Origin of the sequence: Streptomyces sp. 8N114 (assembly GCF_052245835.1) — a bacterium.
Lineage (GTDB): Bacteria > Actinomycetota > Actinomycetes > Streptomycetales > Streptomycetaceae > Streptomyces.
Window position 1 is genome coordinate 109,733 of the sequence record NZ_JBQQBT010000008.1, and the last position, 54,118, is coordinate 163,850.

Here is a 54,118-nt window from a genome sequence, read left to right on the forward strand (position 1 = left end):
GCCAGCTGTCGGCCAGCGCGGCAGCAACGACGCCGACCAGCACGGCAGTTCCCATCAGCGCTCCCACGCCCCGCGTGCCGCGCAGCCGCAGCAGGACGGTCAGCGCCCCGGCGGCCACCCCCGCGAGGGCGAGAGGCAGCACGCTCGAACTCAGCGCCGAGCCCCGCGGGTCGTTCGCGGGTGCCGGCACCACATCCTCGGTGCGTACGGTCGTGCCCTCGGGTGCGGTCCGGCTCGCGGCCTGTGTCAACAGCTGTGCGACCACGGGGCCGGCGGCGCTCGCCGTCAGCATCCTGGGCCCCGAAGGGCCGGCGACGAGGGCGCCGTAGACCTCGCGGTCCTGTACTGCTTTCCGGGCCGCGGCCTCGTCGGGGTAGCGGTGCACTTCGAAGGCGCCCTCGTGCTGCTGCAGTTGGCCCGTCAGCTGCTCGACGGCGGAGGGCGGCCCCGCGACGCCGAGCGGCAGATCGCGGGGTGCGGTACGGGCAGCGGGCCAGGCGAAGGCCCACAGCGCGAACGCGACGATCAGCGGTACCGCCACCAGCACTGCGAGCGGCCCCCGGGTGCGGCCGGGGGAGGGGGCGGGCGTTGTGGTCATGAGGCGATCCTCCGGAGGGAGAAGAGGTGTAACGACGTGGGTGAGAGCGGAAACTCAAAGAGAATGAGCGTTCGTTCTCGCGGACTTACGGTCTCGCCGAGGGCATGGATTGTCAAGAAGGAACGTTCGTTTTAGGCTGGCGGTATGGCCCGCGTCTCCGCAGAGCACCTCGAAGCCCGCCGCCGCCAGATCCTGGACGGCGCCCGCCGCTGCTTCCTCCGCAGCGGCTTCCATGCCGCCTCCATGCAGGACGTGCTCAAGGAGAGCGGGCTGTCCGCGGGCGCCGTCTACCGGTACTTCCGCAGCAAGGAGGAGATCATCGCGGCCGTGGCGGAGGAAGCACTGGAGACCATCAGGAGCTCCTTCGACCGGGTGGCCGCGGCCGAAGTGCCGCCGACGCCGGACGAGTTGTTCACCGAGGTCTTCGGCCGGCTCCAGAAATCCGTCGGGGCTGGGGAGGATTCCAGGGAACTGCCCCGGCTGCTCGTGCAGGTGTGGGGCGAGGGGCTGCGCAACCCCGAGCTGGCCGAGACGCTGGGCGACGCGTACGGGCAGCTTTCCGGGCAGTGGGCCCGGCTCGTCGAGGAGTACCAGGCGCGCGGGTGGGTGGACCCGCAGGCCGACGCCCTGAACGTCGCCCGTACGCTCATCGGCGCCGTGCAGGGGTACCTCGTCCAGCAGGCGCTGTGGGGCGGGATCGCGCCCGAGGAGTTCGCGAAGGGGTTGCGCGCGCTGGTGTCCATGTCGGTGCCGAGCGGCCGCGAGGACCGCTGACCGGGTAGTAAGCCGTCACCACCTTGAACGGTGACGCGGCGCTGGGACGTGGAGAGTCGCCGTCGTGATCGTCCCCTCGGTGCATGCGGAGCGTGTTAACGCCGGTGAAACGGCGCTGCCGTAATCTCCGGGGCAATGGGCGGCCGAAAGTCACGTGTGTGATACATCTACCGGCGTGTGTCGTCGCCGCGAGTGACCAAGGGCATTCCCGGGCCCGGCGACGACGGTGAGGTGGAGACTATGCAATTGACCCCGCACGAGCAGGAGCGGCTGCTCATTCACGTCGCGGCCGATGTGGCTCAGCGGCGCAAGGACCGCGGAGTGCGCCTCAACCACCCGGAGGCCGTCGCCCTCATCACGGCACACGTGCTCGAAGGGGCCCGCGACGGGCGGAGCGTCGCCCAGCTGATGGAGTCCGGGCGTACGGTCCTGACCCGCGACGACGTCATGGAGGGCATCCCCGAGATGCTCCACGACGTCCAGGTCGAGGCGACGTTCCCGGACGGCACCAAGCTCGTCACCGTGCACGAGCCCATCTCCTGACCGCGCCGACGAGGAGCCCCCACGCCATGATCCCCGGAGAGATCCAGTACGCCGAGGAACCGGTGCCGCTCAATGTGGGCGCCGAGGTCACCCGGCTGACCGTGCTCAACGCAGCCGACCGGCCCGTCCAGGTCGGCTCCCACTACCACTTCGCCGAGGCCAACCCCGGGCTGGACTTCGACCGCGAGGCCGCCTGGGGCAAGCGCCTCGGTATCGCCGCGGGCACCGCCGTCCGCTTCGAGCCCGGCATCCCCGTCGAGGTCACTCTCGTCCCGATAGGCGGCAGACGGATCGTCGCGGGGCTGCGTTCCGCCGCGGGAGGTTCCCTCGATGCGTGAGCTGTCCCGCCCCGCCTACGCCGATCTGTTCGGCCCCACCACAGGCGACCGGGTACGCCTCGCCGACACCGCACTCTTCGTCGAGATCGAGGACGATCTCTCCGGCGGGCCCGGACGCTCCGGCGACGAGGCGGTCTTCGGCGGCGGCAAGGTCATCCGGGAGTCCATGGGCCAGGCACTCGCCACCCGCGCCGAAGGCGCCCCCGACACGGTGATCACCGGCGTGCTCGTCCTCGACCACTGGGGTGTCGTCAAGGCAGATGTGGGCATCCGCGACGGCCGCATCGCGGCTCTGGGCAAGGCGGGCAACCCCGACACCATGGACGGCGTCCACTCCGACCTGGTCATCGGCCCCGAGACGGAGATCATCGCGGGCAACGGCAAGATCCTCACCGCCGGTGCCATCGACGCGCACGTCCACTTCATCTGTCCGCAGCTCGCCGACGAGGCGCTGGCCGCGGGCATCACCACGCTCGTCGGCGGCGGTACCGGCCCCGCCGAGGGCTCCAAAGCCACCACCGTCACCCCCGGCGCCTGGCACACCGCACGCACCCTGGAAGGCATGGACGGGCTGCCGCTCAACGTGGGGCTGCTCGGCAAGGGCAACACCGTCTCGCGCGGCGCGATGCTCGCCCAACTGCGGGGCGGCGCCGTCGGATTCAAGATCCACGAGGACTGGGGTGCAACCCCGGCCGCCATCGACGCCTGTCTGTCCGTCTGCGACGAGACCGGCGCCCAGGTCGCCATCCACACCGACACCCTCAACGAGGCCGGTTTCGTCGGCGACACCCTCGCCGCGATCGCCGGACGCGGCATCCACGCCTACCACACCGAGGGCGCCGGCGGCGGGCACGCGCCCGACATCATCACCGTCGTCGCCGAGCCCAACGTGCTGCCCTCCTCCACCAACCCGACCCGGCCGCACACCGTCAACACCATCGAGGAACACCTCGACATGCTGATGGTCTGCCACCACCTCAACCCGGCCGTGCCCGAGGACCTCGCCTTCGCCGAGTCCCGGATCCGGCCCAGCACCATAGCGGCCGAGGACACCCTGCACGACCTCGGCGCCATCTCGATCATCTCCTCCGACTCGCAGGCCATGGGCCGCATCGGCGAAGTGGTGCTGCGCACCTGGCAGACGGCGCATGTGATGAAGGAGCGGTACGGCGCCCTCGCGGGCGACGGGCGCGCCGACAATCTGCGGGCACGTCGCTATGTCGCCAAATACACGATCAACCCCGCCGTTGCGCAGGGCATGGACGGCGAGATCGGCTCCGTGGAGGCGGGCAAGCTCGCCGACCTGGTGCTGTGGGACCCCGCGTTCTTCGGCGTCAAACCGCAGCTCGTCATCAAGGGCGGACAGATCGCCTACGCACAGATGGGGGACGCCAACGCGTCCATCCCCACCCCGCAGCCGGTGCTGCCCCGACCCATGTTCGGGGCAACAGGGCGTGCCCCCGGCGCGAACTCCATCAACTTCGTGACGCAGACCGCGCTCGACGACGGCCTGCCCGAACGGCTCCCGCTCGCCAAGAAGTTCGTCGCCGTCCGCAACACCCGCTCCGTCACCAAGGCCGACATGCGGCAGAACGACGCGCGGCCCGACGTGCGGGTCGACCCCGACACGTTCACCGTCACCATCGACGGGACGCCGGTCGACCCGTCGCCGGCTGAAACGTTGCCCATGGCCCAGCGGTACTTCTTGTTCTGAGCCGCCCAGTTGTTCGCTGGGCGGCGCGCCGGGACGATCGTGGAGGTCGGCAACATGGTTGGTGGTGGCACCGCACTGCTGGTGCTTGCCGACGGCAGGTTCCCCGCAGGTGGGCACGCCCACTCCGGTGGGGTGGAGGCAGCCGTCAAAGCAGGCCGCGTCAAGGACGCGGTCTCCCTCGAGGAGTTCTGCCGGGGCCGACTGCATACAGCCGGCCTGACCTCGGCCGCCCTCTCATCCGCAGCCGCAGCAGGGCACGACCCTCTCGCGCTGGACGAGGCGGCCGACGCCCGTACTCCCTCGCCGGCGCTGCGCCGTACGGCCCGCAGGCTGGGCCGGCAGCTGATGCGGGCGGCCCGGGCCACCTGGCCGGGCCCCGAGCTGGACGCGCTGGCCGCTGCCCGCCCCAAGGGTGCGCACCAGCCCGTCGTGCTGGGGCTCGCGGCCCGTTCGGCGGGGCTCGGCCCGCTGGACGTGGCGCATGCCGCCGCGTACGAGAGCGTCAGCGCACCGGCGACGGCGGCCGTCCGCCTCCTCAGCCTCGATCCGTTCGACGCGACCGCCGTACTGGCCCGGCTCGCCACCGAGACGGACGAGGTGGCGCGGCAGGCCGAGGCCGCGAGCAGGGGAGCGGTCGAGGACCTTCCCGCTGCTTCGGCCCCGCTTCTGGACATCACCGCCGAGCAGCACGCGACCTGGCCCGTACGCCTCTTCGCCTCCTGACTCCGAACGCCCCCGACCCCACCACCGGAGGAGCCCGTGCACCTCGATCACGCCAGCACCACCTATCCCGAGCGGCACACTGTCTCGGCGACCCGGCCCGACGGCAGCCGCCGGGCGCTCCGCGTCGGTCTGGGCGGACCCGTCGGCTCGGGCAAGACCGCCACCGTCGCGGCGCTGTGCCGCGCGCTGCGCGACCGGCTGTCGCTGGCCGTCGTCACCAACGACATCTACACCCAAGAGGACGCCGCCTTTCTGCTGCGCGAGGCCGTGCTGCCGCCGGAGCGGATCGCCGCGGTGGAGACCGGCGCCTGCCCGCACACCGCGATCCGGGACGACATCTCCGCGAACCTGGAGGCGGTCGAGGACCTCGAGGACGCGTTTTCCTCCGCGGGGGCCGGCCCGCTCGATGTGGTGCTGGTCGAGTCCGGCGGCGACAACCTCACCGCGACGTTCTCCAAGGGACTGGTCGACGTGCAGATCTTCGTCATCGACGTGGCGGGTGGCGACGACATCCCCCGCAAGGGCGGCCCGGGCGTCACCACCGCGGACCTGCTGGTCGTCAACAAGACGGACCTCGCCCCCTACGTCGGCTCGGATCTGGAGGGAATGGCGCGGGACGCCAAGGAACAGCGCGGCGAACTGCCGGTGCTCTTCCAGTCGCTGCGCGGTGAGCCCGGCGTGGGCCCGGTCGCGGACTGGGTGCGTGAGCAATACGTCGCCTGGACGGCGACGGCGGCCCTCCCAGCATGACGGTCACGGCAGCGGCAACGACAAAGGCGGCGGCAACCGCGCCGCCGGCCACCGCGGGCGTCCGCGCTCGCGCCCGGATCACCGCCGTGCCCGACGGGCGCGGCGGCACCGCGCTGCCGCTGCTCAGCGGCGGAGGGCCGGTGGCGCTGCGCCGTACCCGCTCGGCCGACCCGACAGTCGCCCGGGTCACGCTCGTCGGGGCGATGAGTGCCCCGCTGGGCGGGGACCGGCTCGCCGTCGAGGCCCGTGCCGAACCGGGCGCCGCGCTGCGGGTGGACGGCAGCGCGGCCACCCTCGCGCTGCCGGGACGTACGGCGGAGCCCGCCTGCTACGACGTACGGCTGGAGGTCGGTGAGGGTGGTCAACTGCACTGGCTGCCAGAGCCGTTGATCTCCGTACGCGGCAGTGACCTGCGGCAGCGCCTTTGTGCCGAACTGGCGCCCGGGGCACGCCTCGTGCTGCGGGACGAGCAGGTGCTGGGTCGTACCGGGGAGGGGCCCGGCAGGCTCAGCAGCCGACTCACCGTGCGCAGGGACGGGCGCCCGCTGCTCGACCAGCAGCTCGACTTCGGGCCGGGCGCCCCGGGGTGGGACGGCGGCGCTGCCCTGGGTGGATACCGGGCGGTGGGCCAACTGCTCGTGGTGGGCCCGGAGTTGACGGAGATGAAGCCGGTGGCGACGCGGGTGCTGGGGGAGACGGCTGTCGTCACGCCGCTGGAGGGGCCGGCGTTGCTGGTCACCGCCGTCGCGCCGGATGGGCTGCAGCTGCGGCGGATGCTCGATTCCGCAATGACGTTCACGTCTTGGTAAAGAACGATCCGCTGCACTGTCACTTACCGTCGGCGACCATGAAGGATCCCCTCTGAAGACCACCACCGTGGTCGACAACCACCACCGTGGTCACCGACCACCGCCACCACACGCGGCAGTACCCGGAGGGGGAAATACGTGAACAGACGGAAGGCGGCCATAGCCGTCGCCGGCACCATCGCCGCCGGAGCCCTCACGGCGGGGCTCATATCCGTTCCGTCGGCCCTGGCGGAAGGCAGCAGCACCCACACGCAGTCGGCCGAGCGCTCCGGTGCCGCCGAGGCGCGCGGCGTCCAGCAGGCCGCAGCCCGTGCGGCCCGTGCCGGTATCGACTGGAAGGACTGCCCCGCCGACTGGGGTACCAAGGACGGCGTCGAGTGCGGCTGGGTGACCGTGCCGCTCGACTACGCCAAGCCGGACGGCAAGAAGATCCGGATCGCCGTCGACCGGGCGCGCAGCACCGGCGGCAAGGAGAAGCGGCAGGGCTCCCTCGTCTACAACCCGGGCGGCCCGGGCGCCTCCGGCCTGCGCTTCCCCAACCGCATCCCGGACAAGAACCCGCTGTGGGCGAAGGCCGCCACCGCCTACGACTTCGTCGGCTTCGACCCGCGCGGTGTCGGCCACTCGGCGCCCATATCCTGTGCCGACCCCCAGGAGTGGGTCAAGGCTCCCAAGGCGGACCCGGTTCCCGACAGCGAGGCCGACAAGCTCGCCCAGCGCAAGCTCGCCAAGGAGTACGCGGACGGCTGCAAGGAGCGCAGCGGCGCTCTGCTCGCGCAGATGACCACGCCCAACGCCGCGCGTGACCTCGACGTCATCCGCGCCGCGCTCGGCGACAAGAAGCTCAACTTCCTCGGCGTCTCCTACGGCACCTACATGGGCGCCGTCTACGCCGAGCTCTTCCCCGGCCACATCCGGCGGATGATCACCGACAGCGTGGTCAACCCCTCCACGAAGAAGATCTGGTACGACGTCAACCTCGACCAGGACGTGGCCTTCCAGACCCGCTGGGACGACTGGAAGAAGTGGGTCGCAAAGCACGACGACGTCTACGGCATCGGCTCGACGCCCGAGAAGGTGGAGGCCAAGTGGCGCGAGCTGCGCGCCACCGCGAAGAAGGACCCCATCGGCGGCGTCGTCGGCCCCGCCGAACTGCTGGGCTTCTTCCAGAGCGCGCCGTACTACGACTCCTCGTGGGCCGAGGTCGCCTCGGTGTGGTCCGCCTACCTCAAGGGTGACGAGAAGCCGCTCGTCGAGTCCGCGGGCCCGGACATGTCGGATGTAGCGGGCAACAAGGCGAGCGAGAACAGCAACGCCGTCTACACCGCCGTCGAGTGCAACGACGCCAAGTGGCCGCGCGACTGGAAGACCTGGGACCGGGACAACACCCGGCTGCACGAGAAGTACCCGTTCCTCACCTGGTCCAACGCGTGGATGAACTACCCGTGCGGCGTCTGGCCGCTCAAGCAGCACGACGCGCTGGAGATCCGTGCCAAGACCTCGCACCCGGTGCTGCTGATCCAGGCCACCCGGGACGCCGCCACCCCCTACCCGGGCGGTGTCGAGCTGCACAAGCGTCTCAAGGGCTCCCGTCTGATCACCGAGAAGGACGCCGGCTCGCACGGCATCACCAACCTGGAGAACCGCTGCATCAACGAGCGGGTCGACGCCTATCTCCTCAAGGGCACCGTCGACTCCAAGGACGTGACCTGCGCTCCGCACGCCACCCCCGAGCCGGTCAAGTCCCCGGCCAAGGCAACGGCGAAGGCCAAGGCCGCGGCGGTGCCTCAACTCACCCCGTGAGCTGAGGCCGCAGACCCACACCCCCGAGGGGCGGCCCGGACAATCGGGACCGCCCCTCGGTCGTTCACCTGGGCCGCGTCCGGCGGATCTTGCCGCCCCCTCCGTGGTTCCGGTGAAGGGGTGCTCCTGCCCGTCGCTTGCGGGCTGCGGCCTGGTTGTGGCCGGTCGCGCAGTTCCCCACGCCCCTTCGGGACGCAGGCCCTCAGCGCCGGTTCTCCGCCAGCCAGCGATCCTCGGCCGCGTAGTCGAACAGATCACCCGCAGGGTCGTACGCCTCCGCCATCTCCGGCAGCGCCTCCCGCCAGTCCCGGTCGCGGGTATGGCCGATCAGCCACTCCAGCGTGCTGGGCAGCGCCTGCTCGTACGTCGTCACCGGCCGGTAGCCCAGCTCGCGTTCGGCAGCGGCCATGTCCAGCACCAGCGGATACGGCAACGACCACGGTGTGCGGCCCACCGTCGGTGCGTCCTCGGGCGGCGCGCCGTCCAGCAGCACCGTCCGGCATTCCCAGCCGAGCACCTCGTCGTGCAGCTCCGCGATCCGGGCCACCGTGGGCGCCTCCGGGTCGGCGGCGTTCAGCACCCTCGCCCCGGGCAGCCGCGCGGCCAGCCGCACCAGTTCGGCGATGTTGTCGACGTGTACGGGGTGGAAGCGGCTCTCCCCGCGGTGAGCCAGCACCAGGACCCGGCGCCCGTCCTGCCACCGCTTGACGAAGTGCAACTCCCGCGGTGTGCGGCAGTGCCGGCCGTAGATCGCGCCCGCGCGCAGCAGTGTGACGGGCAGCCGGTCGCCCAGCGCCGTCAGCTCCTTCTCGATCAGGACCTTGCGGGAGCCGTACTCCTCACGGCCGGGCGGGACGGTGCGGTACGTCTCCGAGATCGGCACCGGGTAGCGCGGAAAACCGTCCGGCTCGCCCTTGGTGGCGAAGCTGCGGCCCCGCTCGTCCTCGTACACCGCACCGCTGGAGAGGACGACGGCGGAGCCGAGCCGGTCGGCCAGGCCCGCGATCTGGTGGGCGTGGCCGGACTGCATGGCCGTCACATCCAGCAGCAGGTCGCAGCCGTCGCCGACGGTCTCCTCGAGGGCGCCCGGCGCGTCGCGGTCCACCGCGGCGGCGGTGACCCCCTCGGGCCACGCGGCATCCGCGCCGCCGCTGCGGGAGGCCGCCGTCACCTCCCACCCGTCCCTGGCCAGTGCGCACACCGCGGCCCGCCCGATCTGTCCCGTCGCACCCAGCACAAGAGCCCGTGATCCAGTCATGACTGCACGCTAGGTCGGCTGCACCCACGGTGACCAGGGAGTCCCGCCCCGACGATTACGCCGACGCTGACCGTCAGCGCATCGAGCCGCTGCTCTTCCGCGGCTTCTCCTTCTGCTGTTTCTGCTGCTTCTCCTGCTTTTCGCGGGCCCGCTCCCGGGCCTGGGCGGCCTTCGCGTCGGGTGCGTACATGTCCACGTACTCCTGGCCCGACAGCCGCATGATCTCGTGGATGATCTCGTCGGTGACGGCCCGCAGCACTGTGCGCTCGTGCTCCATTCCCGCGAACCGCGAGAAGTCCAGCGGCTTGCCGAACCTGATCGTCACCCGGCCCATGCGGGGCACCTTCCGCCCCGGTGGCTGGAGCTCGAAGGTGCCGACCATCGCGCAGGGGATCACCTTCACCCCGGCGCCGAGCGCCATCGCGGCGACGCCGACCCGGCCCTTGTAGAGGCGGCCGTCGTGGGAGCGGGTCCCCTCGGGATAGATGCCGAGCAACTCGCCTTTGCCGAGCACGCCAAGCCCCTCGTCGATGGCCGCTTGGCCTGCGCCTTTTCCGGAGCGGTCGACGGGGATCTGGCCCACACTGTGGAAGAACGCCGCCGTCAGCCGCCCCTTGAGGCCCGGTCCGGTGAAGTACTCGGCCTTGGCGAGGAAGGTGATCCGGCGCTTGAGGATCGCGGGCATCACGAAGTGGTCCGAGAAGGACAGATGGTTTCCCGCGACGATCGCCGGCCCTTCGTCCGGCACGTTCTCCAGCCCCTCGATCCGGGGCCTGAACACGAGCCGCAGCAGCGGCCCCAGCAACACGTACTTCAGTACGTAATAGAACACGGGGTCACCTCTGGCTCTACCGTATCGACTCAGCAGTGGGCTTTTCGCAGGTCGGACTGCTCGTCGGGGGAGCCGCGGCGATGCGGTTCTCTGGCCACCTGAGACCAGGTCTGATCGGACTCATGCTGACTCCTTGCTGACTTCCTGACTGACCATCAGGTGGTGTGATCGAGGTAACGTATCGTAGCGCGCTGCGAAGCTGGGGCAGGGCTGGCAAGCGCAGCCCTTTTGCCGGGTGCGCAGGATTCGCCGCTTCGGCCCTCAGCTGTCAGCAGGCCCGCACAGGCGGGTCAGCTCGTGGGCGAGGGTGTCCGCGAACTCCTGCGGGCGGTCGCTGAGGTAGAAGTGGCCGCCGGAGAAGACATGGAAGGTGACGTCGCCGCTGGTGTGGTCGCGCCAGGCTTCCGCCTCCGCGGGGGAGGCGCGGGGGTCCTCGTCCCCGACGAAGACGCTGAGCGGACAGCCGAGCGGCGGGCCCGGCGACTTGCGGTACGTCTCGATTGCCCGGTAGTCGGCACGCAGGGCAGGGAGGATCATCTCGCGCATGTCGGGGTCGTCCAGCAACGCGTCGTCCGTGCCGCTCAGCCGACGGATCTCGTCGATGAGACCCGCGTCGTCGAGCTGGTGGACGGTCTCCGTGCGGGTCAGGGAGGGCGCCCGGCGGCCGGAGACGATCAGTCCGAGCGGGGACCCGGCGCCCGACCGCTCCCGGCGCCGGGCAACTTCGAAGGCGAGGATCGCGCCCATGCTGTGCCCGAACAGCACCAAGGGCGTCCCGGGCTCCTCCCGGAGCACCTCGCATACGGCGTCGGCCAGTTCGTCGATGGAGGACAGACATGGCTCGCCGAGCCTGTCCTGGCGCCCCGGGTACTGGACGGCGTAAGCCTCCACGGTGTCGGGCAGCGACCGCCGCAGGGGGAAGAAGAAGCTCGCCGAACCTCCCGCGTGCGGGAAGCAGATCAGCCGGGCGCGGGCGCCCGGTGCGGATGCCAGGCGGCGCAGCCAGCGGTCGGAGCGCGGAGCGGGCGCCGTGCTGCGGGACGTCTGGCCGGCCGCGTTGCCGGATGCTGCGGTCATTCGGACTCCGTCGGAATCGTCTGGACTGGGACTGGAATGTCGGGGACAGGCCGGGGCCGGTCGTCCGCACAGCGTAGAAGAGGTCAACCGGGGGCAATGACACGGGAGTTGTCTCCGATCGGCAGCCGGGTGGCAGCCGGTGTCCGCTCACGGCGGGCAGGGCCGTCGACGTACGGAAACGGGGGCCATGGCATAGCGCTGGCACTGCTTCGGTTCCGGCAGGTCGTTCACAGGCGCACCGCCTCCTAACCGGCCATCCCGTTCGGCGCCGGGGCCGCCTTCTCGGCGTCCGTCCCCTGGTGGCCGGGGCTGCCGCTGCCGTCGTCGAAGTTCTCCAGTGCCTGCTTGATCTCGCCGAGCACGTCCGCCGCCTCGGCCCCGTCGATCACCCGGTGGTCGAAGGTTAGGGACAGCGGCAGCACGGGGGCGATGGTGACCGCACCGTCGCGTACCACGGGACGGTCGGCGACGGCGCCCAGGCCGAGGGTGACCGTGGTGCCACCGACGGAGTGGAACGAGGTGACGGGCCGGTGCCCCAGCGAGGTGACGGAGAACGTGCCGTTGGTGGTGATCCGGCGGCGCAGCGGTCGCGTGCCCATCCGGTAGGCGAGGTGCCCGAGCGGCCCCGGCAGCCGCTGCAGGGCCCGTACCCCGGCGAACTCCGGCATCCGGTCGGGGTCGCCGTCGCGGAAGCGGGCCGTCTGTTCGGCGATGTCCCGAAGGCTCCTCAGGTGTACGTCCGGCAGCACCGCCGAGAGGACGACACGGCGCCCGCCCATCGTCTTGTCCAGCGCGAGCTTCGCCGCCACGGTTTCGTAGGGGGCGACCCGGGGCCGGAGCCCGCCGCGGAGCGCGGCGTTCGCCTCCGGATGCGCGGCCAGCACCCGCGCCGCGGCATACAGCACATAGGTGACGGCCGAGAACCTGTCGCCCCGCGCCCGCGCCTCCTGCTGATGGCGCCGCACCGCGGTCATATCGATCTCGGCTCCCAGAAACACCGGCGCGTAGCCGCGGAGCTCCCGGAGGAAGTACGCGGTGTGCCGGCGCTCGCGGGGAAAGGGGTCCGCTCTCATGTCCGTGCTCCCGTCATGCGTTCTCGACCAGCTTGTAGAGGGCGTGCGAGGTGAAGTCGATGAAGGCGTGGAACGATTCGAACGCGATCACAGGGGGCTCTCTCCGAAGCTCTCCGTCAGACGCACGTGCGGCGGCGGGGCCGGAACGTGGCTGAGATCGTGGCGGAAGGTGGTCGTGGTTCCGTCGTCGGCGACCTCGGTGAACCCGTGCGCTGTGTACAGGCCGGCGACCTTGCCGTTCTTCGCCGTCCTGCGGTAGGTGCCGGTCACCGACCCGGCCCCGCTGTCCTTCGCGTGCCGCAGGACGGACGACAGACAGGTCTGCTCGATACCGCGGGCGAAGACCCGGCAGCTGAGCACGAAGTTGTCGATGTGCAGCCGGTCCTGCTCGCGGCGCAGGAAGAGCGCGCCGACCAGCCCGTTGTCCCCGAACCTGTCGCCGCTGTGCACGGCGAGCACCCCGGTGTCCGGGGCGGCCAGCAGTTCCCCGACCTCGGCGGGCTGCATACGCACCGTGGTCAGGTTGAACTGGTTCGTGCGCAGGGTCAGCTGCGCTATCCGGGGTACCTCGGCAGCGGTGGGTGCTGCCAGCCGTACGCGGACCTCCAGCTGACTCAGGTACTCCTCGACCGAGGCGAAGCCCTCCAGGAAGTCCTTGCGCCGTGCCTCCTGCCGGTAGCGGCTGACGCGCCGGTGGTCCTCGCGCGTCAGCTGACGGCAGTCGAACCAGCCGTCGTGCAGCAGCGCTTCGATGTGGAGCGCCGGCTCGTCGCCCACGGCGACCACCGTGACGTCGGGCAGCGCGCGCCGGACCAGCTCCCGCTCGTAGGAGCTGTCGTCCACGAAGACGAAGGCGTCCGTACCGACGTTGAGCGCCTCCGCGACCTCCGCGATCGCCTCGTGCTTGGGCCCCCAGCCGGCGGCGATCCGCACGAAGTCCTCCTCCCGGAGGGTCATATTGGGGTGACCGCGCAGCACGCTGCGCACCGGGTCCACGTCGTTCTTGCTGGCCGCCGCCAACAGCACGCCCTGTGAGGCGAGCTGTTTGACGACGCGCTGGAACGCCGCGAACGCCTCCCCGCGGTAGCTGCCCGCCACCTCGATCCCGTCCGGCCCGTCGTCCCCCAGCACGCCGCCCCACACCGTGTTGTCCAGGTCGAGGACGAGCGCCTTCTTGGTCCCTCCCGCCACGTGCCGCGCCAGATGGCCGACCTCGCGCGCGTACTCGGCCAGCAGGGGCGAGGACAGATGGGCCTTGGTGTAGATGCTCAGCCGCACGTCCTCCACGGCCACCCCGCAGGCCGTCAACGGGTCCAGGTCCAGTACGACCAGCCAGGGGCGGTCCTCGGCCAGGGTGAGCAACCGCGCGTTGAACTCCCGCCACAGGGCGCCGAGCCGCGCCCGGGACCGGTGGTCGACGAGCTGCGCGGCGAACCGGCGGGGCAGCGGCAGGGTGTTGAACACCAGCGTGCCGTCACAGCTGTTTCCGAACCGGTCCGCCAGCCCCTCCAGCACGGCCAGCTTCCGCTTGGCCGCGTCCTCGACGTGCTCCGGCAGCCACGGCGTCGGCACCTCGTCGAAGACGACGGCGGGGTCCAGCACACACAGGGCCACGTCGGGCCGGGCCGCGTACAGCTCGCTGTCCACCTCGCCCAGGTCGAAGACGTAGCTGTCGAAATCGCCGAGGTGCCGCCGCATCAGCAGCCCGTGCCGGGCCAGTTCGGCGGTCAGCGCCGGAACCAGGGCCGCCAGTGTGCCGTGACCGGTCACGGCCACGGTGAGTGCGGGGACGCGGGGATGTACGGCGAGGACCTGCTCCGGGTCGACCCGGCTCAGCAGATGTCCCGCCCTTATCAGTTCGGAGCCTGTCAGCCGGCTCACCAGCTGCCTGACCTCCGGGTAGCGGGGGACCAGCTGCTCCTGCCGGTACATGTGCAGCAGGGTGTCCGCCGCGGAGTCGGCGTCGCCGTCGGCCGGCGGAGCGGAATCGGCGACGTCGGTCTCCTTCCAGTCCAGTCCGTCCAGAAGGTCGGCGAGGACCACCGGGGGACCCGGGAGCATGCCGGCGGTCGGCACGTGGATGTCGCGACGGTCCATTCTCTTCCTCCCGGCGTTTGGGGTTCCAGCGTCGTCGTCCGGGCTAAAGCCGCCCTAGTCACAGGCTCAGCAGGCGGTGCACGGCGCTCTTTCCTGCTTCGGGGGAGGGTGCGCGCCCTGCACGAGGCGCCCGGGCTGCGGGCATGTCGTGGTCGGGCGACTGCCACAGTCAGCACTGCCTCGCCCTCGCGGGCGGCGAAGCGCCATTCGGCCCTGGGGCTTTCATGCTTAGGGGGCGTGCCGCCCGCCTCCGGCGGCGGGTGCCGTGGTGTCCGTCCGTGCGGGCGCCTAATCTCGGCGGCGCTGTTCCCAGGCGGACGGGGCGGACGAGCGTGCGAACGCGGCCGGCAGGCACTCGCACCGTCCGGTCGGTGGAAAGGGGCATCCCGTGACTCTCTACGTCTACGGGCTGATCGCCGCCTGCTTCCTCGGTCTGGGCTTCGTGCTGCAACAGGATGCCGCGGCCCGGGCCCCGACCGCCGACGTACTGTCCTTCCGGCTGCTGCTCGACCTGGTGCGGGTGCCGCGCTGGCTGCTCGGTATCGGCAGTATGGTGGTCGGTCAGCTCACCAGCGCGTTCGCCCTGACGCAGGGGGACCTGTCCACGATCGAGCCGCTGCTGGCGACGAACCTGCTCTTCGCGATGCTGTTCGCGCGACGGCTGACCAGCCAACGCCTCGGCTGGTCGGGCTGGGCCGGTGTGGTGCTGCTCAGCGGGGGAGTGACCGCCTTCATCGCGGCGGGCCGGCCGGAGGGCACCGACCGTGAGGCCGGTGCCCTGCGCCACTGGCTGGTCTTCGGCATCCTCGCCGGGATCGCCCTGGTCCTGGTGCTCATCGCGCGGCATCTCGAACTCTTCAAAGAGCCGCCCCTGCTGGCGACCGCGGCCGGGGCGCTCTACGGTCTCCAGGACGCCCTGACCCGGGTCGTCGGCGGGATCTACAGCTCCTCCGGACTGGTGGGCGTGCTGCTGAGCTGGCAGGGCTACACCATCGTCGCGCTCGCCGTGGTCGGACTGGTGCTGGTGCAGAGCGCCTTCGAGGGCGGCCCGCTGCGGATGTCGCTGCCGTCACTGACGGCGTCCGAGCCGCTGGCCGGCATCGCCTGCGGCATCGGTTTTCTGGGCGACTCCATCCGGCTCACGCCGGGCGCCCTGGCGGGCGAGGTGATCGGGCTCCTGGCCGTGGTCGTCGGGGTATTCATCCTTGGCAGACACCCGGTGCTGCCGGAGGGGAAGCAGCCCGTAGCCAAGGAGCCGGAGGAGGCTTCCTGACGGTACGTCAGCGCTGCTGCCTCCCGCGGTCCTTACGGCGGATCTTGATGTCCCGCAGGTCCGTGACCGCCAGCCGCAGCACCCGGTGGGGGTGACCGTGGGCCTCCAGGGCATCGGTGGCCCGGAGGGCGGCCCATGCCTCCTCGTCGGATTCCTCGCCCTCGGGCGGCGGCGGGACCTGGCAGCGGAAGGTGAAGGCGGACAGACTGCTGTCGCAGGTGAAGGTGCCGGCCTCGGTGAAGGAAGCGCCGAAGCCGTCGGCCCTCTCACGGAGCTCGGCGCGGCTGGTCTCGTCCAGGTCGGTGAAGGTTCCCCGGATGGTCACTCGGAACACGGTCGGTCCTCTCGTACGGCGTAGCTGAAAGCGCGTTTGCCCAGCAGCTCCTCGACGGCGTCCAGGAGCGCGAGCACATCGTCGGCGATCTCGTCCGGGGTACGCCCGGCCACCAGGCGGCGGCCGATCTCGGCGAAGACCAGCGAGTGGAACCAGCCGATCTGGCTCGCGGCGGCGCACAATGCCGGGTCGTCCGGTGCGGCGCCGGTCTCCTCGGCGAGCTGCGCGGCGAGTGCGTCCGTCATCTCCTGGCCGAGGTCGCCCAGGCGGGCCGTGAGGGTGGGCGCGGCCCGCATCATCTCGAAGACCGCCCCGAACCCCTCGGCCAGTCCGAGTTGCCGCTCCCGACCGCGTACCTCCGCACGCAGCCGGGAGAGCACGGCCCGCGCGGGGGACTCGCCCGGTGCGCGCTGCCGGACGATCTCGGCGAGCCGCTGGGGCGACGCCTCGTCCGGCGGCAGGACGAGGTCCTCCTTGGCCTCGAAGTAGTTGTAGAGGGTGTTCACGGACACCTCTGCCGCCGCGGCGACCTCCGCGATGGTGACCTTGTCGAAGCCCCGCTCCACGAACAGCCGCATGGCCACCTCGTGGATGCGCTGCCGTGTCTGCCGCTTCTTGCGCTCCCGCAGCCCTTCGCTCATACGGAGAATCCTAACCCGACTGCAAAACTGAAATACATTGTGCTTTTGCAGTCCACTGTGTTTCCATCGGCGGCATGACACGGACACCCACGCCTGCCCCCACGCCCACGTCGTCTCCACCGGCCCGGCTCGCCCTCGACGTCCGCGGGCTCACCCTCACCTACGCCCTCAAGACCGGCCCCGTGCATGCCGTGCGCGGCATCGAACTGTCCGTCCCGTGCGGCGAGATCCTCGGCTTCCTCGGCCCGAACGGCGCCGGGAAGACCAGCACCCTCCGGATGCTCACGACGCTGCTGCGCCCCACCGGCGGCGAGGCCAGCGTCGCGGGACACGACCTGCTCGCCGAGCCGTCGGCCGTACGGTCGCGCATCGGCTATGTCGCACAGGCGGGCGGTCTCGACCCGGCCTGCGGGGTCCGCGAGGAGCTGGTCACCCAGGCCCGGCTGCACCGTATGCCCAAGCAGGAGGCCCGGCACCGCGCCGACGACCTGGCGGAGGAGCTCGGTCTGACCGCTCTGCTGGACCGGCCGACCGCAGCCCTCTCCGGCGGCCAGCGCCGCCGGCTGGAGATCGCCCTCGGACTCGTCAACCACCCCGAGGTCCTCTTCCTGGACGAGCCCACCACCGGCCTCGACCCGGGCAGCCGCGCCGAACTGTGGGAGCTGGTCCGCCGCATCCGCCGGGAGCGGGGGACCACCGTCTTCCTCACCACGCACTATCTGGACGAGGCCGACGCCCTCGCCGACCGCATCGTTGTCGTCGTCGACGGCGGCCGAACCGTCGCCGAGGGCACCCCGGAAGCGCTCAAGCGCGCATACGGGCCGGGCCCCGGCGCCTCCCTCCAGGACGCCTTCCTCGCCCTCACCGGACGCGGCCCCAGCCACCAGCCGGTGGCCGTCTGACACCCGCCGACGGCCGATGACCGGTATCCACAGCTGACCACCCCCACCCGACGCCGGCCCGTGCCAGGGCCGGCCGCCTCCCTACGGAACCGCCATGACCACCAGCACCGCCGTCGTTGCCACGACGCCCACCCCACCCCTCGACCGGCTCCGGCACCTCGCCGCCGACACCGGCCTCATCTTCGGCCGCTGTCTGCGCGCGACCCTGCGCTCGAAGACCAGCATGTTCTTCGGCATGCTCCAGCCGCTGCTGTTCCTCTCCCTCTTCGGCCCGCTCCTGACCGGTCTCGACCTGGGTGTCGACGGCTCCTCATGGCAGACCTTCGTGCCCGGGGTCCTCGTCCAACTCGCCCTGCTGGGCGGCTCGTACGTGGGGCTCGGGCTGCTGGTGGAGCGCAACACGGGTGTGGTCGATCGGATGCGTGTCACCCCCGTCAGCCCGACGGCGATGCTGCTCGGGCGGGCCCTGCGCGACGTGGTCCAACTCGTCGCACAGAGCGTGCTGCTCATCCTGCTCGGTCTCGCCTTCGGGCTGCGCGCCCCGCTGTGGGGAATCGTCGTCGGCCTGGCCTTCATCGCCGTACTGTCCGGAGCGCTCGCCGCCCTCTCGCACGGCCTGGCCATGCGGATCGCGACCCCGCCCGAATTCGCCGCCGTCGCCAACACCGCTGTGATGCCGCTGATGCTCCTCTCCGGTCTGCTGCTGCCCATGAGCCTCGCCCCCGACTGGCTGGAGGGTGTCTCCCGCGCCGTGCCGTTCCGCTACACCGTCGACGCCGTACGTGACGTCTTCCGCGGTGAACTGGCCACCGTCACCGTCGCCGCGGGCGCCGCCGTCACCGTCGTGCTGGCGGTCCTGTGTCTGATGGCAGCCGCCCGCCTCTTCGGCCGTACGAGCAGGGGCCGTGCCAAGCGGCGCTGAACCGGCAGGCCGCGCCCGTGCACTTACGCATATGTGCTTGTTCGGTGGGGACCCGCTGGGCGCACGCGAGATGACGGAAAGGACGTGAGGCACGTGCGTGTTGCCTTTCTCGTCGCGCCCGAGGGCGCCGAACAGATCGAGCTGACCGACCCGTGGGACGCCGTCAAGGAGGCAGGCGGCACGCCTGTCCTGCTCTCCACCCGTGGGAAGACCGTCCAGGCGTTCAAGCGCCTCGACAAGGCCGACACCTTCCCCGTCGACCAACTTGTCTCGCAGGCCGAACCTGCCGACTTCGACGGGCTCGTGCTGCCCGGCGGTGTCGCCAACCCGGACTTCCTGCGCACCGACGAGAAGGCTGTCGCCTTCGTGAAGGGCTTCTTCGACGCGGGACTGCCCGTCGCCGCGATCTGCCACGGGCCCTGGACGCTGGTCGAGGCCGATGTGGTGCGGGGCCGCACCCTGACCTCGTATCCGAGCCTGCGCACCGATATCCGCAACGCCGGCGGAAACTGGGTCGACGAGCAGGTCAAGGTCTGCGACGGCGGCAACAACAAGCTGATCACCAGCCGTAGGCCGGGCGATCTCGAAGCGTTCGACAAGGCGGTCTTGACCGAGTTCGGCGCCGGCAGCTGACTGTCCCACCACCTTCCAGCCACGGCTACGACGGCCGGGCCCCGCGCTCCGCCCGCAAGGACGGACCGCGGGGCCCGGCTGTCTGCTGCCTTCCGGTTCCCCCGTTGTTCAGCGCTCCCGTTCATCTGCGCCCCGTTGTTCCGCGGCGCGCCCTCAGGTTCCCGGCGAGCCGACCCCGCGCGTCGGCTCACTCACGCGTCGTGAACACACCCAGGGTGACCAGTCCCAGTACGACCCAGCAGAACCACAGCCACCCGCTGCTCCCCAGCGCCGCGGTGTACGCCGTCACCACCACAAGGCCCACGACCGTGCACACGGTCATGGCCTTCGCGGACACCGGCATGCGCGTCATCCCGGACATCACAACACCGTCCTCTCCCGGCGGCCCCGGGACGCACGGGTCGCGCACGCACAAGGGCCGCGGCCAAGTCCCTATGGTCACCCGCCCGCGGCCCCGTGCGCCACTGCGCACTCCGATGCGCCCATGTCCTCCGCCCTCCCGCGCCCCGGTGCGCAGACGGGCGGCCAGACGGACGGGCAGCTCACTCCCTGGGCTGGAGGGAGGCGAGGTAGGCGTTGTAGGCGGCCAGTTCCTTGTCGCCGTCCCGGTCGGCCTTGCGGTCCCGGCGGCGGGCCTGCCGCTGCTCGGTGACGTACCACTGGAACACCAGGGCGATCAGCACCAGCACCGAGGGGATCTCGCTGAACGCCCAGGCGATACCCCCGGCCGCCGTCTGGTCGGAGAGCGCGCTGACGCCCAGCGAGGCCGGCGGGTCGGCGTAGGTCTCCACCATCGGTTCGGAAGCCATCATCAGCGCGATGCCGAAGAAGGCGTGGAACGGCATCCCCGCGAACAGTTCCAGCATCCGCATCACATAGCCGGGGCGGTGCGGGCCCGGGTCCACACCCATGATCGGCCAGAAGAAGACCAGGCCGACGGCGAGGAAGTGCACCATCATCGCGACGTGCCCGGCCTTGGAGGCCATCAGGAAGTCGAACAGCGGCGTGAAGTACAGCGCGTACAGGCTGGCGATGAACAGCGGGATGGTGAACGCCGGGTGCGAGATCACCCGCACATAGCGGCTGTGCAGCAGCGCCACCAGCAGTTCCCGCGGCCCCTTGCGCATCCCCTGGCTACGGGCCGCCGACGGCAGCGCACGCAGCGCCAGCGTGACGGGGGCGCCCAGCAGCAGCAGGATCGGCGACAGCATGCTGATCACCATGTGCTGCACCATGTGCACGCTGAAAAGCACCATGCCGTACTCGTTGAGCGCCGTGCACATCACCAGCGCCACCGAGGCCACGCCCGCCGCGAAGCCCACGGTGCGCCCCACCGGCCAGCTGTCGCCTCTGCACCGCAGCCGCACCACGCCCCAGCCGTAGAGCGCGAGCGCCAGCAGACACCCCACCAGGAAGAACGGGTCGCCCGTGAACTCCAGCCCCCGTGCGACCGTGAACGGCGGTAGGTCCATCGTCATGCCGTGCCCGCCGTGATCCATCCGAACTCTCCCGCAACCGACCGATAAGCCCGTACCAGACTAGAACCGCCCGCCTGGGCCGCCCCCATGGGGGCGGCCCAGGCGGGCGGTCGCGTCGCACGAGCGGAAACCGGCCGCCGGTGAGGAGCCGGAACAACCGGGGAGGACCAGAAGGCCGGGAAGGGGCAGGAAGTGCCGGGGACGGCGGTCAGGCGGGCTGTGTCGCCGCCGCGATCCGCTCCTGGCGCAGCGCCTCGTACCAGGTGTCATCGGTCGGTGGCAGCGCGTTCACATCGAGCGACAGCTTGATCAGCAGGTCCGCGATCTGCGGGTTACGGGCCAGCACCGGGCCGTGCAGATACGTCCCGAAGACGGTGTCCCGCCAAGCGCCCTCGGTGCCGTCGCCCGTGCCGTTGCCGTTGCCGAGCCGCACCCGGCCCAGCGGGCGCACCCCGGGGCCGAGGTGGGTGACGCCCTGGTGGTTCTCGAAACCGGTGAGCTGGGGGAGGCGCAGCTGCTCGTCGGCGTCGCCGAGGACGTCGCCCACGCACCGCTCGGCCTCGCCGCGGGTGCTGATCACATCCAGCAGCCCGAGCCCGGCCGAGCGCTCGCCCAGGTCGTTGACGAACTCGTGCCCCATGATCTGGTAGCCGGCGCACACCGCGAAGACGATGGCGCCGTTGTCCACGGCCCGGTTCAGACCGCCGTCACGCAGCAGCCGCTCGGCCGCCAGCCGCTGCGGCCGGTCCTCGCCGCCGCCGATCAGATAGATGTCGCCGGACGTCGGGATCGGCTGGTCGGAGCGGACGTCCAGCCGCTGGACGTCCAGCCCGCGCTGCCGCGCCCGCCGCTCCACCACGAGCGCGTTGCCCTGGTCGCCGTACGTGCTCAGCAGGTCGGGATAGACCCAGACCAGACGCAGACTCGTGTCACTCATGCCGCCAGTCTCCTTGAGCGGATCGATGGGTCGGGCGCAGGCGGCCCGGAATCCCAAGATACGGGTGATCAGTTGCCGACGGCGCGGCGCAGGTCCTGGAACGCGGTGTAGTTGGCGATGGTCTCGATCCGTCCGGGCGGGCACCGGCGTACGGCGTCCGCGGGGTTCTCGCACACCTGGAAGTCCACGCCCGCGACCTCCAGCCGCACCGCCAGGTCCAGCTTCCGGTCGCCGATGACACAGATCGGGTGCCCGGCCAGCCGCCCGTAGTCCACGTCCCACAGCCACGAGGTGTCGGTGCCGTCCGCGCCGCGTGCGTTCACCGAAAGGATGACCGGGGTGGGCGGCGGGTCGATCAGCGAGAACGTCTCCAGCCAGCCGGCGGGGTTCTTCGCCAGCAGCAGCCGCATGTCCCGGCCCTGGTACTGCACGACGTCGTACCGTCCGGCGACGGCCTTGACCGCGAACATCCGCTCCAGCGCGACCTGTGGCGGCACCCCGAACGCTGCGGCCACGGCCGCGGAGGTGGCGGCGTTCGCCTTGTTGGCCCGGCCGGGGAGCTGGAGGTGGATGGGCCAGGCGGAGCCGTGCGGGTCCAGCACATGGTCGCCGGAGAGGGCCCAGGTCGGCGTGGGACGGCGGAAGCCGCACTCGGCGCAGAACCAGTCGTCGCCGGGGCGCTGCATCACACCGCCGCACGCCGGGCAGGACCAGGCGTCGTCCTTCCACTCCTGGCCCGCGGCGACCCAGACCACGTTGGGGGAGGAGGAGGCTGCCCAGACGACCAGCGGGTCGTCGGCGTTCGCCACGATGACGGCCTTCTGGCCCGAGAGGCCCTCGCGCCAGCGCTCGGCGAGCATCCGGGTCTCCGCCGCACGGTCGAGCTGGTCACGCGAGAGGTTCAGCAGCGCTATGGCCTTCGGCGTCACGTCCCTGGCCACACCGGACAGGTACTTCTCGTCCACCTCGATGACGCCGTAGCGCGCGTTCGAGCCGCCGGCCAGCGCCGAGGTGATACCGGCAGGCATGTTGGCGCCCAGTGCGTTGGAGACCACCTCACCGTTGGCGCGCAGCGCCTCGGCGATCAGCCGGGTGGTCGTCGTCTTGCCGTTGGTCGCGGATACCAGGATCACGTCCAGGTGCTGGGCCAGCCGCTGCAGCAGGTCGGGGTCGAGCTTGAGCGCCACCTTCCCGCCGATCACCGACCCGCTGCCGCGGCCCGCAGCCCGCGACACCGCCGCGGCTGCCTTGCCCGCCGTCACGGCCAGCCGGGACCGCGGCGACAGCGGCTCCGTGTTGCCTGCCATCGTGTCTGAACCTCCTTGCCCCTCGCGTAGGAGAGAAGCCTACCGAGATCCCGCCGGGCCCCCGACCGCGCCACCCCTGCGAAGATCGACAGTGCGGCGCCGGGCGTAGGCTGGCAGCCATGCGACGCGGCCCCATCCCCGGCGCCACAGGTGCCGTACATCCGCTGCGAACGTACGGCGATCCGGTGCTGCACACCCCCAGCCGCCCGGTCGCGGCCGGCGACCGCGGCTCGCTGCCCGTACTGGTGGAGGATCTGTACGCGACCATGTACGCAGCGCACGGGGTCGGGCTGGCGGCCTGTCAGATCGGGGTGCCGCTGCGGGTGTTCGTCTTCGACTGCCCCGACGACGAGGACCGCCGCCACCGGGGCCATGTGGTCAACCCGCATCTGGTGCGGGTCGACGGGGTGACCGTGCGCGGGCCCGAAGGCTGTCTCTCCCTGCCCGGGCTGGAAGCCCCCACCCCGCGCAGCGACGTGGCCGTCATCGAGGGCGAGGACATGACCGGCGCACCGGTGCGCATCGAGGGCACCGGATATTTCGCGCGCTGCCTCCAGCACGAGTACGACCATCTGAGGGGCAGCGTCTACACCGACCGGCTCACGGGGTGGGCCCGCCGCCGTGCGCTGCGCGCGGTGCGCAGGGCGGGCTGGTCCCGGCCGCTGCCGCCCGAGGCCGGGACGGAGACCGGGGTCTAGAACCGGGGCCCTCCCACCCGGTCGCCCGCCGCTGCCAGCCTGCCCCACAGCAGATCCGCGAGGTGCCGTACCAACTTGGCCCGCTCGCAGGGCTTTTCCCGCAGCCACCAATCCCCGGCGGCATGCATCATGCCGACGATCCCGTGCCCCCACACCCGCGCCAGCTCCTCGCTCTCCGGCCCCAGGTCGAGCCGTTCGGCGATCACCTTGGCCAGTTCCTCGCCCAGCCGCCGCAGCAGCGGTGCCGAGTGCTGGCCCACATCGAAGCCGCGCTCGCTGGTGGAGGAGTCCTCGGCCGGATGCATCAGGAACCTGTAGACCTGCGGATGGGCCTCGATGGCGGCCAGATAGGTGTCCAGGGTGGCCTCCACGCGCTCGCGCCGCTCGCGGGGAGCGTCCAGCGCGGCCCGCAGGGAGGACAGCAGTGCGTCGGTGTGCCGGGCGGCGAGTGCGCGGTAGAGGCCGCCCTTGTCGCCGAAGTGCCGGTAGAGGATGGGCTTGGTGATGCCTGCCTCGGCGGCGATCGCGTTCATGGAGGCCCCGGGACCCTCGCGGAGCACGACCCGCTCGGCGGCCTCCAGCAGCTGCCTGCGGCGCTGCTCGGCGCTGTCGGCCCGGTCGGGCTGCCGTGTGGTCTCCATGGTGCTTCTCCCCGCCCCTGTCTGCGATTCCCGGGCCGCAACGTAACACCCTCACGTGCACGGATGCCTCGGCGAACGGGAGTTGACAGAGGCTACTGACGGGTAACAGACTGCGGATTACCGATGGTAACGAGCTTCTCAGACAGGCGGAGGACCGCGACGATGGCCGAGACCGAGTTCGCACTGGATCTCAACGACGACCAGAAGGAAGTCCGGGACTGGCTCCACGGGTTCGCGGCCGATGTGATGCGCCCCGCAGCCGCCGAATGGGACGAGCGCGAGGAGACCCCCTGGCCGATCATCCAGGAGGCCGCCAAGATCGGGCTGTACTCGCTCGACTTCTACGCGCAGCAGTACTTCGACCCCACCGGACTCGGTATCCCCATGACGATGGAGGAGCTGTTCTGGGGGGACGCGGGCATCGCACTGTCCATCGTCGGCACCGGACTCGCCGCCGTCGGAGTGCTCGCCAACGGCACCGAGGAGCAGATCGGCACCTGGGTGCCGCAGATGTACGGCGACGCCAACGACGTCAAGGTCGCCGCCTTCTGCTCCTCCGAGCCGGACGCCGGCTCCGATGTGGCCTCCATGCGCACCCGCGCCGTCTACGACGAGGCCAAGGACGAGTGGGTCCTCAACGGAACCAAGACCTGGGCCACCAACGGCGGGATCGCCAATGTCCACGTCGTCGTCGCCAGTGTCGACCCCGAGCTCGGCTCCAAGGGCCACGCCTCTTTCATCGTTCCCCCCGGCACCCCCGGTCTGTCGCAGGGCCAGAAGTTCAAGAAGCACGGCATCCGCGCCTCGCACACCGCCGAAGTCGTGCTCGACGACGTCCGGGTGCCAGGACACTGCCTGCTCGGCGGCAAGGAGAAGCTGGACGAGCGGCTGGCCCGTGCCCGGGAGCGGGCGAAGAAGGGGAGTGGGGAGAGGATCAAGAACGCGGCCATGGCCACCTTCGAGGCGTCCCGCCCCGCCGTCGGCGCCATGGCGGTCGGTACCGCGCGTGCCGCGTACGAGGTCGCGCTCGAATACGCCAAGACGCGCGAGCAGTTCGGCCGCCCCGTCATCGACAACCAGGGCGTCGCCTTCCAGCTGGCCGACATGCGCACCAGCGTCGACGCCGCCCGGCTGCTTGTGTGGCGGGCGTCCTGGATGGGCGTCGCGGGCCGCAAGTTCGAGTCGGCCGAGGGCTCCATGTCCAAGCTGTTCGCCAGCGAGACGGCCAAGAAGGTGACGGCCCAGGCCATCCAGCTCCTCGGCGGCAACGGCTACACACGCGAGTACCCGGTCGAGCGGATGCACAGGGACGCGGCGATCTACTCCATCTTCGAGGGCACCAGTGAGATCCAGCGCCTGGTCATAGCCCGCACCCTGTCGGGTATGCCGATCCGCTGAGGGAAGACCCTGGGGGCGGGGGCCTCGATCGACGTATGTGCCCACAGCTGTACACCACACCCCGCCACCGCGCTAACCTCGTGTCTCATCGGGGAATCACGCACCATGAACTGATCAAGGCGGGAGGCCGGCCGTGAGCGACCAGCCGTGGACCATCGACAGCCTCGCCCACGCCCTCCCACACCCCGACCAGCGGCAACAGTTCTGGCGCGATGTGAACCTCACCCCCGTCGACCAGCTCCCCGACACCATCGCCCGCTGGCAGCAGCACGTCGAACGGCTGCAGGAAGCCCTGGCCCACGCAGAACGGCTTCGCGGATGCACCGAACACGGCGACGGACAGCTCCCACCCGAGTACCGTGAGACACCCCAATCACAAGCCGCCTGGGAACAGTGGGAGCAGCAGATGAGGCAGCAGCAAGGGCACAACGCGGCGTGACCTGGCACTTCGAGCGCGACCCGCACGCCCTGGAACTCATCGCCGCCTTATCCACCGAAGCGCAGTTCGCCTTCTTCAACCTCATCCCGCAGCTGGAAGACGACCCCGACACGGCCACGCAGCCCTACGGCCTCGACACCGACGGGCCTGTCCGCATCCGCTGCGCCACCCTCCCCGGCGCCCTCACCATCCTCCTCATCAGCGACCACACGGGACGAGTCACCCTCGTCGACGTCGTCGGCTGACGGGACGGCACTACAGCTCGAAGCGGGGAGCCTGCCGGGTGAGGACGGCTGAGCGCGGGGTGACCGCCCAGTGCGTGCGCAGTGCGTCGGCGAGTACGTCCATCAGCTCGGCCACCTCACCCGGGGCCGTCTCGTGCAGGGCTTCGACGACGATCAGCACCTCGCCGGTCTCCTCCCGTACGGCGGAGTGGCCGCTCTGCCGGTTGGTCCAGCGGCGGGCGTGGGCCCGGCGCGCGTCGTCGGCGAAGATCACCTCGCCCGGCTCGGGATGCTCCTCGCTCCCGGCGAAGGTCTCGTAGACCTCGTCACCGTCCGCATGCCGTACCCACAGGTCGCCGGTGATCCGCCCCAGGTCGAAGACGCCCACCGGGATCGCGAAGGCGAGCGAGGCGGCGTTGCACAGGTCGATCAACGGATGGATCCGCGGCAGCGCTCCCTCCTTGCGGAACCGTCGCAGCAGCGACTCGGCGGCACAGCGGTACTGGGTCGGCTTGAGTCCCAGTTCCGCGAAGGCCCGCCGCCACGCCTGGATCTGCGGCAGCCCGCTCTCCTGGCCCCCGCCCTCGGCGTTGCGGGCCGCCGCCCGCGCGCACAGCTGCCTTGTGGGGTCGTCGACGGAGGCTGCGGCCGTGATGCCCTTGGCGTGCAGGACGCCCGGCACCAACCGGGGGAAGTCCCGCCACAGTTGCGGGGAGTGGGCGAAGTGCATGGTGGTGTTGTCTCCGGGGTTCGGTGTTCCGGCGGCAGAGCCGGAGCGGTCAGAAGAAGGCGAGGCGGGCGCCGAGTGCGGCGAACGTACCGGCGAAGACCCGGCGCATCCACCGCACCACCCGCGGCCGGGAGATGACGTGAGCGCGCATGGTTGCCGCCGCCAGTCCGTAACCGGCGAAGACCACCAGGGTCAGCAGCACGAAGACGGCGCTCAGTTCCGTCATACGCAGCACGGCGTGCGGATCGTCCTCGCGTACGAACTGCGGCAGGAACGCCACGAAGAACAGCGTCAGTTTCGGGTTGAGGACGTTGAGCAGTACGGCTGACACGACGACCCTCGACGCCGTGCGCGGAGCCCTCCCGGCCGCGTCGTCCGGGTCCTGCGCCGTCAGCGCGCTCTTGTCCCGCAGCGTGCTCCAGGCCATCCACAGCAGATAGGCGACGCCCACGTACTTGAGGACCTGGAACGCCACCGTGCTGGTGTGCAGCAGCGCGGCGAGGCCGGTGATGGCGGCAAGCGCCTGCGGGAGGGTGCCGAGCGTGCAGCCGAGGGCGGCCACCAGGCTTGCCCGCCTGCCGTGCGAGAGCCCGGCGGCGATCGTGAACAGGACGCCCGTGCCCGGGGTCACCACGATCACCAGGGTGGTCAGCAGAAACTCCATGCCTTGACCCTCTCGGCACAATGGGCCTGTGAACAGAGCCAAAGGATCTTCGTTCGACTGGACCGTAAAGGGGGCTTCCGACGCCCCCGCCGCCTCCGACTTCCTCCAGCTCAGCGCCGACGAGGTACCCCGGGGCGGGCTGTCGGACTGGCTCGTCGGCGAGATCAGGCGCGCCATCGCCGACGGCCGGCTGCCGACCGGCAGCCGGCTGCCCGCCACCCGCGTCCTGGCCGCCGACCTCAAGGTGTCGCGGGGTGTGGTGACCGAGTCCTACCGCCGTCTGGTCGAGGACGGCCATGTGGTGGGCCGGGGCCGCGCGGGCACCGTGGTGGCGACCACTCCGCTGAACGGGGCGCACAGCACGGCTGCCACCGGGACCGCCGCCGGTCCCCCCACAGCCTCCGGGCTGTTCGACGTACCACCCGGGGCCGATGTCTTCGACGCGTTCCGCGCGGCGCACGCGCGGATCGACCTGTCGCCGGGGCTGCCGGACCTCGCCGCGTTCCCCCGCACCGCCTGGCTGCGGGCCGAACGTGCCGTGCTGGCCGAACTGGCCGCCTCCGACCTCGGATACGGCGACCCCCGCGGCACCCTCGCGCTGCGCCGCGCGGTCGCCGGCTGGCTGCGGGTCAACCGGGGCATCACGGCGGAGCCCGAGGACATCATCATCGTCGCCGGTACCGCGCAGGCGCTCGGCCTGGTGGCGCAGGTGCTGCGCGCCGAGGGCACCGACCGGCTCGCCGTCGAGGACCCCTGCTCCCTCGGCGCCCGCCAGCATCTGCACAGCTGGGGGCTGGCGACGCCGCCCGTACCCGTGGACTCCGAAGGCGTACGGGTCGACGCGCTCCGTGCCACCGGGGCGCGCGCCGTGCTGCTGACTCCGGCGCACCAGTTCCCCACCGGCGTCGTCCTCGGCGGCGAGCGCCGCCGGGAGCTGGTGCGCTGGGCGGGGGAGGGCGGCCTGATCGTCGAGGACGACTACGACGCCGAACACCGCTACGACCGGGCCCCGGTTGCGGCGCTCGGTGCGATGGCGCCGGACCACGTCTGCTACGCCGGCAGCGTCTCCAAACTCCTCGCACCCGCCCTCCGCATCGGCTGGCTGCTCGCACCCGCCCGCTACCGTGCGGCGCTGACCGACGCCAAACGCTTCGCCGACCTCGGCAATGCCGCGCTGCCGCAGCTGGTGCTCGCGCGGCTGATGGAGTCCGGCGCCTTCGAACGCCAGCTACGGCTGCTCCGGCGCCGCCACCGGGCCCGCCGCGACGCCATGATCGCGGCCATCCGCTCACACCTGCCGTACGCGCGCGTCCACGGCGCCGCCGCGGGGCTGCACCTGATGGTCACCTTGCCGCCCGGCGTCAGCGACACCGCGCTGGCCTCCCGCGCCCTCGCGCACGGCGTCAAGACCCAGCCCCTGTCCTGGCACACCCAGCGGCCCGACAGCCCCGGACTCGTCCTCGGCTACGCCGCCGCCACTCCCACCGCCATCGCCGAAGGCATCGCCCTGCTCTCCTCCTTGCTGACCACCAACGCCCAGCGGCCCCCGAACGGAATCCCCGCCCTCGACCGGAGTCAGATCCCCGGCCGGTAACGCAGCGGATGGTCCGCGGGAATCTGCACCAGTACGAGGCGGTGGCCGTCCGGGTCGGCGATCCACACCTCGATCAGGCCCCAGGGCTCCTTGACCGGCGGCCGCAGGATCTCCGCCCCCGCCGCCCGCAGCTCCTCGTGCGCGGCGTCGGCGTCGGCGACCTGGAGCCAGAGCTGGAGGGTGGGGGTGGGGGGCTCGTCGGTCCGCCCGGAGACCTCGAGGAAGCCGCCGCCCAGGAAGTAGACGGTGCCGCGCTCGGGCCCCGTACCGAACTCGCGAGCGATCTCCAGGCCGAGCGTGTCGCCGTAGAAGGCCCGCGACCTGTCCGGGTCGGTAGGCCGCAGCAGTACCCGGCTGCTCAGTACGTGCACCATGCCCGCACTCTAGGGCTGGTCCGCGCATCTTGTTCGCCCCCTGCCGAGTGCTGGGCATGGGGTGCCCCTGTCTGGCGTCCGCAGGCTGCGGGCACGTTGTGGCTGGTGGGGGCACCTCCCGGCCGGAGTCCCCCAGCCTCCGGCCGGGAGGTGCCCCCAGGGGAGCAGTTCCCCGCGCCCCTTACGGGGCGCGTCCCCCTGCTGTGCTTGGGCAGTCTGCGCCCCCAAGCTCTTCGAGCAGGGAGTACCCCCAGGGCGCATGGTGGGCAAGCGCAGCCCACCATGCGGGGTACGCAAGATCCGCCAGACACAGCCCGCGCCCCTCCGGATAGGGTCGGCGGACATGAGCGACACCGCACAGCGGGGCGAGCTGCCCCTGACCTTCCGCCGCGCCGTCGAGGCAGACATCCCCGCCCTGACCGAGCTCGTGGAGTCCGCCTACCGGGGCGAAGCGAGCCGTGCGGGCTGGACCACAGAGGCCGATCTGCTGGACGGCCGGCGCACCGACCCGGAGGGGGTCGCCGCCGTGGTCCGTGGCCCGAAGAGCATCATGCTGGTCGTCGAACGGGACGGCGCCGTCATCGCTTGCTGCCAGCTCGAACACCGGGGCGCGGAGGCGTACTTCGGTATGTTCGCCGTCAGTCCGCTGCTCCAGGGCGGCGGGGTCGGCCGTGCCGTGCTGGCCGAGGCCGAGCGCACGGTGCGTGCGGAGTGGGGCGCCAAGCAGATGCAGATGCAGGTGATCCGGCAACGTGAGGACCTGATCGCCTGGTACGAGCGCCGCGGCTACACCCGCACGGGCGAGCTGAGCCCCTTCCCCTACGGCGACGAACGCTTCGGCATCCCCCAGCGCGACGACCTTGCCTTCGAGCTCTTGGTCAAACCGCTGGAGTGAGTGAGTGATCGCGCGCGCTGTGGCGGAGCCCCTCGAAGCCCCCGCCGGACGCTCGCCGCCGAAGGTCCGGCGGCAAGGCGGCGGCCTCAGCCCAGCTGTCCGGCGGCCCGCTTGATGGCCGGCATGTCCGTGACCACCCCGTCCAGCCGCAGCTCCCGGGCGCGGGCCAGCTCGTCGTCGGTGTTGACGGTCCAGCTGATGACCTTGATCCCGGCGGCGTGGGCGCGGCCGACGATGTCCGCGTCCACGTGCTGGAGCTCCAGGGAGATCATCCCCGCGCCCAGTTCCTGGGCCCGTTCCGGCGCTGTGGGCGAGGAGCGCCCAGCCACCAGCACGATCGGGATGTCCGGCAGGTGCTCGCGGGTCTCGCGCAGCGCCTCGGCGTGGAAAGAGATCACCGTGACCCTCTCGTGCAACTCCCGCCTGTGGATGGTCTCGGCGAGCACCCGCGCCGCGGCGCGGTCCTTGATCTCCGCCTGGAGCGGGCTGCCGACCGCGTCCACGACCTCGTCGAAGACCGGCACCCGCTCGCCCTGACCCGCGTCCAGCTCGCGCAGCTCGGCCAGGGTGAAGTCGCTGATCGGGCCGCTGCCGTCGGTCGTACGCGCCACATCGGCGTCGTGCATCACCACCAGCTCGCCGTCCTTGCTCAGATGCAGGTCGAGTTCGACGACGTCGAGCCCTTCGCGTTCGGCGCGGACGAAGGAGCGCAGCGTGTTCTCGGGCTCGACGCCCATCACTCCGCGGTGTCCGACGGTGAGCAGTGGCACGGGCGCTCTCGCTTTCGTGCGGGGACGGCAGTGGATCGCCAGACTAGCGGTCCGGGCCCCGCATGCCGCCGGAGGCCGTGGGAACCCCGGGAGAACTGGAAAGGGCAGCGGTATCGGCCGCAGATCACAGGAAAAACAGCGGCCTGCGTGGGAGCGCACAGGATAATCTCTTGATCCCTCCCCTTGAGAGGGGACGCTCTCACGTATACGGTTTCCTTACGCGAGTTTCTCCTGTGAAGGGGTCAACATGACGGAAATTCTTTCGCCCGCGCCCGCTCGGGGCGGTGTTTCGCCGTCCGAGGGCGGAGCCGCCGAGAGCGTGGCCGCGCACCCCGCCTGGCCGGTGCTGAAGGCCGCCGTGGAGGTCGTACGCCCCGCGCAGTCCAAGGACGGCTCCATCGACTTCGACGCCGAGGGCGCACCCACCCGCCAGGAGATGCGGGAGGAGGTGGAGCGTGTCGTGGCCGCCGTGCAGGAACTCTCCCCGCTGCTGCCGCACGACGCCGACTACCACCGTGCCCTCGTGACCGACCTGCGCCGCTGGGCCGACGACGGCTTCGGCGTGCCGGACTTCCTCGACTCGCTGCTCGCCTTCCAGCCCGCGCAGAACCGCGCCGACGGCCTCCAGCATCTGGTCGTCTTCCCGATGTACACGCAGAACGGCAACCCGAACCGCAATCTGGAGGCTGTCGTCCTGCGGATGGTCTGGCCCGACTGGCTGGCCGAGCTGGAGCGCACCCGCTACGACAACCCGCTCTTCTGCGGTATCACCTTCGAGGACTTCACCTCCGGCTACGACACCCACTCCGCCGTACTCTTCCCGGAGACCATCGCCGTGCGGGAGGCGCCCGAGCGCTTCAGCTGGGGCGGCATCTTCTGCGACCGTGAGGCAGCCCGCTTCCGCCGCGTCGTCCAGGCGGCCTGCGAGGTCACCAGCCTCGAACTCCCCGAGGACGCCCAGGAGCTGCTGGCCGACCAGGGGCGCTGCCAGCAGGCGTTCGTGCTGTGGGACATGGTCCACGACCGCACCCACAGCCATGGCGACCTGCCCTTCGACCCCTTCATGATCAAGCAGCGGCAGCCGTTCTGGATGTACGGCCTCGAGGAGCTGCGCTGCGACCTGACTGCCTTCCACGAGGGGGTGAAGCTGGAGGCCGACGGCTACCCGCAGGGCCGCGACGTGCAGTACGCGATGATCCTGGAGCGGCTCTTCCGCTTCCCGGTCACCGGTGAGCGCAAGCGCAACTACGACGGCCTCGGCGGACAGCTGCTCTTCGCCTATCTGCACCAGCACGACGCACTGCGCTGGCGGGACAACAGGCTGTCCATCGACTGGGACCGCGCCCGCGAGGTCACCGTCGCGCTGCGCGAGGAGATCGAGACGCTCTACCGCGCAGGCATCGACCGGCCCAAGATCGTCCACTGGTTCAAGGCGTACGAGCTGGTCTCCCGCTATCTGGCCCCGCACCCGGGCTCGAGGTGGGTCAAGGGCCCGGAAGCGCTGGACCTGACGCTCCCGCCGCGCAAGCTGGTGGACGAGGTGCTGCCTGACGAGTTTCCGCTCAGCATGTTCTACGAAGCCCTCGCGAAGAAGCTCCGGAGTGTGATCGCATCGACTCAGGGCATCACCGCTGCCGACCCGGTCCAGGCCACCGCCGCATGAGCGGGGCGCCCCAAGGGCACAGCGGAGGGCAGGAGCGCGAGGAGGCGACGGAGATGACGGGCATCACGGACACGACGACACAGCGCGGCTACGAGGGCAACGGGGAGGGCAACCTCCAAGGACGCGTGATCGCGGTCGCCGGAGCGGCCGGGCCCGCGGGCCAGGCCACGCTGCTGCGGCTCGCCGAGGAGGGCGCCACCGTGGTGGCCTGTGATGCGGACGCGGAGCGCCTGGCGCAGGCCGTGGACGCCGCGCGGTTCGCCCACGGGGGAGCCACCGTCACCGGCGACACCGTCGATCTGCTCAGCCTGGAGGAGACCCGGGCGTGGGCGGACAAGACCGAGAAGGAGTTCGGCCGTGTCGACGGTCTGGTGCACCTGGTCGGCGGCTGGCGCGGCTCGGCCTCGTTCGCCGAGACCGACCTGGCCGACTGGGACACCCTGCACAACCTCCTCGTCCGGACCCTCCAGCACACCTCGCTCGCCTTCGAGGCCCCGCTCAAGCGCGCGGAAGACGGCCGGTTCCTGCTGATCAGCGCGCTGGGCGCCAGCAAGCCGACCGCGGGCAACGCCGCCTACGCCGCGTCCAAGGCGGCTGCCGAGGCGTGGACGCTGGCGCTCGGCGACTCCTTCCGCAAGGCGGGGGGTGCGGAGGGGCCACCGGCGGCCGCTGTGATCCTGGTGGTGAAGGCACTGGTGAACGACCAGATGCGCGCCGACAGGCCGAATGCGAAGTTCGCGGGCTTCACGGACGTCAAGGACCTCGCGAAGGCCATTGTCGACACCTGGAACAAGTCCGCCGAAGAGCTGAACGGAACCCGCCTGTGGCTGACGCCCAACACCTGAACCAACCCGCGTCCGGGCCGGCGCCGGCCACCGATGCCAGGCGCCGGCACGACCCGGACGTCCGTGGCTTCGCCAGTGACAACTACGCGGGTGCGCATCCGGAGATCCTGGCGGCGCTGGCGGTGGCCAACGGCGGTCATCAGTCCTCCTACGGCGCAGACGAGTACACCGAACACCTCCAGACCGTCGTCCGCAGCCACTTCGGCCGGCGTGCCGAGGCGTTCCCGGTCTTCAACGGCACCGGCGCCAACGTCGTCGCGCTCCAGGCGCTGACCGACCGCTGGGGCGCCGTCATCTGCGCCGACACCGCGCACATCCACGTCGACGAGTGCGGTGCCCCGGAGCGGGTCGGCGGCCTCAAGCTGCTCACCGTGCCGACCCTGGACGGCAAGCTCACCCCCGAGCTGATCGACCGGGAGGCGTTCGGCTGGGACGACGAGCACCGCGCCATGCCGCAGGTGGTCTCCTTCGCGCAGAACACCGAGCTCGGCACCCTCTACACGGTGGAGGAGATCCGTGCCCTGTGCGAGCACGCACACGAGCGCGGGATGCTCGTGCACCTCGACGGGGCGCGTATCGCCAACGCGGCGGCGGCGCTGGACGTTCCGATGCGCGCGTTCACCAACGCGGCAGGTGTGGACATCCTCTCCTTCGGCGGCACCAAGAACGGCATGCTCTTCGGCGAGGCCGTCATCGTGCTCAACCCGGACGCGGTCCGCCATATGAAGCATCTGCGCAAGCTGTCGATGCAGCTGGCCTCCAAGATGCGCTTCATATCGGTGCAGCTGGAGGCGCTGCTGGCGGGGGATCTGTGGCTGCGTAACGCACGGCACTCCAACGCCATGGCGCAGCGGCTCGCCGCAGGCGTCCGGGAAGTGGCCGGGGTGGAGATCTGCTACCCGGTGCAGGCCAATGCCGTCTTCGCGCGCCTGCCGCACGATGTGAGCGAACGCCTCCAGAAGCGCTACCGCTTCTACTTCTGGGACGAGTCCGCAGGCGAGGTGCGCTGGATGTGCTCGTTCGACACCACCGAGCAGGACGTCGACGGCTTCCTCGCCGCCCTTCGCGAGGAGATGGTCCGCTAGCGCCTGGCGGGCTGCATATTTATGCAGCCCGCCGTAATTCCATTGAGTTGCGGCGGGCCGCCCCGTACGCTGACGCGGCATGATGCTCACTCCCGTCACCGCTGACGAGTCCGCCTACCTCGCCGCCGACGATGTCGTCGACCACACCCATCCGCTGGTCCGCGAAACGGCTGCCCGGCTGAGTGCCGGGACGGACGGTGATCTGGCCGCATATGCCCGCGCCGCCTACGAGTTCGTCCGCGACACCATCCCGCACTCCGCCGATGTGGGGGACTGGCGCATCACCTGGCGTGCCTCCGATGTGCTGGACCAGCGGGTCGGTATCTGTCACGCCAAGTCCCACGCTCTGGTGGCCCTGTTGCGCGCGGAGGGCATCCCGGCGGGGTTCTGCTACCAGAAACTGAACGTGCTGCACGGCTTGATCGCGCTGCGGCTCCCAGGCGCTCGGCGCTGGGTGCGGCAGGATGCGCGGGGCAACAAGCCCGGCGTGAACGCCCAGTTCAGCCTGGACCGTGAGCAGCTCGCCTTCTCCGTGTGGCCGGAGAAGGGAGAGTGCGACTATCCGGTGCTCTACGCCGAGCCCCACCCGGTCGTCCTGCGCGCGCTGCGGCAGGCCACCGACCGCGCCCAGCTGTGGCAGCGGCTGGACACGGCGCTGTAACCCGCCACCCGTCCCCGGCGTACCGAAGGACCTGCCGGCCAAGCCCTCCCACCAGGTCTTCGACCTCGTCAGCAGGGACTGGCTGGAGCGCGCGGTCAAGGTCGAGACGCGGCAAGACCACCCAGACCGGCCGGCGCGGTCCGGAGCGTGTCCTGGACCTGGCGCTGTGGATCGACATGTATGCGCCGACGCTTACACTCTCCTGATCCGATCAAGACCTGATCAGCTGGCGATCTCCGGATCCGATCAGGACGAGCCCATGGGGGAGCGATGGGGACCCGGCAGGACGCGGCGTTCGAGATGGTCCTGGCCCTGCACCGGCTGCTGCGGTCGCTGCGCCGGGCCAGCCCGACGGGCGGGCTGCAACCCACTCAACTGATAGCCCTGTCCCTGCTGACGGAGGCCGGTCCCAGCAGGATCGGCGTCATCGCCGACCGGGTCCCCTGCTCCCAGCCGACCGCCACCGCCGTCGTCGCCGAGTTGGAGACGCTCGGCCTCGTACGCCGGGAACCCGACCCCACCGACGGCCGCGCCACGCGGGTGGCCGTCACCGAGGAGGGGGTCGGCGCGCTGCGCGGCGTGGCGCACGGCGAGGCCGAGGTGCTTCTGGAGCGCCTCGGCGCGCTGCCGGAGGAGGAGGTCGAACGGGTGCTGGCGACCGCCCCGCTGCTGCGCGCCCTCGCGGATGCGGGCCGGTAGGTGTGCCCTTCCGTTGTTCCGGTGAGTGGGTGCCCCTGTCCGTCGTTCGCGGGCTGCGGCCCGGTTGTGGCTGATCGCGCAGTTCCCCGCGCTCCTTACGGGGCGCGTCCCCCTGCGAAGCTTGGGCACTCTGCGCCAGGGCCCTACAGCGCGTTGGCCTGCGCCGGTGTTGGTGCCGTGCCGCCCAGGTGGGCGGGCAGCCACCAGGCGTCGGCAGGGCTCTGCGCGGTGGCCGGGTAGGCGCGCTGGGCGGCCTCCAGCAGCTCGTGCATCCGCTCCCTCAGCCGCTCGGTGACGCTGAGTGCCGACTCCTCCTGGCCGGCCTCGACCGGTTCGCCGACGTGGATGCTGACGGGGAAGTGGTTGCGGCCGAAGTCCCGCTTGTGGCCCTTGGTCCACAGCCGCTGCGTACCCCACAGCGCCATCGGGACCAGCGGCACCCGCGCCTCCTGGGCCAGCCGGGCAGCGCCGGTCTTGAATTCCTTGAGCGTAAAGGAGGGCGAGATGGTCGCCTCCGGGAAGACGCCGATGACCTCGCCCGACCGCAGCGCCTTGAGCGCGTGCGCGTACGCGTCCTCGCCGCGCGAGCGGTCCACCGGTATGTGCTTCATCGCGCGCATCAGCGGTCCGGAGACCTTGTGCCGGAAGACCGACTCCTTGGCCATGAACCGCACCAGACGCTTGGCGGGGCGGGCCGCCAGGCCGGTGAAGACGAAATCCAGGTAGCTGATGTGGTTGCTCACCAGTACGGCGCCGCCGCTCAAGGGCACATGGGCGGTGCCGCGGATGTCGAAGCGCAGGTCGAGAGCCTTGAACCACGCTCGCGCTGCACCGATCACCGGCGGGTAGAGGAGATCTGCCACGTCGGGGGAACCCTTCGTCTCGGGATGCCGGTACTTACGGGCGCGTAACTTCCGACTCCGGCAGATCGTTCCCCAAAGCGTTGCTCCTGGCTACCCTCACGGCAGACTTGTCCCTATGGACGCGGGAATGGAGGACTTCGTGGCGGAGCGGGTGGACCTGGTGAGCGCCGAGGCGCTCGGTGCCGCGGACGGCCTGGGGGAGCGGGCCACCCTCGTCCAGTTCTCCAGCGCCTTCTGCCAGCCCTGCCGCGCCACCCGGCGCACCCTCTCCGAGGTGGCCGCCATGGTCGACGGCGTCGCCCATATCGAGATCGACGCGGAGGAGCATCTGGCCCTGGTGCGGGAGCTGGGCGTCACAGGTACGCCCTCGGTCCTCGTCCTCGACGCCGAGGGGCGCATCGTGAAGCGAGCCACGGGCCAGCCCCGCAAGCCGGACGTCATCGCGGCCCTGGGCCTCGCCATCGCGTGAACCCCCACTGCACGGACCGCCCGCGTGATCCAGATCCCGCTCCGCGGCACTCGCTTCGTACCGTCCCGCGTGATGGAGTTGGGCTGTTCACTCTCCCCGTTGGCAACGTCACACCTCGGCGGTATTGAGAACGGGGCACGTGCTGGATGTACTGACGAGTAATATTGTGGACGGACGCCCGGTCCCACCGGACCGGAACCCGTAAGTCGAAGCAGTAGGAGAGCCGGCGTGAGCTTGAGGATCGTTGTCTGTGTGAAGTACGTGCCCGACGCCACCGGTGACCGGCACTTCGCGGAGGACCTGACCACCGATCGCGAGTCGGTCGACGGCCTGCTCTCCGAGCTGGACGAGTACGCGGTCGAGCAGGCGCTGCAGATCGCGGACTCGGACGAGGTCGACGACGCGGAGATCACCGTGCTCACCGTCGGCCCGGAGGACGCCAAGGACGCCCTGCGCAAGGCGCTGTCCATGGGCGCGGACAAGGCCGTGCACGTCGAGGACGACGATCTGCACGGCACCGATGCGCTCGGCACCTCGTACGTACTGGCCAAGGCCATCGAGAAGACCGGCTTCGACCTGGTCGTCTGCGGTATGGCCTCCACCGACGGCACGATGGGCGTGCTGCCCGCGATGCTCGCCGAGCGGCTGGGCGTGCCGCAGGTGACGCTGCTGTCCGAGGTCTCCGTGGCGGACGGCAAGGTGACCGGGCGCCGCGACGGTGACGCCGCCACCGAGCAGCTGGAGGCCCAGCTCCCGGCCGTCGTCTCCGTCACCGACCAGTCGGGCGAGGCGCGTTACCCCTCCTTCAAGGGGATCATGGCCGCCAAGAAGAAGCCCGTCGAGTCGCTGGACCTGGACGACCTGGACATCGAGGCCGAGGAGGTCGGCCTGGAGGGCGCCTGGACCAAGGTCGAGGACGTGACCGAGCGCCCGCCGCGCACCGCAGGCACCGTCGTCAAGGACGAGGGCGACGGCGGCAAGCAGCTTGCGGCCTTCCTCGCGGAGCGCAAGTTCGTCTAAGGCAGCCCGGCGCCGGAAGTTCCTCAGGACCCGGCGTCCCTCTTCCCTCCGACCTCACTTTGATCTTCCGCAGGAGAGCAACCCATGGCTGAAGTCCTTGTCTACGTCGACCACGTGGACGGCGCCGTCCGTAAGCCCACCCTCGAACTGCTGACCCTCGCCCGCCGGCTGGGCGACCCGGTTGCCGTGCACCTCGGCCCGAACGCCGAGGAGGCCGCCAAGACGCTCGGCGAGTACGGCGCCACCCGGGTACTGGCCGCCGACGCGCCGGAGTTCGCCGACTATCTCGTCGTCCCGAAGGTGGATGCGCTCCAGGGCGCCTACGAGTCCGTCTCGCCCGTGGCCGTGCTGGTTCCCTCCTCCGCGGAGGGCAAGGAGATCGCGGCGCGCCTCGCGGTGCGCATCGGCTCCGGCATCGTCACCGACGCGGTCGACCTGGAGGCCGGCGACGAGGGCCCGGTGACCACCCAGTCGGTCTTCGCCGCCGCGTTCACCACCAAGTCCCGGATCACCAAGGGCACCCCGGTCATCACCGTGAAGCCCAACTCGGCCACCCCGGAGGCGTCCGCCGCCGCCGGTGCGGTCGAGCAGCTCTCGGTGAGCTTCGGCGAGGCCGCCACCGGCACCAAGGTCACCTCGCGCACCCCGCGCGAGTCCACCGGCCGCCCCGAGCTGACCGAGGCCGCGATCGTGGTCTCCGGCGGCCGTGGCCTCAACGGCGCCGAGAACTTCCCGCTGATCGAGGGCCTGGCCGACTCGCTGGGCGCCGCGGTGGGCGCCTCCCGCGCCGCGGTCGACGCCGGCTGGTACCCGCACTCCCACCAGGTGGGCCAGACCGGTAAGACCGTCTCGCCGCAGCTCTACATCGCCACCGGCATCTCCGGTGCCATCCAGCACCGCGCCGGCATGCAGACCTCGAAGACGATCGTGGCCATCAACAAGGACGCCGAGGCCCCGATCTTCGACCTGGTCGACTACGGCATCGTGGGCGACCTTTTCGAGGTCGTCCCCCAGCTGACCGAAGAGATCAAGACCCGCAAGGGCTGATGCTCTCCCAGAGCTCGGAGAGGAGCCCCGCACCGGTGCGTCCGGTGCGGGGCTCCTCGGCGTTTGTCAGCAGCTCCGCCGGCAGCCCCCGGTCAGAAGGCGAAGACGGAGGCTCCCGCGACCTTCTTCATGCAGCTGTTGGCGTAGACGCGCTCGTAGTTCACGCGCTTGCCCTCCCACACGCCCTGCGCGGTCACGACGACGGGTCGCCACTCCTTGGTGCAGTACGTGTTCCCGGCGTCGGCGGCCAGAGCTTCGAAGTCCCCGCCTGAGGCCCGCAGTTGGGTGCAGGCTTCCTTCGCGGCGGGGTGGGTGCCGGACGGCCCGGGCATGCAGTCGAGCGTGACGGCACGCTGGGGTGCCGTGGTCGCGGAGCTCTCACCGTCCGCGATGGTGAGCACCAGGGCCGAGGGTGCGTAGAGCGAGGTGGCTTTCGCAGGTGCGGCCTGGGCAGGTGCTGCCGTGAGCGCGAGGGCGCCGACGGCCCCCGTGACAGCAGCCGCCGTGGTGAGGACGGTGCGCCAGGGTGCGGTCTTCCGCATTGTGTGCTTCCTTCCGCTTTGAGGTAAGTGCCGGATCTATCGGCGAAAGTGAGTTTGCCGAGTCCGTCGGGATAAAGCACATCGGCACCTTATGTTTCGGTAACGTTTCGCATTGAATCAGTGGCGCAAAGTGATAGCCGCGCGCTGTCGCCGCCTGCTGCAACGCTCTTTCGTGGGGCGCGTGTTCGGCCTGCCTGGCTTGATCCTCGATGCTCCACGACGACCGGAAACCGTGCATCGGGTCGCTGGGGCCGTGCCCCGAAGGGGCGCGGCAAGTGACCACGCGGGGAACCCTTGACTGGCTGGTCAGGCCCCCATTAGCGTCACGGCACTGGCTTCAACGTTTTGTTGATGCCTGCTCGGAGAGCGGCAGAGGGAGTACAGATGGCGCAGGGCCGGACGGTCGGGACCAGCTTGGGGAGCGGCGCACTGGAGGGGGTTTCCGAGCTGCTCGCGCCGGTGGACGCCGAACTCGCCCGGCGCTACCCGGGTGACCCGGGCACGCGGCAGCCTGTGCACACCGTCTATGTGCCCGCCGACGCCGTTACGCCCGGCACCGTACGGGAGTGGGGCGAGGCCGCAGGAGCACTGCTCGACGCACACGCCCCCGACGCCGAAGCGCTGGCCCGGGTCCTCGGCATGGACGGGGACTTGGCGGGGCCGGTCTACGCCCGTATCCGGGAAAAGCTGCGCCGCGAACCCGTCGAGGACCTGCGTATCGACTTCGAGGACGGCTACGGCGCGCGGCCCGACGACGAGGAGGACGCCGCCGCCGTCCGGGCCGCCGAACTGATCGCCGACACCTTCGCCGAGGGCGCCGAGGGGCCCGTACCCGCGTACGCCGGCATCCGCATGAAGTGCATGGAGGCGGCCGTCCGCGACCGGGGCATCCGTACACTCGACATCTTCCTCACCGGCCTCATGGAGGCGGGCGGGCTGCCCGGCGGACTGGTCCTCACCCTGCCCAAGGTGACCTATCCGGAGCAGGTCACCGCGATGGTCCGGCTGTGCGAGGAGTTCGAGAAGGCGCGCGGTCCGGAGGTGGGGCGCATCGGCTTCGAGATCCAGATCGAGACGACCCAGTCGATCCTCGGGGCCGACGGCCGGGCCACCGTCGCCCGGCTGATCGACGCGGCCGAGGGCCGCGCCACCTCGCTGCACTACGGCACCTTCGACTACAGCGCCTCGTGCGGGGTCTCCGCCGCCTACCAGGCGATGGACCATCCGGCGGCCGACCACGCCAAGGCCGTGATGCAGGTGGCCGCCGCGGGCACCGGCGTACGGCTCTCCGACGGCTCCACCAACATCGTCCCCACCGGCGACCAGGCGCAGGTGCACGACGCCTGGCGGCTCCACCACTCCCTGGTGCGGCGCTCGCTCGCCCGTGCCTACTACCAGGGCTGGGACATGCACCCCGGTCACCTGCCCACCCGCTACGCCGCCGTCTACGCCTTCTACCGCGAGGGCATGCGACGCGCGGGCGAGCGGCTCGCCGCCTATGTGGGCCGGGCCGGGGGCGATGTCATGGACGAGCCCGCGACAGCGCGTGCCCTCAGCGGCTATCTGCTGCGTGGTCTCGACTGCGGCGCGCTCGACACCGCCGAGGTCACGGAGGTCTCCGGCCTGGACCGTGCCGCGCTCGACCGGCTCGCCGGCCGCTGACCCACCAGCACCCCGGGCGGCCGCCCAGGTCTCGCGCGGCCGCCCGGCTCCCACCGGCTCAGCCTGCCGACGAGGCCCGCAGCAGGCGGAGTTGACCGATCTCCGTCACGTTCTTCATCAGCTCGGCATTCACCCACGCCACCATGTGCGCGACGGTATGCGCGGGGTCGCCCTCCCACGGGAAGGGTGCCGTCGCGTCGAGTTCGGCGTCGGTCAGCCCCTCCAGCACCGTCAGCCACTCCTCCCGCAGCCCGCGCAGCCACGCCACGGTGGCGGCCTCTTCGCCGGGGAAGACGACGGCGGAACGGTCCCGGGGCGGGCGGCCCTTCGCATGGTCCAGGGTGACACTCCACCACCAGCCCAGATGCCAGCTCACCCAACCCATCGTCGGGACCGGCACCGGATCGGGCTCCGTCTCCGCGAAGTCCGGCACCCAGCTGCCGTCGGCGTCGCGCCGTACGGTCCAGCAGTTGGGGCCTGGCTCCCACAGCAGATCCCCTGGCTCCAACCGCTCCAGGTGATACTCGAACAGCGACCACGTCAGATCGAACTGCCAGCGCAACAGCCGGCATCGCGATTCCTGCATCGCCAGACCGTGTCACTGGACCTCCCCCGCGGCAAACGGATTTCGCGGCGAGGCCCCGATGACCGGGGCGGTCAACTCCGCTGCGGGGCGAGGAAGTCGAGTGCGCTGTCGACCGTGAGCGGCGCGCCGAGTATCCGGCGATGGCCGAGACCGGTGGTGACGAGGAGTTCGGCCCGCGCGTCATAAGCCGATACGAGCCGATGGGCCTGCTGGAGCGGCACCATCCGGTCGCCCTCGTCGTGGACGATCAGCATGGGCAGGTCGATGTCGCCGGGCCGGTGCGTCGCGTCGAAGCGTTCCCAGACCTTCTCCACCTCCGGGAACAGCCGGGTCTCGACCTGCTGCCGCAGACCGGCGCGGAGAGTGCGGTTCAGCCGGAGCATCCGGCTGAACCCGTCGACCATGAAACCGAAGTCGCTCACCCCCGCGACAGCGACCAGCCGCTCCGCCTTGATCCGTTCGCGGAGGGCGAGGAAAGCGCAGAGGACCCCGAAGGAGTGCGCGAGGACGGAGTGGAAGGGGCCGTGCCGGTCCTGGAGCCGCGCGGCGATCTCGGCGTTCTCCAGGACGGTCGTCGTACGCCCCTCGGAGTCGCCGTGCCCCGGGGCGTCGAACGAGACCGGGCTCAGGCTGAGGGCCTCCAGCCGGGGCACGAACGCGGCGAAGCGGGAAGCGCGGGACTGCCATCCGTGCAGCATGAGCACGGGGCGCTCGCCGTCGCCCCACTGATAGGTGGTCACACGCCGGCCGCCGGAGACCAGTTCGTCGGTCTGCGCGCGGATGTGTACGTCGTGCTCGGACGGCAGAACCTTGCCCCGCTTGAGGGGTGCGCGGAAGACGGCGTACGCCATCCGTCCCGCGAGTGCGGGGGAGACCGTCGCGCCCGCGTTGAGGGCCGACCCCAGAATCGCCTCCGCGCGCTGCCTCCGCCGTCCGCCGCTGTGCTGTGTCCGCTGTGTCCGCATGCCGCCCTCCCGTGTCGTTCCGGCTCGCGCCGCGGCCGCGGCCGCTTGGCTGGAGCAAGAAAACTAACCGCACGGTCGTGCGGTTAGTTGGCCGCAGTCTGGCACATGACCGAACGGTCGTCCACTGAGTAGACTGCGGCTGCGCGGCTGCCAACACGGCTGCGCCCGCGGCTGCCTTGCGGCTGCGCCAGGGCGAGGACCCGTGGCACCTGTAGCGGGCGGGACGATGACGGAGGAGCTGTGGAACGGTCGGACGGACGTGTCGAACGCGGCAACCAGACGCGGCGGCTGGTCTTGGGCCGAGCCGTACGGGTCGCCTCCTCGGAGGGGCTGGACGGCCTCTCGCTGGGCCGCCTCGCCGGGGAGCTCAAGCTGAGCAAGAGCGGCGTCTTCACCCTCTTCGGCTCCAAGGAGGAGCTTCAGCTCGCGACCGTACGGGCCGCCATCAGGATCTACACCGAGCATGTCGTGCAGCCGGCCCTGGAAGAACCCGCCGGGCTGCGCCGGGTCGTGCGCCTGTACGAGAGCTGGCTGACCTACTCGCAGGAGCGGGTCTTCCCCGGCGGCTGTTTCTTCTACTCCGTCTCCGCCGAGTTCGACGCGCGTGAGGGCCGGGTGCACGACAGCATCGCCCAGGCACGCGCCGACTGGACCGCCTTCGTCGAACGTACCCTCCAGGAAGCCCTGGAGGCCGGAGAGTTCACCGAGGGCACCGACGTCCCCCAGCTCGCCTTCGAGATCATCGCGCTGCTGGAAGCGGGGAACGCCGAGTCCGTACTGCACGGCGACGCCTCGGTGGACGCGAAGCCGTACCAGCGGGCCCGGCGCGGCATCCGCGACCGGCTGGCGGCTGCCGCCACCGATCCCGCGGCCCTGCCCACCGGCGACTGACGCTGCCCGGCGACGCCTGCTGGGCCGTTCCCTGTCGTGCCGATAAGGGGGTGCCCCTGCTCGTAGGTTGCGGGGTGCTGTTGCTCCCCCAAGCTCTTCGGGCAGGGAGGTACCCCCATGGCTGGTCGCGCAGTTCCCCGCGCCCCTTGCGGGGCGCAGCCCCCCATGCCGGGTACGCCAGAGGCGCCGGACAAGCGTTAGGTGCCGACGCTCAACCGCTCCCAGTCGTCGGCAAGGGCGGTGAGCTCGCGCAGCAGCCGTTCGCGGTTCCCGGAGTCGTACCGTGCGAGAAGCCGCTCGTTCAACTCCCGTACCCGGCCGCCGGCCTCGCGGAGCGCGCGCTCGCCCTCCGGTGTGAGGTGCAGCAGTTTCCGGCGGCCGTCCGAGGACGCGGTCCTGCGCTCCAGCAGCCCGCGGTTCTCCAGCCGCCGCGCCAGGTCCGCCATGGTGGAGGTGTCCAGCGCGACGGCGGAGGCGAGCGAGCTCTGGTCGCTGCCCGGATTGGCCCGCACCGTCGTCAGAACGGCGAACTGCGGTCCGGTCAGCGTCTGGCCGACAACACGTAGCCACATCGCGAGATACGCCTGATACAGGCGTCGCACCTGATATCCGGGTGCGGTGGTGAGCACGTCAGGAGCGGTGGGTGTGGTGGGCGGGCCGGGGGAGGGGCCCACTGTCGCAGGGTCCGTCGTGGGGGCTTTCTCCGGGGTTTTGTCAGCCATGAACCCACTTAAGCACGGGAGTTGGACGCTCCCTCGGCCACGGTTGACTGGGCGGCTCCCCCCGGGGTAGTCGGCCTGCCGGGCATCAGTAGAGGACCGAGGGCAGGTACGCCCCGGCGGGCTCGTTGTAGAGGCCGATGGTCATCAGGCTCATCAACTGCACCACCCTGAGGCCGTTCGCGAGCCCCCATTGCACCAGCGGACTGTTGCTCGCCGGCACGAGGATGCCGGGACCGCCGAAGGCGGGAGCCGAGGCGATCAGGGCCTGGAGCCCCGTGGTCGTCTCGGCCACAGCGTGTGCGAAGAACGCGAGGTCCGTGGCGTAACCGGTGATGCGTCCCTCGTGCTCGACGACACGGGCCGTGCCTTGCCTGAGCGCATCGGCGACCTCGCCGCCACGGTCGAAGCCGTGGACCCGTCGGCACAGTTCGTTGCACGGTGCCAGGTCCGCTTCCGTGGCCTCCCGGACGGTGTGCCCGGTCACCGCGCGCGAAATCGCAGGCCCTTGCATACACGCCACCGTCTCCCGGAACGCGAACCCAAGGCTCGCGTACAGCGAGAACGATCTGGTGTGATACCCGCTCTGCAAGAGACGGATTCCGGGCGCTCCCTGCTCGGCGGCCCGGTCCATCACGTCCTGCATCAGCCGACGGCCCGCGCCTCGGTTCTGCGCGGCGGGATCGATGGTGAGGGGCCCGACCCCGACGACGGACGAGCGCTCGTCGAGAAAGTTGCTGCCCACGATCCGGCCGTCGAGCTCGGCGACGACGCTGTAGAACCTGGGGTGGGTCAGCCCCGCATGGATCAGCTCGATACCCACCTCGGGACTGGGCACGTCGGGCGGAAAGGCATGCTCACGAGCAATCCCGGCAAAGGCTTCGAAACAGATCCTGCCGCACTCCGCGGCATCGTCCCCGGTACCCGGGCGCAACACAAGATCCACGACCGCCGATCCCTTCCTCGCACCATTACAGCCGCACGTTCCTTCCCCCGTCCGATCTTCCGCCCCCGGACGACGGCGCCCACGGTCCGACGCGCCACCGAGGATGCGGAAGTGACGCCACGCAGCTCCGGCCGAAGCCGCCCCGGAGACCGGCAACGGCAGCTGAGCCGGTCAGTCGTACGGGGGGATCTCGCCGGAGCCGCGGGCGATCAGTCTCGTCGGGCGCGAGACCGTACGGGGCTCGTCATCGGCGCCGTCCAGCCGCCTGAACAGCAGCTCGGCGGCGCTGCGACCGAGGTCCGCCGGATCCTGGGCGACGACCGTGACCGGGGGCGAGAGCAGATCGGCCAGCTCGAAGTCGTCGAACCCGACCAGCGCGACGGGCCGGTCCCGCCGCTCCGGCGCGGCCAGCACCCGCACCAGGGTGACCGTCACCCGGTTGTTGCCGGCGAAGAACGCGGTCACCGGCTCCGTGCCGTCGGCGCCGTCCAGCATCCGGGCCGCATCGGCCCGTACCCGGTCGGAGTCCGTGCTTCCCGGAGCCACCCAGGAGTCGGCCACCGGCAGACCGGCGTCCTCCATCGCGGCGCGGTAGCCGCGGAGCCGTTCCTGGGCGGTGTGGATCTCCGGCCGGTCACCGATGAATCCGATACGCCGGTGCCCGTGCGCGATCAAGTGGGCGACACCGGTGCGTGCCCCCTCGAAGTTGTCGGAGAGCACCAGGTCGGCCGCTATCCGCCCGGGCGGCCGGTCGACGAACACGGTGGCCACGCCCGCGGCGATCTCCGGGGCCAGATAGCGGTGGTCGTCACTGGCCGGGATGATCACCAGCCCGTCGACGCGGCGGGCGCACAGTGCCAGCGTCAACTCCTGCTCCCGCTCCGGATCCTCCGCGCTCGACCCGTTGATCAGCAGCGCGCCGTGTGCCCGAGCGACCTCCTCGACCGCGCGGCTGAGCGGCGAGTAGAACGGGTCGGCCAGGTCCTCCAGCACCAGGCCGATGCTGGCCGTGGTGCCCTTGCGCAGTACGCGGGCGCTGTCGTTGCGACGGAAGCCGAGCGAGGTGATGGCCTCCTGTACCCGTCGCTCGGTGTCGCTGGAGACCCCGGCCTCGCCGTTGACGACGCGGGAGACGGTCTTGAGGCCGACGCCCGCCCGTGCCGCCACGTCCTTCATCGTCGGGCGGCCCGCATGGCGGCGGTCCCCGCGGCGCGGGCCCGTGGCGCGAGGGCCTGCGGGGGTTGGGGGGAGTGCGGGGTCGGCGGTGTCGGCTGCCACGGGTCCTGTTCCTTGTCGGAGGGGTCGGGCGGTTGGGGCGGGTGCGGTCGGTGCTGTCGTTGATCGCGGTGCGGAGGAGCAGCATAGCCGCGGGGACGGGTCAGTCTGCTGTCTGGACAACGTTGTCAAGATGGGTCGACTCTTGCAAGACTTGGCCGGTCCACCCCGCGCACCGTGCGGGTCCGTACACCGCACGCGCAGGAGTCGACTGCCCATGCACAACGACCTCGTCGCCGCGCTCGACATCGGCGGCACCAAGATCGCGGGTGCCCTGGTGGACCGGGGCGGCAGACTCCTCGCCCGCACCCAGCAGCCCACCCCCGCGCGGGAGGGCGTCGACCGCCTGCGTGCGACCGTCGACGAGGTACTCCGCGAACTGACCGCCGCCCGCGAATGGCACCGCGTCGGCGCCGTCGGCATCGGCAGCGCGGGACCTGTCGACGCCAAGGCCGGCACCGTCAGCCCGGTCAACATCCCCGCCTGGCGCGACCATCCGCTCGTCGCCGACGTACGCGAACGGGCAGGTGGCCTTCCCGTCACGCTGATCGGCGACGGCCCGGCCATCGCCGCGGCCGAGCACTGGCAGGGCGCCGCCAAGGGCCGCGCCGACGCGCTGTGCATGGTCGTCTCCACGGGCGTCGGCGGGGGCCTCATCCTGAACGGCGCTCTCCACTCCGGGCCCACCGGGAACGCGGGGCACATCGGGCACATCAGCGTCGATATGGACGGCGACCTGTGCCCCTGCGGATCGCGCGGCTGCGTCGAGACCATCGCCAGCGGTACCAACATCGCCCGCCGCGCCCTGGAGTCCGGCTGGCGGCCCGGCCCGGACCGGGACACCACCGCGGCAGGCGTCGCCGCCGCCGCCCGCGCCGGCGACCCACTGGCCGGCGCCGCCTTCGCCCGGGCGGCCCGCGCCCTTGCCGCTGCCATCGCTGCCACCGCCGCCCTCGTGGAGCTCGACATCGCCGTCATCGGCGGCGGGGTCGCCCGCGCGGGCGACGTCCTCTTCGCCCCCCTCCGCACCGAACTGAAGCGCTACGCCACCCTCCCCTACATCCGGGGGCTCGAGCTGGCCCCCGCCGCCACCGGTACCGACGCGGGCCTCATCGGCGCCGCCTCAGCGGGCTGGCAATTGGTGGGGGCTATGTGAGGGGTGGGCCCCTCCCGCTGTTCCGGTGAGGGGGTGCCCCCGGTCGCTGTTTGCGGGCTGCCGCGTGCGTCCTGGCTGGTCGCGCAGTTCCCCGCGCCCCTTACGGGCGCGGGTACTCACGAACCGCGCGGGCGTACGCGGAGGGTGTGACGCCCACCGCCGCGGTGAAGTCGCGGACCAGATGGGCCTGGTCGCTGTAGCCGAGCTCGGCGGCGAGGCGGGACCAGTCCGTCTCGGGGTGCGCGGTGGCGCGCTCCATGGCTTCATGGACGCGGTACCGCAGGATCGTCCACTTCGGGGTGACTCCGACGTACGTGGCGAACAGCCGCTGGAGGGTGCGTACAGTCAGGCCCGCGTCCGCCGCGAGCCGTTCGACGCGCAGTACGGAGCGGTCCGTACGCACCCGGTGCGCCAGCGCCATGGCCCGCTCGGCGGCGGGATCCGGGGTGGGGGAGAGGGAGAGCAGAAAGGAGTCGAGGGCCGCCACGCGCTCGTCCTCCCGGTCCGGGTCCAGGACCCTGGACGTGGCCTCACCGTCGGTGCCGAATGCCTCTTCAAGCGACAGCTGTCGGCCGGTGAGCGTGGAGAGCCGGCGGGGCGGCGTGAGGAAGGGGCGGAAGCCGCCTGGGCGGAACTGCACCCCGCACACGCGCCCGACCCCCTCCAGCTTGGTGGAGAACACACCGGTGCCCACCCCCGCGACCAGCCCCGTCCTGGGCGCGAGGTCCGCGGGGCCGCGCCGCTCGAAGACGACGTTGACGCACGGGTGCGGTACCACTTGCGAGACGTACGGCTCTGCCAGGTCCCAGTCGATCAGCCAGTAGTGCTCGACCCAGCGGCGCAGCGGCTCGGCCGGAAGCCTGCGGCGGAAGTCGACCCGTGCCAGCAGCCCGGGTGCCTGCACGATGCCCCGGGTGTCCCGCCGAGGGCCTGCGCGCCCGCCTTTGCCGGGATTGGCTCTCCCGGCTGTCCGTTCCCCGTCACAGTCGCTCTGACCTGCCATGACAGCAATCCTATGCGGCCATCGCGGCGCCGTCCGGTGTCGCGTTTCTTCAATTCACGGCGCGCAGCCCGGCATAGCGTGACGGCATGGCAAACGCACTCGCTCCCCTCATCGACAGCGCCGCCCGCGCGACCGACCCCGTCGTCCGCGGCATCAAGGATGAGCAGCTGACCTGGCCCACGCCCTGCGCCGAGTACGACGTGCGGGCACTGCTCAATCACCTCTTCCATGTCGTCGTCAGCTTCCAGGCGCTGGCCGCCAGGGGAACCGCCGACTTCAGCACCACCCCCGACTACCTCGAAGGGGACTGGCGTTCCCGCTTCGGCAACGAGACGGTCAAGCTCGCCGAGGCATGGTCGGCGCCGGACGCGCTGGAGGGTGTTTCCCAGGGCATGGGCCTGCCGCAGCGCACTGTCGCGCACATGGTGATGGGCGATCTGGTCGTGCACGGCTGGGACCTCGCCCGCGCCACCGGCCAGGACTACCGGCCCGATCCGGCCGCGCTCGGCGAAGCCGGACCGGCTCTGGAGGAGATGGCGCCCATGGCCCGGAAAGCAGGCGTCTTCGGCGAGGAGATCGCCGCCCCGCCCGAGGCCACTCCCTTCGATCGGGTGCTCATGCGCACCGGTCGTGACCCGAGCTGGTCGCCGTCCTGACCCGGCGGGTGGCCGTCCTGTCCCCGGCTGGTGGCCGCCCTGACCCCGGCCGGTCGCCCAGCTGACGGTGGCCGGGCCACTCCGTCCGTCGATTCCCCGTCCCTCCTGGGGGGTCGCACGCGCCTGCCGTACGCGCCGGGGCGCGGGCGCCGTGCCTCGTTCAGCGCCGGGAGAGCCGCCCCGGCGCGTTTCCCGCACCGGGTGATGCGGGCAACTGAACGGGGACGACGGATGAGGGGGGAACACCGTGATCGTCTGGCTGAACGGCGCCTTCGGCGCGGGCAAGACCACTGCAGCGTACGAACTCCTGGACCTGCTCCCAGGCAGCACGCTCTACGATCCCGAAGTCATCGGCGCGGAGCTGCGCTGGATGCTGCCGAAGGAACGACTGGCGCAGATAGCCGACTTCCAGGACCTGCGCTCGTGGCGGCGGCTCGTGGTGGACACGGCCGCCGCTCTGCTTACCGAGGTCCCAGGCCCGCTGCTCACCCCGATGACGCTGCTGCGGCGCGAGTACCGGGACGAGATGTTCGGCGCCTTCGCCGCCCGCCGGATACCCGTACGCCATCTCCTGCTGCACGTCGAGGAGCCGGTACTGCGCGAGCGTATCGACACCCGCGCCGCCGCGGACGGTGGTGCCACCCGGGCCTGGTGCCTGAACCATCTGCGCCCCTACCAGGAGGCGCTGCCGTGGATCACAGCTGAAGCGCACACCGTCGACACAACCTTTCTCACCCCGCGCAGCACCGCCGAACGCCTCGCCGAGGCGATCAGCGCCGGGGCGGGGGACGTGGACATCGTGCAGACGCCCGAACCCACGGCCGAGACGGTCGCCGCCGGGATACTGCTCTTCGACGACCGCGACCGGGTGCTGCTCGTCGACCCCACCTACAAGCCCGGCTGGGAGTTCCCGGGCGGTGTGGTGGAACAGGGGGAGGCGCCGAGCGTCGCCGGCGTGCGGGAGGTGTTCGAGGAGCTGGGGCTGCGGCTGGATGGTGAGCTCGCACTGCTCGTCGTGGACTGGGAGCCGCCGCATCCGCCGGGTTACGGCGGGATGCGGCTGCTCTTCGACGGCGGACGACTCCCGGCCGAGGCTGCCGCGGCGCTGCTGCTGCCCAGCGCCGAACTCCGCGGCTGGCGCTTCGTCACGGAGGAGGAAGCGGCTGAACTGCTGCCTCCGGTACGGCTGGAGCGGCTGCGCTGTGCCCTCCGGGCCCGCAGGGTGGGACACCCGCTCTACCTGGAGGGCGGCGTTCCGACCGGGGCCGCCGGCTCGGGCAACCTGCTGCGCTGACCCTCGTACGAGCGGCTCCGGCCCTGGAGCGGCTCCGGCCCTGGGGCTGCTCCCGCCCCACAGCGCGGGTCCGCGCTCAGGCCCCGCCGGCCTGCTCCGCGTAACCGCGCAGGAACAGCGCCTCGGCCACCGCCATCCGCTCCAGCTCGCGCGGGTCCACGCTCTCGTTCACCGCGTGGATCTGCGCCTCGGGCTCGCTCAGCCCGATGAGCAGGATCTCGGCTTCCGGGTAGAGCGCGTCCAGCGCGTTGCACAGCGGGATCGAGCCGCCCATCCCGGCGATCTGCATCTCCTGTCCGTCGTACGCCGTGCTCAGCGCGGCGGCCATCGCGGTGTACGCCGGGCTGGAGGTGTCCGCGCTGAACGGCTGGCCCTTGCCGATCACTTCGGTCGACACCCGCGCCTGCCACGGTACGTGTGACTCCACATGCGCGATCAGCAGCTCGATGGCCTTCTCCACGTCGTTGCCCGGCGGGATCCGCAGTGAGATCAGCGCGCGTGCCGATGCGTGCACCGAGGGGGTCGCGCCGACCACAGGCGGGCAGTCGATGCCCAGCACGGTCACGGCGGGGCGTGCCCACAGCCGGTCGGCGACGGTCCCGTCGCCGATCAGGCCGACCCCGTCCAGCACCTTGGCGTCGTGCCGGAAGTTCTCCTCCGGATACGGCATGCCCTCCCACCGCGCGTCCGCGTCCAGCCCGTCGATGACGGTGTTGCCCTCCGCGTCCCGCAGCGAGTCGAGGGTGCGCAGCAGTGCCGCCAGCGCGTCGGGTGCCGCGCCGCCGAACAGGCCCGAATGCAGGTTCCCTTCAAGCGTGTCCACCTGAACGCGAAGCAGCGTCATACCGCGCAGGGTGGCGGTGACGGTCGGCAGCCCGCAGCGGAAGTTGCCCGCGTCACCGATCACGATGGTGTCCGCCGTCAGCAACTCGGGATGCTGCCGTGCGTATTGCTCGAGACCACCGGTGCCCTGCTCCTCCGAGCCCTCCACGATCATCTTCACCGAGACGGGCAGCCCGCCGTTCCCCTTGACGGCACGCAGGGCGAGCAGGTGCATGATGAACCCGCCCTTGCAGTCGGCCGCGCCACGTCCGTACCAGCGCCCGTCCGAACCGTCGGTCAGCTCGAACGGCGGGGTGCGCCAAGCCGCTTCGTCCAGCGGCGGCTGTACGTCGTAATGCGCGTACAGCAGCACCGTGGGCGCGCCCGCCGGGCCCGGCAGATATCCGTAGACGGACTGGGTGCCGTCCGGGGTGTCGAGCGCCGCCACGTCCTGGAAACCCTCCGCACGCAGCGCCTCCGCGACCCAGGCGGCCGCACCCTCGCACTCGCTCCGGGGGAACTGCTCCGGGTCCGCGACCGACCGGAACGCCACCAGCTCGGCGAGCTCGGTCCTCGCCCGCGGCATCAGCGAGGCGACCGTCGCGGCGACAGCCGACGCCTCCGAAGCGGGTGATACGGATGACGCGGAAGAAGTGGACGAAGCGGGCGAGGAAGGCATAGCCGTCGGGTCGGACGAAGGCTGCTGCATGGGGAACGCTCCTTGTGGGCGCGACGTTGGCACACGTGTACGGAGACATGTGTATCGCACATGGGCGGGCCCGTAGGATGCGATGGGCCATTCCGTAAGCCGAGGTCAAGCGGGAGCACAACACATCGTGAGCAGCGAGCACGCAGCCGGGAACGAGGACGTCGAGCCTGCGGAGAACGCCGGTACGGGCCGGGCGGGCGGGCCGGGTGAGCCTGGCGAACAGCCCGTCGAGAGCCCCGCCGGGGAAGCCGCGGCGGACGGGGGAGAGGACCGCCCCGTCTGGGACGTCGTCGTGGTCGGCGCCGGACCCGCCGGAGCCTCGGCCGCGTACGCCGCGGCTGTCGCGGGCCGCAGCGTACTGCTCCTGGAGAAGGCCGAACTCCCCCGCTACAAGACGTGCGGCGGCGGCATCATCGGTCCGTCCCGCGACGCCCTGCCTCCCGGCTTCGACCTGCCCCTGCGGGAGCGCGTGCACGCCGTGACCTTCTCCCTCAACGGCAAGCTCACGCGCACCCGCCGCTCCCGCACCATGCTCTTCGGCCTCGTCAACCGGGACGAGTTCGACAACAGCCTGGTCGAGTCAGCGCTCAAGGCCGGTGCCGAGGTGCGCACCGGTGTCACGGTCTCCCGCGTCGAACAGCACGGCCCCGCCGTGCCCGACCGCCGCACGGTGGCCGTCGTGCTGGCAGGCGAGGCGCAGCCCGTTCTCGCCCGGGCAGTCGTCGGCGCCGACGGCAGCGCCAGCCGGATAGGGGCCCATGTCGGCGTCAAGATGGGCCAGGTCGACCTCGGTCTGGAAGCCGAGATCCCGGTCCCCGAGAGCGTCGCCGAGGACTGGGCCGGGCGCGCGCTCGTGGACTGGGGCCCGCTGCCGGGCAGTTACGGCTGGGTCTTCCCCAAGGGAGACACCCTCACCGTCGGCGTCATCTCGGCCCGCGGCGAAGGCGCGGCCACCAAACGCTATTTGGACGACTTCATCGGCCGCCTCGGCCTCGCCGGGTTCGAACCCGCCGTCTCCTCAGGCCACCTGACCCGTTGCCGTACGGATGACTCGCCGCTCTCCCGCGGCCGGGTGCTGGTCTGCGGTGACGCGGCCGGACTGCTGGAGCCCTGGACCCGCGAGGGCATCTCCTTCGCCCTGCGCTCGGGGCGGCTGGCCGGCGAGTGGGCCGTACGGATCGCCGAGGCGCACGACGCCGTGGACGCGCGGCGGCAGGCCCTCAACTACGCGTTCGCCGTCAAGGCCGGGCTCGGCGTCGAGATGGGTGTGGGGCGGCGGCTGCTGCGGATCTTCTCC

At 71.2% G+C, this 54,118-nt stretch carries 58 protein-coding genes (2 of these 58 cut by a window edge); 32 read left to right on the forward strand and 26 right to left on the reverse strand.

All coding sequences use genetic code 11. The features are described 5' to 3' along the window. Positions 1–598, reverse strand: partial view of an ABC transporter permease gene (locus ACTWQF_RS19065; protein ID WP_443280736.1) — the 5' portion only. The gene continues 428 nt to the left of window position 1, outside the view; only the first 598 of its 1,026 coding nucleotides appear in the window; the start codon lies at positions 596–598; its stop codon lies beyond the left edge, outside the window. A 144-nt stretch (positions 599–742) separates the two neighbouring features. Here ACTWQF_RS19065 and ACTWQF_RS19070 point away from each other — a divergent pair, with 144 nt between their 5' ends. From ACTWQF_RS19070 to ACTWQF_RS19105, 8 genes are all read left to right on the forward strand, one after another. Then, positions 743–1,372 carry a TetR/AcrR family transcriptional regulator gene (locus tag ACTWQF_RS19070; protein WP_443280738.1) on the forward strand — a complete coding sequence of 210 codons (630 nt, stop codon included), beginning with the start codon at positions 743–745 and terminating at the stop codon, positions 1,370–1,372. A 240-nt stretch (positions 1,373–1,612) separates the two neighbouring features. Further along, complete coding sequence (locus ACTWQF_RS19075; protein WP_209239744.1) at positions 1,613–1,915, forward strand: urease subunit gamma; 303 nt, start codon at positions 1,613–1,615, stop codon at positions 1,913–1,915. Positions 1,916–1,941: 26 nt separating this feature from the next. Continuing rightward, a complete protein-coding gene (locus ACTWQF_RS19080) occupies positions 1,942–2,253 on the forward strand; it encodes an urease subunit beta (RefSeq protein WP_443280739.1) in 312 nt (103 codons plus the stop codon). Beyond that, the gene (locus tag ACTWQF_RS19085; protein WP_443280741.1) at positions 2,246–3,967 is read left to right on the forward strand and encodes an urease subunit alpha; all 1,722 of its coding nucleotides are present in this window, start codon (positions 2,246–2,248) and stop codon (positions 3,965–3,967) included. The genes ACTWQF_RS19080 and ACTWQF_RS19085 overlap by 8 nt, the downstream gene beginning before the upstream one ends. Positions 3,968–4,021: 54 nt before the next feature. Continuing rightward, positions 4,022–4,690, forward strand: coding sequence for an urease accessory protein UreF (locus tag ACTWQF_RS19090; RefSeq protein ID WP_443280743.1), 669 nt, complete (start codon positions 4,022–4,024; stop codon positions 4,688–4,690). A gap of 36 nt (positions 4,691–4,726) precedes the next feature. Then, entirely contained in the window at positions 4,727–5,440 is a 714-nt protein-coding gene (ureG, locus tag ACTWQF_RS19095; RefSeq protein WP_443280744.1) for an urease accessory protein UreG, read from the forward strand. Further along, positions 5,437–6,249 (forward strand): urease accessory protein UreD, encoded by an 813-nt coding sequence (locus tag ACTWQF_RS19100; protein ID WP_443280746.1) that lies wholly within the window; start codon positions 5,437–5,439, stop codon positions 6,247–6,249. Before ureG ends, ACTWQF_RS19100 begins: the two co-directional genes overlap by 4 nt. A 138-nt stretch (positions 6,250–6,387) precedes the next feature. Beyond that, positions 6,388–8,052, forward strand: a complete 1,665-nt coding sequence (locus ACTWQF_RS19105) for an alpha/beta hydrolase (RefSeq protein ID WP_443280747.1) — start codon at positions 6,388–6,390, stop codon at positions 8,050–8,052. 202 nt (positions 8,053–8,254) lie between these two features. On the opposite strand, the gene ACTWQF_RS19110 is transcribed toward ACTWQF_RS19105, so the two are convergent. From ACTWQF_RS19110 to ACTWQF_RS19130, 5 genes are all read right to left on the reverse strand, one after another. Then, positions 8,255–9,310, reverse strand: coding sequence for an NAD-dependent epimerase/dehydratase family protein (locus ACTWQF_RS19110; RefSeq protein WP_443280748.1), 1,056 nt, complete (start codon positions 9,308–9,310; stop codon positions 8,255–8,257). A gap of 73 nt (positions 9,311–9,383) precedes the next feature. Then, complete coding sequence (locus ACTWQF_RS19115; RefSeq protein ID WP_443280750.1) at positions 9,384–10,142, reverse strand: lysophospholipid acyltransferase family protein; 759 nt, start codon at positions 10,140–10,142, stop codon at positions 9,384–9,386. Between the two features lie 261 nt (positions 10,143–10,403). Continuing rightward, positions 10,404–11,219 (reverse strand): thioesterase II family protein, encoded by an 816-nt coding sequence (locus ACTWQF_RS19120; RefSeq protein WP_443280752.1) that lies wholly within the window; start codon positions 11,217–11,219, stop codon positions 10,404–10,406. Between the two features lie 245 nt (positions 11,220–11,464). Beyond that, positions 11,465–12,292, reverse strand: coding sequence for a 2-oxo acid dehydrogenase subunit E2 (locus ACTWQF_RS19125; RefSeq protein ID WP_443280754.1), 828 nt, complete (start codon positions 12,290–12,292; stop codon positions 11,465–11,467). 87 nt (positions 12,293–12,379) lie between these two features. Continuing rightward, positions 12,380–14,389, reverse strand: coding sequence for an HAD-IIIC family phosphatase (locus ACTWQF_RS19130; protein WP_443280756.1), 2,010 nt, complete (start codon positions 14,387–14,389; stop codon positions 12,380–12,382). Between the two features lie 388 nt (positions 14,390–14,777). Between ACTWQF_RS19130 and ACTWQF_RS19135 the strand changes: the two genes are divergently transcribed. Next, positions 14,778–15,662: a DMT family transporter gene (locus tag ACTWQF_RS19135; RefSeq protein ID WP_443280757.1), complete on the forward strand. Its 885-nt coding sequence runs from the start codon at positions 14,778–14,780 to the stop codon at positions 15,660–15,662. A 7-nt stretch (positions 15,663–15,669) separates the two neighbouring features. Here the strand turns inward: ACTWQF_RS19135 and ACTWQF_RS19140 are convergent, their stop codons facing one another. Beyond that, positions 15,670–15,987, reverse strand: a complete 318-nt coding sequence (locus tag ACTWQF_RS19140) for a DUF6204 family protein (RefSeq protein WP_443280760.1) — start codon at positions 15,985–15,987, stop codon at positions 15,670–15,672. Continuing rightward, positions 15,984–16,637, reverse strand: coding sequence for a TetR/AcrR family transcriptional regulator (locus ACTWQF_RS19145; RefSeq protein WP_443280761.1), 654 nt, complete (start codon positions 16,635–16,637; stop codon positions 15,984–15,986). The genes ACTWQF_RS19140 and ACTWQF_RS19145 overlap by 4 nt, the downstream gene beginning before the upstream one ends. 74 nt (positions 16,638–16,711) lie before the next feature. Here ACTWQF_RS19145 and ACTWQF_RS19150 point away from each other — a divergent pair, with 74 nt between their 5' ends. The 3 genes from ACTWQF_RS19150 (at position 16,712) to ACTWQF_RS19160 (ending at position 19,094) form a co-directional block, all read left to right on the forward strand. After that, positions 16,712–17,539: an ABC transporter ATP-binding protein gene (locus ACTWQF_RS19150; RefSeq protein WP_443280763.1), complete on the forward strand. Its 828-nt coding sequence runs from the start codon at positions 16,712–16,714 to the stop codon at positions 17,537–17,539. A gap of 94 nt (positions 17,540–17,633) precedes the next feature. Next, positions 17,634–18,461, forward strand: coding sequence for an ABC transporter permease (locus tag ACTWQF_RS19155; RefSeq protein ID WP_443280765.1), 828 nt, complete (start codon positions 17,634–17,636; stop codon positions 18,459–18,461). Positions 18,462–18,554: 93 nt separating this feature from the next. After that, a complete protein-coding gene (locus ACTWQF_RS19160; protein WP_443280766.1) occupies positions 18,555–19,094 on the forward strand; it encodes a type 1 glutamine amidotransferase domain-containing protein in 540 nt (179 codons plus the stop codon). A 187-nt stretch (positions 19,095–19,281) separates the two neighbouring features. Here ACTWQF_RS19160 and ACTWQF_RS19165 read toward each other — a convergent pair whose 3' ends face one another. The 4 genes from ACTWQF_RS19165 to ACTWQF_RS19180 all read right to left on the reverse strand — a co-directional run bounded on the left by ACTWQF_RS19165 (position 19,282) and on the right by ACTWQF_RS19180 (position 22,816). After that, positions 19,282–19,455, reverse strand: coding sequence for a hypothetical protein (locus tag ACTWQF_RS19165; protein WP_443280980.1), 174 nt, complete (start codon positions 19,453–19,455; stop codon positions 19,282–19,284). Positions 19,456–19,636: 181 nt separating this feature from the next. Then, the gene (locus tag ACTWQF_RS19170; protein ID WP_443280767.1) at positions 19,637–20,593 is read right to left on the reverse strand and encodes a cytochrome c oxidase assembly protein; all 957 of its coding nucleotides are present in this window, start codon (positions 20,591–20,593) and stop codon (positions 19,637–19,639) included. Positions 20,594–20,780: 187 nt separating this feature from the next. Then, positions 20,781–21,509: a type 1 glutamine amidotransferase gene (locus tag ACTWQF_RS19175; RefSeq protein WP_433103792.1), complete on the reverse strand. Its 729-nt coding sequence runs from the start codon at positions 21,507–21,509 to the stop codon at positions 20,781–20,783. A gap of 68 nt (positions 21,510–21,577) precedes the next feature. Next, complete coding sequence (locus ACTWQF_RS19180; protein WP_443246825.1) at positions 21,578–22,816, reverse strand: MurT ligase domain-containing protein; 1,239 nt, start codon at positions 22,814–22,816, stop codon at positions 21,578–21,580. A gap of 119 nt (positions 22,817–22,935) precedes the next feature. Between ACTWQF_RS19180 and def the strand changes: the two genes are divergently transcribed. Beyond that, the gene (gene def, locus ACTWQF_RS19185; RefSeq protein WP_443280768.1) at positions 22,936–23,514 is read left to right on the forward strand and encodes a peptide deformylase; all 579 of its coding nucleotides are present in this window, start codon (positions 22,936–22,938) and stop codon (positions 23,512–23,514) included. Here the strand turns inward: def and ACTWQF_RS19190 are convergent. Beyond that, on the reverse strand, positions 23,511–24,155 hold the full coding sequence (locus ACTWQF_RS19190) for a TetR family transcriptional regulator (RefSeq protein ID WP_443280769.1): 645 nt from the start codon (positions 24,153–24,155) through the stop codon (positions 23,511–23,513). The genes def and ACTWQF_RS19190 overlap by 4 nt on opposite strands. A 162-nt stretch (positions 24,156–24,317) precedes the next feature. Between ACTWQF_RS19190 and ACTWQF_RS19195 the strand changes: the two genes are divergently transcribed. The 3 genes from ACTWQF_RS19195 (at position 24,318) to ACTWQF_RS19205 (ending at position 26,237) form a co-directional block, all read left to right on the forward strand. Then, the gene (locus ACTWQF_RS19195; RefSeq protein WP_443280770.1) at positions 24,318–25,553 is read left to right on the forward strand and encodes an acyl-CoA dehydrogenase family protein; all 1,236 of its coding nucleotides are present in this window, start codon (positions 24,318–24,320) and stop codon (positions 25,551–25,553) included. 133 nt (positions 25,554–25,686) lie between these two features. Next, positions 25,687–25,992, forward strand: a complete 306-nt coding sequence (locus ACTWQF_RS19200; protein WP_443280771.1) for a hypothetical protein — start codon at positions 25,687–25,689, stop codon at positions 25,990–25,992. Continuing rightward, on the forward strand, positions 25,989–26,237 hold the full coding sequence (locus ACTWQF_RS19205) for a hypothetical protein (RefSeq protein ID WP_443280772.1): 249 nt from the start codon (positions 25,989–25,991) through the stop codon (positions 26,235–26,237). Before ACTWQF_RS19200 ends, ACTWQF_RS19205 begins: the two co-directional genes overlap by 4 nt. Positions 26,238–26,247: 10 nt before the next feature. On the opposite strand, the gene ACTWQF_RS19210 is transcribed toward ACTWQF_RS19205, so the two are convergent. Together ACTWQF_RS19210 and ACTWQF_RS19215 are read right to left on the reverse strand one after the other, a co-directional pair. Further along, complete coding sequence (locus tag ACTWQF_RS19210) at positions 26,248–26,946, reverse strand: B3/B4 domain-containing protein (RefSeq protein WP_443280773.1); 699 nt, start codon at positions 26,944–26,946, stop codon at positions 26,248–26,250. Between the two features lie 49 nt (positions 26,947–26,995). Further along, positions 26,996–27,610, reverse strand: coding sequence for a LysE family translocator (locus ACTWQF_RS19215; protein WP_443280774.1), 615 nt, complete (start codon positions 27,608–27,610; stop codon positions 26,996–26,998). A 28-nt stretch (positions 27,611–27,638) separates the two neighbouring features. Here ACTWQF_RS19215 and pdxR point away from each other — a divergent pair, with 28 nt between their 5' ends. Continuing rightward, positions 27,639–29,204 carry a MocR-like pyridoxine biosynthesis transcription factor PdxR gene (gene pdxR / locus ACTWQF_RS19220; RefSeq protein ID WP_443280775.1) on the forward strand — a complete coding sequence of 522 codons (1,566 nt, stop codon included), beginning with the start codon at positions 27,639–27,641 and terminating at the stop codon, positions 29,202–29,204. Here the strand turns inward: pdxR and ACTWQF_RS19225 are convergent. Beyond that, the gene (locus ACTWQF_RS19225) at positions 29,186–29,578 is read right to left on the reverse strand and encodes a VOC family protein (RefSeq protein ID WP_443280776.1); all 393 of its coding nucleotides are present in this window, start codon (positions 29,576–29,578) and stop codon (positions 29,186–29,188) included. The two genes, pdxR and ACTWQF_RS19225, sit on opposite strands and share 19 nt — an antisense overlap. Positions 29,579–29,921: 343 nt before the next feature. On the opposite strand from ACTWQF_RS19225, the gene ACTWQF_RS19230 reads away from it, so the two are divergent. Then, on the forward strand, positions 29,922–30,473 hold the full coding sequence (locus ACTWQF_RS19230) for a GNAT family N-acetyltransferase (RefSeq protein ID WP_443280777.1): 552 nt from the start codon (positions 29,922–29,924) through the stop codon (positions 30,471–30,473). 86 nt (positions 30,474–30,559) lie between these two features. On the opposite strand, the gene ACTWQF_RS19235 is transcribed toward ACTWQF_RS19230, so the two are convergent. Next, on the reverse strand, positions 30,560–31,243 hold the full coding sequence (locus ACTWQF_RS19235; RefSeq protein ID WP_443280778.1) for a glycerophosphodiester phosphodiesterase: 684 nt from the start codon (positions 31,241–31,243) through the stop codon (positions 30,560–30,562). Between the two features lie 247 nt (positions 31,244–31,490). On the opposite strand from ACTWQF_RS19235, the gene ACTWQF_RS19240 reads away from it, so the two are divergent. From ACTWQF_RS19240 to ACTWQF_RS19260, 5 genes are all read left to right on the forward strand, one after another. Next, positions 31,491–32,906: a DUF6421 family protein gene (locus tag ACTWQF_RS19240; protein ID WP_443280779.1), complete on the forward strand. Its 1,416-nt coding sequence runs from the start codon at positions 31,491–31,493 to the stop codon at positions 32,904–32,906. Positions 32,907–32,959: 53 nt separating this feature from the next. Further along, on the forward strand, positions 32,960–33,751 hold the full coding sequence (locus ACTWQF_RS19245) for an SDR family NAD(P)-dependent oxidoreductase (protein ID WP_443280780.1): 792 nt from the start codon (positions 32,960–32,962) through the stop codon (positions 33,749–33,751). Continuing rightward, the gene (locus ACTWQF_RS19250; protein WP_443280781.1) at positions 33,730–34,836 is read left to right on the forward strand and encodes a threonine aldolase family protein; all 1,107 of its coding nucleotides are present in this window, start codon (positions 33,730–33,732) and stop codon (positions 34,834–34,836) included. Before ACTWQF_RS19245 ends, ACTWQF_RS19250 begins: the two co-directional genes overlap by 22 nt. A 79-nt stretch (positions 34,837–34,915) precedes the next feature. Continuing rightward, complete coding sequence (locus tag ACTWQF_RS19255) at positions 34,916–35,497, forward strand: transglutaminase-like domain-containing protein (protein WP_443280782.1); 582 nt, start codon at positions 34,916–34,918, stop codon at positions 35,495–35,497. A gap of 270 nt (positions 35,498–35,767) precedes the next feature. Then, positions 35,768–36,196, forward strand: coding sequence for a MarR family winged helix-turn-helix transcriptional regulator (locus ACTWQF_RS19260; protein WP_443280783.1), 429 nt, complete (start codon positions 35,768–35,770; stop codon positions 36,194–36,196). A gap of 143 nt (positions 36,197–36,339) precedes the next feature. On the opposite strand, the gene ACTWQF_RS19265 is transcribed toward ACTWQF_RS19260, so the two are convergent. Beyond that, positions 36,340–37,059: a lysophospholipid acyltransferase family protein gene (locus ACTWQF_RS19265; RefSeq protein ID WP_443280784.1), complete on the reverse strand. Its 720-nt coding sequence runs from the start codon at positions 37,057–37,059 to the stop codon at positions 36,340–36,342. Positions 37,060–37,174: 115 nt separating this feature from the next. On the opposite strand from ACTWQF_RS19265, the gene ACTWQF_RS19270 reads away from it, so the two are divergent. The 3 genes from ACTWQF_RS19270 to ACTWQF_RS19280 all read left to right on the forward strand — a co-directional run bounded on the left by ACTWQF_RS19270 (position 37,175) and on the right by ACTWQF_RS19280 (position 39,595). After that, positions 37,175–37,528, forward strand: a complete 354-nt coding sequence (locus ACTWQF_RS19270) for a TlpA family protein disulfide reductase (protein ID WP_443280785.1) — start codon at positions 37,175–37,177, stop codon at positions 37,526–37,528. A 228-nt stretch (positions 37,529–37,756) separates the two neighbouring features. Continuing rightward, positions 37,757–38,548 carry an electron transfer flavoprotein subunit beta/FixA family protein gene (locus ACTWQF_RS19275; RefSeq protein WP_443280786.1) on the forward strand — a complete coding sequence of 264 codons (792 nt, stop codon included), beginning with the start codon at positions 37,757–37,759 and terminating at the stop codon, positions 38,546–38,548. Between the two features lie 84 nt (positions 38,549–38,632). Next, positions 38,633–39,595, forward strand: coding sequence for an electron transfer flavoprotein subunit alpha/FixB family protein (locus ACTWQF_RS19280; RefSeq protein ID WP_443280788.1), 963 nt, complete (start codon positions 38,633–38,635; stop codon positions 39,593–39,595). 92 nt (positions 39,596–39,687) lie between these two features. Here the strand turns inward: ACTWQF_RS19280 and ACTWQF_RS19285 are convergent, their stop codons facing one another. After that, positions 39,688–40,137, reverse strand: coding sequence for a subtilase-type protease inhibitor (locus ACTWQF_RS19285; protein ID WP_443280789.1), 450 nt, complete (start codon positions 40,135–40,137; stop codon positions 39,688–39,690). Positions 40,138–40,521: 384 nt separating this feature from the next. Here ACTWQF_RS19285 and ACTWQF_RS19290 point away from each other — a divergent pair, with 384 nt between their 5' ends. Next, positions 40,522–41,799 carry a DUF6986 family protein gene (locus ACTWQF_RS19290; protein ID WP_443280790.1) on the forward strand — a complete coding sequence of 426 codons (1,278 nt, stop codon included), beginning with the start codon at positions 40,522–40,524 and terminating at the stop codon, positions 41,797–41,799. Between the two features lie 58 nt (positions 41,800–41,857). Here the strand turns inward: ACTWQF_RS19290 and ACTWQF_RS19295 are convergent, their stop codons facing one another. Together ACTWQF_RS19295 and ACTWQF_RS19300 are read right to left on the reverse strand one after the other, a co-directional pair. Beyond that, positions 41,858–42,385, reverse strand: a complete 528-nt coding sequence (locus tag ACTWQF_RS19295) for a DinB family protein (protein ID WP_443280791.1) — start codon at positions 42,383–42,385, stop codon at positions 41,858–41,860. Between the two features lie 71 nt (positions 42,386–42,456). Further along, a complete protein-coding gene (locus ACTWQF_RS19300) occupies positions 42,457–43,350 on the reverse strand; it encodes an alpha/beta fold hydrolase (protein ID WP_443280793.1) in 894 nt (297 codons plus the stop codon). 240 nt (positions 43,351–43,590) lie between these two features. Between ACTWQF_RS19300 and ACTWQF_RS19305 the strand changes: the two genes are divergently transcribed. Next, a complete protein-coding gene (locus ACTWQF_RS19305; protein WP_443280794.1) occupies positions 43,591–44,241 on the forward strand; it encodes a TetR/AcrR family transcriptional regulator in 651 nt (216 codons plus the stop codon). 197 nt (positions 44,242–44,438) lie between these two features. Here ACTWQF_RS19305 and ACTWQF_RS19310 read toward each other — a convergent pair whose 3' ends face one another. The 3 genes from ACTWQF_RS19310 to ACTWQF_RS19320 all read right to left on the reverse strand — a co-directional run bounded on the left by ACTWQF_RS19310 (position 44,439) and on the right by ACTWQF_RS19320 (position 47,082). After that, entirely contained in the window at positions 44,439–44,963 is a 525-nt protein-coding gene (locus ACTWQF_RS19310; protein WP_443280795.1) for a MarR family winged helix-turn-helix transcriptional regulator, read from the reverse strand. Positions 44,964–45,048: 85 nt separating this feature from the next. Then, positions 45,049–45,783 carry a GNAT family N-acetyltransferase gene (locus ACTWQF_RS19315; RefSeq protein ID WP_443280796.1) on the reverse strand — a complete coding sequence of 245 codons (735 nt, stop codon included), beginning with the start codon at positions 45,781–45,783 and terminating at the stop codon, positions 45,049–45,051. Between the two features lie 294 nt (positions 45,784–46,077). Further along, positions 46,078–47,082 (reverse strand): LacI family DNA-binding transcriptional regulator, encoded by a 1,005-nt coding sequence (locus tag ACTWQF_RS19320; RefSeq protein WP_443280967.1) that lies wholly within the window; start codon positions 47,080–47,082, stop codon positions 46,078–46,080. Between the two features lie 316 nt (positions 47,083–47,398). Between ACTWQF_RS19320 and ACTWQF_RS19325 the strand changes: the two genes are divergently transcribed. Beyond that, a complete protein-coding gene (locus ACTWQF_RS19325; protein ID WP_443280797.1) occupies positions 47,399–48,337 on the forward strand; it encodes an ROK family protein in 939 nt (312 codons plus the stop codon). Positions 48,338–48,437: 100 nt separating this feature from the next. On the opposite strand, the gene ACTWQF_RS19330 is transcribed toward ACTWQF_RS19325, so the two are convergent. Further along, on the reverse strand, positions 48,438–49,340 hold the full coding sequence (locus ACTWQF_RS19330; protein WP_443280798.1) for an AraC family transcriptional regulator: 903 nt from the start codon (positions 49,338–49,340) through the stop codon (positions 48,438–48,440). Positions 49,341–49,426: 86 nt separating this feature from the next. Between ACTWQF_RS19330 and ACTWQF_RS19335 the strand changes: the two genes are divergently transcribed. Next, entirely contained in the window at positions 49,427–49,996 is a 570-nt protein-coding gene (locus tag ACTWQF_RS19335) for a TIGR03086 family metal-binding protein (protein WP_443280799.1), read from the forward strand. Between the two features lie 247 nt (positions 49,997–50,243). Beyond that, positions 50,244–51,290 (forward strand): NUDIX domain-containing protein, encoded by a 1,047-nt coding sequence (locus ACTWQF_RS19340; protein WP_443280800.1) that lies wholly within the window; start codon positions 50,244–50,246, stop codon positions 51,288–51,290. Between the two features lie 76 nt (positions 51,291–51,366). On the opposite strand, the gene ACTWQF_RS19345 is transcribed toward ACTWQF_RS19340, so the two are convergent. Further along, positions 51,367–52,821, reverse strand: coding sequence for a dipeptidase (locus ACTWQF_RS19345; RefSeq protein WP_443280801.1), 1,455 nt, complete (start codon positions 52,819–52,821; stop codon positions 51,367–51,369). A gap of 82 nt (positions 52,822–52,903) precedes the next feature. Here ACTWQF_RS19345 and ACTWQF_RS19350 point away from each other — a divergent pair, with 82 nt between their 5' ends. Next, on the forward strand, positions 52,904–54,118 hold the 5' portion of the coding sequence (locus tag ACTWQF_RS19350) for a geranylgeranyl reductase family protein (RefSeq protein ID WP_443280802.1). 393 nt of this gene lie beyond the right edge of the window; 1,215 of the gene's 1,608 nt are visible here — the first part of the coding sequence; the start codon lies at positions 52,904–52,906; the stop codon falls past the right edge of the window.

What these genes read in the sequence shown, in the direction of transcription:
- ACTWQF_RS19225 (WP_443280776.1), bottom strand. Translation starts at nt 29,578, where the DNA reads ATGGTGCACGTACTGAGCAGCCGGGTACTGCTGCGGCCTACCGACCCG.
- ACTWQF_RS19230 (WP_443280777.1), top strand. Translation starts at nt 29,922, where the DNA reads ATGAGCGACACCGCACAGCGGGGCGAGCTGCCCCTGACCTTCCGCCGC.
- ACTWQF_RS19180 (WP_443246825.1), bottom strand. Translation starts at nt 22,816, where the DNA reads ATGGCAGGCAACACGGAGCCGCTGTCGCCGCGGTCCCGGCTGGCCGTG.
- ACTWQF_RS19255 (WP_443280782.1), top strand. Translation starts at nt 34,916, where the DNA reads ATGATGCTCACTCCCGTCACCGCTGACGAGTCCGCCTACCTCGCCGCC.
- ACTWQF_RS19075 (WP_209239744.1), top strand. Translation starts at nt 1,613, where the DNA reads ATGCAATTGACCCCGCACGAGCAGGAGCGGCTGCTCATTCACGTCGCG.
- ACTWQF_RS19215 (WP_443280774.1), bottom strand. Translation starts at nt 27,610, where the DNA reads ATGGAGTTTCTGCTGACCACCCTGGTGATCGTGGTGACCCCGGGCACG.
- ACTWQF_RS19190 (WP_443280769.1), bottom strand. Translation starts at nt 24,155, where the DNA reads ATGGAGACCACACGGCAGCCCGACCGGGCCGACAGCGCCGAGCAGCGC.
- ACTWQF_RS19170 (WP_443280767.1), bottom strand. Translation starts at nt 20,593, where the DNA reads ATGGATCACGGCGGGCACGGCATGACGATGGACCTACCGCCGTTCACG.
- ACTWQF_RS19125 (WP_443280754.1), bottom strand. Translation starts at nt 12,292, where the DNA reads ATGAGAGCGGACCCCTTTCCCCGCGAGCGCCGGCACACCGCGTACTTC.
- ACTWQF_RS19175 (WP_433103792.1), bottom strand. Translation starts at nt 21,509, where the DNA reads ATGAGTGACACGAGTCTGCGTCTGGTCTGGGTCTATCCCGACCTGCTG.
- ACTWQF_RS19270 (WP_443280785.1), top strand. Translation starts at nt 37,175, where the DNA reads ATGGACGCGGGAATGGAGGACTTCGTGGCGGAGCGGGTGGACCTGGTG.
- ACTWQF_RS19300 (WP_443280793.1), bottom strand. Translation starts at nt 43,350, where the DNA reads ATGCGGACACAGCGGACACAGCACAGCGGCGGACGGCGGAGGCAGCGC.
- ACTWQF_RS19260 (WP_443280783.1), top strand. Translation starts at nt 35,768, where the DNA reads ATGGGGACCCGGCAGGACGCGGCGTTCGAGATGGTCCTGGCCCTGCAC.
- ACTWQF_RS19240 (WP_443280779.1), top strand. Translation starts at nt 31,491, where the DNA reads ATGACGGAAATTCTTTCGCCCGCGCCCGCTCGGGGCGGTGTTTCGCCG.
- ACTWQF_RS19325 (WP_443280797.1), top strand. Translation starts at nt 47,399, where the DNA reads ATGCACAACGACCTCGTCGCCGCGCTCGACATCGGCGGCACCAAGATC.
- ACTWQF_RS19100 (WP_443280746.1), top strand. Translation starts at nt 5,437, where the DNA reads ATGACGGTCACGGCAGCGGCAACGACAAAGGCGGCGGCAACCGCGCCG.
- ACTWQF_RS19120 (WP_443280752.1), bottom strand. Translation starts at nt 11,219, where the DNA reads ATGACCGCAGCATCCGGCAACGCGGCCGGCCAGACGTCCCGCAGCACG.
- ACTWQF_RS19320 (WP_443280967.1), bottom strand. Translation starts at nt 47,082, where the DNA reads ATGAAGGACGTGGCGGCACGGGCGGGCGTCGGCCTCAAGACCGTCTCC.
- ACTWQF_RS19085 (WP_443280741.1), top strand. Translation starts at nt 2,246, where the DNA reads ATGCGTGAGCTGTCCCGCCCCGCCTACGCCGATCTGTTCGGCCCCACC.
- ACTWQF_RS19335 (WP_443280799.1), top strand. Translation starts at nt 49,427, where the DNA reads ATGGCAAACGCACTCGCTCCCCTCATCGACAGCGCCGCCCGCGCGACC.
- ACTWQF_RS19090 (WP_443280743.1), top strand. Translation starts at nt 4,022, where the DNA reads ATGGTTGGTGGTGGCACCGCACTGCTGGTGCTTGCCGACGGCAGGTTC.
- ACTWQF_RS19210 (WP_443280773.1), bottom strand. Translation starts at nt 26,946, where the DNA reads ATGCACTTCGCCCACTCCCCGCAACTGTGGCGGGACTTCCCCCGGTTG.
- ACTWQF_RS19290 (WP_443280790.1), top strand. Translation starts at nt 40,522, where the DNA reads ATGGCGCAGGGCCGGACGGTCGGGACCAGCTTGGGGAGCGGCGCACTG.
- ACTWQF_RS19110 (WP_443280748.1), bottom strand. Translation starts at nt 9,310, where the DNA reads ATGACTGGATCACGGGCTCTTGTGCTGGGTGCGACGGGACAGATCGGG.
- ACTWQF_RS19285 (WP_443280789.1), bottom strand. Translation starts at nt 40,137, where the DNA reads ATGCGGAAGACCGCACCCTGGCGCACCGTCCTCACCACGGCGGCTGCT.
- ACTWQF_RS19130 (WP_443280756.1), bottom strand. Translation starts at nt 14,389, where the DNA reads ATGGACCGTCGCGACATCCACGTGCCGACCGCCGGCATGCTCCCGGGT.
- ACTWQF_RS19295 (WP_443280791.1), bottom strand. Translation starts at nt 42,385, where the DNA reads ATGCAGGAATCGCGATGCCGGCTGTTGCGCTGGCAGTTCGATCTGACG.
- def (WP_443280768.1), top strand. Translation starts at nt 22,936, where the DNA reads ATGCGACGCGGCCCCATCCCCGGCGCCACAGGTGCCGTACATCCGCTG.
- ACTWQF_RS19330 (WP_443280798.1), bottom strand. Translation starts at nt 49,340, where the DNA reads ATGGCAGGTCAGAGCGACTGTGACGGGGAACGGACAGCCGGGAGAGCC.
- ACTWQF_RS19280 (WP_443280788.1), top strand. Translation starts at nt 38,633, where the DNA reads ATGGCTGAAGTCCTTGTCTACGTCGACCACGTGGACGGCGCCGTCCGT.
- ACTWQF_RS19310 (WP_443280795.1), bottom strand. Translation starts at nt 44,963, where the DNA reads ATGGCTGACAAAACCCCGGAGAAAGCCCCCACGACGGACCCTGCGACA.
- ACTWQF_RS19145 (WP_443280761.1), bottom strand. Translation starts at nt 16,637, where the DNA reads ATGAGCGAAGGGCTGCGGGAGCGCAAGAAGCGGCAGACACGGCAGCGC.
- ACTWQF_RS19165 (WP_443280980.1), bottom strand. Translation starts at nt 19,455, where the DNA reads ATGTCCGGGATGACGCGCATGCCGGTGTCCGCGAAGGCCATGACCGTG.
- ACTWQF_RS19195 (WP_443280770.1), top strand. Translation starts at nt 24,318, where the DNA reads ATGGCCGAGACCGAGTTCGCACTGGATCTCAACGACGACCAGAAGGAA.
- ACTWQF_RS19070 (WP_443280738.1), top strand. Translation starts at nt 743, where the DNA reads ATGGCCCGCGTCTCCGCAGAGCACCTCGAAGCCCGCCGCCGCCAGATC.
- ACTWQF_RS19080 (WP_443280739.1), top strand. Translation starts at nt 1,942, where the DNA reads ATGATCCCCGGAGAGATCCAGTACGCCGAGGAACCGGTGCCGCTCAAT.
- ACTWQF_RS19345 (WP_443280801.1), bottom strand. Translation starts at nt 52,821, where the DNA reads ATGCAGCAGCCTTCGTCCGACCCGACGGCTATGCCTTCCTCGCCCGCT.
- ACTWQF_RS19150 (WP_443280763.1), top strand. Translation starts at nt 16,712, where the DNA reads ATGACACGGACACCCACGCCTGCCCCCACGCCCACGTCGTCTCCACCG.
- ACTWQF_RS19245 (WP_443280780.1), top strand. Translation starts at nt 32,960, where the DNA reads ATGACGGGCATCACGGACACGACGACACAGCGCGGCTACGAGGGCAAC.
- ACTWQF_RS19155 (WP_443280765.1), top strand. Translation starts at nt 17,634, where the DNA reads ATGACCACCAGCACCGCCGTCGTTGCCACGACGCCCACCCCACCCCTC.